Genomic DNA, 57671 nt, shown 5'->3' with positions numbered 1-57671 from the left:
GCGGACATATTTACAAATTCGTCAGCAAAAACGCCGTTAAAAACCCCAAAGATCGAGCTAATTCCAAGCTGTTGACAGACGGAATGCTGTATGCAGCTAAGTTTAATGCTGACGGCACCGGTCAGTGGATTGCATTAAAAACTGACACTGCTGTAAACCCAGATTTGCCTAGCGTTCATGCAGGCGGAATAATTAATTTGCCGCTGCGGCCAGCGGGCGGTATTTTTAAAGTCGAAAAAGATGCAGAAGCAGTTGCTTTCAAACAAAAATTCAAGACTTTAGACGACCTCTACGAAGGCACGGCTAAGGAAAAACAAGGCGCAATTTTAATAGACGCTCATTATGCCGCAAGTGCGGCAGGAGCTACTTGCACTGCTCGCCCTGAAGATACCGAAATTGCTCCTGACGGTTCTCTCTACATTACCTTTACTTCCGGTTCTGCCAGCGACAGCGACGGCGGGCCGGATTTGCGGATTTTTCAAGGCAAGGACGGCAAAGCTTATGAATACGGCTGGATTATGCGCTTAGTTGAAGATGGTAACGAGCCGTCTGCAATGAGTTTTCAGTGGAAAATGTTTGCGACGGGCGGCGAACCGGCTTCGGGCGGGTTGGGTTTTGCTAATCCCGATAATTTGGTAATTGATAAGGGCGGCAATGTTTGGATGGTTAATGATATGTCTTCTGACAAACTCAATGCTGCTGTTTCAGCAGGCCGAGTTGACAAGGATGGGAAACCTATTAGCCAATCTAATTTGCGCGGTTTGTATGGCAACAATGCGATTTGGTTTTTGCCGGCTTCTGGCGAGAGTGCCGGCGAGGCTTTCTTGTTTGGAATTGGGCCGATGGAGTGCGAAACTACTGGGCCGTTTTTTACTGAGGATGAAAAGACTTTGTTTTTGGCGATTCAGCATCCGGGAGAAATCAACGGGATGCGAAAAGATATGGCGGCGGACATCCGAAAATTTGCCATGAATACTATTGATGGTAAAGAGTTTTTGCAGACTCGAACAGTGCCTGTAGGTTCTAATTGGCCTGGCAAAAAAGTTAATAATCCGCCTAAACCTGCTGTGGTGGCAATTCGGCGGGTGAATTCGCAGCGGTTGACTTAGTTTTAAGTTGGATGCAAGAGGCGATCGCCCGCCGGCTATGACATTCCTCGTAATTGTGCAGGTGCGCCCACAAGCACCTGAGCGCTATTGTACTTTCGCTTTGGCGATCGATGGCTTCTTCCTTCTGCTGTAAATTCATCTTAGCGATCGAATTAGCACGGGAGGGTGAAGCTTGCACTCGCGGCGCTGTGAGTAAAAAAGTGCCACAAATGCACCAGTTATCGCGATCGTACCTCTACTTTGCTGTACAATCAAAAGCAGTCGTTTTTATGTGATTGCTGAGAGCCAAAAAAAGTTGTAGGGTTCTGCACTGCGCTGGTAGTTCACAGGTCGCATCTATAAAATCAGCAGACTTTGACAAGCTTAAAAACCTGGCTCAAACTTGCGCTCCTCAACCCGGTTTCTAGACTCTTGTCCGTCCCAAACAGAGGGATATACTGCATGGCGATTCGGGCGATCGGGCATTGAATGTTTTCAGGTGGATGTCGCCCGCCTATCAGTATTTCTCAACTAAATTTTACGCGCTCCTAATTAGATAGAGCACTAACGTTGTGAACAAAACCCCATCTACTGCCACCGAAGCCGCAAAAACTGCTCGATCGCGAACCCTGCGAACAGTTTTGATAGTTCCCTTCGTCTTGCAACTGTTCGCGGCGGTGGGACTAATAGGATATCTCTCGTTTAAAAACGGACAGAAGGCAGTCAATGAAATTGCCGATCGACTAATGGCCGAAGTAGGCAGCCGCGTCCAACAAAATCTGGGTACTTACCTGAGTGTACCCCATCAGGTCAACCAGATCAATGCTGCTGCGATCGAACTCGGCACCCTGAACCAGCAAGATTTACCTGTTTTACAGCGTCATCTTTTGCGCCAGCTTCAGATATTTGACACGCTCACTTTTACGGGTTTAGGGTTAGAACAAAAAGACAACTTGGGCGCAGAAAGGCTGGACGACGGCTCGCTAACTTGGAGAGTATCGACAGCAGCAAGTAACTATGATTTCCGCACCTATGCTACCAATAAATCCGGCGAAATCGGCGCCGTATTAAACAATAAAACTAATTTCGACCCGCGCATTCGCCCTTGGTACAAAGCTGCGGTAGCTGCTGGCAAACCCACTTGGAGTCAGATTTATCCCAATACCGCGGGCATTACTGCTTATCTCGGCGCATCTATGCCTTTCTACGACAAACAAGGCAAATTGCAAGGCGTGCTGCTAGCTAATATTAATTTGTCCACCATTGGCAAGTTTTTGCAAAGCTTAAAAATTGGTGAAACCGGACAGGTTTTTATTGTCGAGCGATCGGGAATGTTAGTCGCAACTTCGACAGGCGAAAAACCGTTTCATACCGTCAACAAAGACTACGGAGCCGAACGAGTAAAAGCAATTGACAGTACAAATACTTTCACAAAAACCACTGCTCAATATTTAGCAGCTAATTTTAACGAATTCCAATCTTTGAAAACTGCGCAGTCACTACAATTTGATGTTCAAGGCAAGAAACAATTTTTACAAGTTCTGCCTTGGCAAGATGATAAAGGATTGGATTGGTTGATTGTGGTGGTGGTTCCAGAGGCGGATTTCATGGCACAAATTAATGCCAACAATACCGCGACCATTTTGTTGTGCGCTGCTGCTTTTATCGTAGCCATCATTGTTGGAGTTGTTACGGCGAGATGGGTAACAAAACCGATTTTATTTTTGAACGAGGCTGCCAAAAATATTGCTAAAGGTGAATGGGGCAAAAATGTAACGCTCAACCGCGATGATGAAGTCGGGGAACTTGCCAATTCATTTAATAGTATGGCGGCGCAACTGCAAGTATCTTTCACAGAAATGCAAGCTTTGAATGCCGAACTGTCTGAGAGTGAAAGCCGACTCAACCAAATTTTAGAAGCAGTTCCGGTAGGCATATTTGTCGCAGATTCTAGCGGTAAACCTTACTATGTGAATTCTCTCGCCCAGGATTTATTAGGTAAAGGTATAGTTGCTAATACTGCGTCAGAACTTCGAGAGATTTATCAAGCTTATCTGGCAGGTACAAACGAACTTTATCCTGCCGAAAAAGAGCCACTTGCTAATGCTTTTAAAGGAGCCAGCGTTAATGTTGATGATATGGAAATTCGCCAGCCTGACAGGATTATTCCGATCGAGGTTTGGGGCACGCCCATCTATGATGACAAAGGAAAGGTGAGTTATGCGATCGCAGCTTTTGCCGATATTACTCAACGCAAACAAGCCGAAAAATTGGTAGCGGAATACAACCGCACTCTCGAAGTCCAAGTCGCCGAAAGAACCCAAGAGCTCAAAACAGCATTAGATTACCTGCAAACCACTCAGGAAGAGCTGATTCAATCGGAAAAAATGGCAGCTTTAGGTCAATTAGTCGCCGGAGTTGCTCACGAATTGAATACTCCCTTGGGTGCGATCCGATCGAGCGCTGGAAATATGACTAAATTTTTGGGTCAAACGATCGCCAATTTGCCCTCACTGTTTCAGTCGCTTTCCCCCGCAGAATCTGAAAACTTTACCCAATTAATGTATCGTTCGCTACAAAAAGACATGACTTTAACAGCCAGAGAAGAAAGGAAGTTAAAGCGGGCTTTGATTAGTCAACTCGAAGGCGAAGACATTGACGAAGCCGATGATATCGCCGACACTTTGGTGGATATGGGCATTTACGAGGCCGACGACTTTCTGTCTCTGCTGCAAAAGGTCGATCGCGATCGTATCCTAGAAATGGCTTACAAACTCTCAGAAATCCAGCGAGGAACCCAAACAATTAATACCGCAGCCGATCGCGCTTCTAAAGTCGTCTTCGCCCTGAAAACCTATGCCCGCTACGACTCATCAGAAACGATGGTTGAATCTAATATCAGTGAAGGTATAGAAACCGTACTCACCCTCTATCAAAACAACCTCAAACACGGCGTCGAAGTAATCCGCAATTTCCCAAAAATATCCTCGGTGCCGTGCTATGTAGACCAACTGAATCAGGTATGGACAAATCTGATTCACAACGCCCTGCAAGCGATGGACAATAAAGGCACATTAACTCTGGACATCGTTCAGGAAGGCAACAATATCCAAGTCAGCGTTACGGATAGCGGCAAAGGAATTCCCCCAGAAGTCATGCCCAAAATATTCGCTCCCTTCTTCACCACAAAACCCCCCGGAGAAGGCAGCGGTTTGGGCCTCGATATAGTCAAAAAGATCGTTGACAAACATCGCGGTAAAATAGAAGCTGCATCGGTTCCCGGCAAAACTACCTTTACGGTTGTTTTGCCAGTCAATCTCCCCTAAACAATTAGTTAAGCCCGCAAAAATGTCTAAACCAATTATCCTGTGTGTTGACGACGAAACGGTAGTTTTGAAAAGCCTCAAAACCCAATTAAAATCCGCGTTTGGGAATGCTTACGCTTATGAGCTAGCGGAAAATCCCGCCGATGCTTTAGAGTTACTTGATGAATTAAATGACGAGGAAATTTCGATTATCTTGATTGTATCGGATTGGTTAATGCCAGGAATGAAAGGAGATGAATTTCTAGTTCTGGTTCATCAAAAATTCCCGAACATAGTAAAGATTATGCTCACAGGTCAAGCCGATGAAGAGGCCGTGAAGAGGGCTTTTGACGAAGCCAACCTCCATCGGTGTTTGCAGAAACCTTGGTCGGAATCAGAGTTGATCGAAACCATTAAAACGGCCTTATCGCTATGACCAAACAAGTCATTATTTGCGTTGACGATGAAAAAACCATTCTGAAAAGTCTGAAAACTGAATTAAAAGAGGCTTTAGGCAATACTTATCAAATTGAAATTGCCGAAGGAGGTCAAGATGCCCTAGAGTTAATTGCTGAATTGCTGGAAGACGGGTATGAAATCCCTTTGATCATCTCGGATTATGTAATGCCTGACATGAAAGGAGATGAATTGTTGCGGCTAGTTCACGAAATTTCTCCCAAAACTCTCAAGGTGATGCTGACCGGTCAGGCGACTATTGAGGCGGTAGGAAATGCCATCAAACAGGCGAAACTATACCGCTACATCGGCAAACCCTGGCAAACTGAAGACTTGAAATTGACTGTAACAGAAGCCGTTCACAGCTACAGTCTGGATCAAAAACTAGCATCACAAAATTCTGAACTTATGAAAATTAATCAGGAGTTAGAATTTGCCCTGTCACAGCAATTAAAATTAACAGAAGCTGCCAAACGCTTTGTACCGAATGAATTTGTCTCGCTGCTAAGCCACGATAGCTTGAGCGACGTTCTACTCGGCGACAGCGTGGAAAAAGAAATGTCAATATTGTTTTCCGATATTCGTGATTTTACGGCTTTTTCTGAGAGAATGAGTCCTCAGGAAACTTTCGATTTTATAAATTCCTATTTGGGTCGAATGGAGCCAAATATTATTAAAAATCACGGCTTTATTGATAAATATATTGGCGATGCAATTATGGCTTTGTTCGGCTACAGTGCAGACAATGCCGTCAAGGCAGGAATTTCTATGTTGCAAAGTCTCAACGAATACAATCAACATCGCATTCGTTGCAGCTACCCACCGATTAAAATTGGGATTGGCATCAATACGGGTTCATTGATGTTAGGAACAGTTGGGTCAACTAACAGGATGGACAGTACAGTGATTGGCGACGCGGTGAATTTAGCCTCGCGGGTGGAAAGCTTGACAAAAAGTTACGGAGTAGCGATGTTGATTACTCAAAATACTTTTTTAAGATTGAGCGAGCCGGCAAGTTATGCAATCCGAAATATTGGCCGTGTTCGAGTAAAAGGTAAATCGGATTTAGTGACGATTTACGAAGTGTTTGAGGCCGATGCACCAGAAGTGAAAGAGGGCAAGTTAGCAACTTTGCCTGTATTTTTGGAAGCACTATACAATTACGCTGCTGCTAAACATCAAGAAGCTGCTGAACTGTTTGCTGATTGCGTGCGAAAGAATCCCCAGGATAAGGTAGCGCAAAGTTATTTGCAACGCTATCAGGAAATGCAGTTAATTTTGTCCCAAAGTTGAGCGGACTTAATTTAATATATAGCCTTTCTCAGAAAGATGAGGTATGTCTGGTAATGGGTAATGGGTAATGGGTAATGGGTAATGGGGAAAAAGGTAATGGGAAAAAAGGTAGTTCCTATAAGCTGACTGAGGTTTCTGGGAGTAAAAATAATCGCCCGCAGTGTGTCTGATCCCTGGTGCTTGTAGGAGAATTTACCATACCTCATATGAGAGCTCGAACCGCTATATTCCGGATGCAAAAGCTGTTAATTAATCGAAAATAACAACAAAATTAGGCGCATTAGTCGATAATTTTCACTCAAAAACTATTTTTTTTATTCTATAGTGGACAAACGCGCTTGCTGGGAAAGATTCTGGGTTTAATAGCTAGAAATACACTGATAAGCAGGATTTCTGAGGGTCGGGTGTCGGATGTCATCAAGAAATGAAATAAAAATTTGTATTCTTGACCGCGAACCATAACTCAAAACTCCCCTGTCCATTGCCAGCAATGAAGTTTCCAGCAACATAGTTCAACCGCAATAGCCCCCACCATATCTGAACTGGGAATTAATTCAATTAAAGACCATCTTGATGCTTCTTCGGGGTTTCCTTCAATATTTAACAGCGCTGCTGGTTCTCCTGGTACGAGGCTGACCTCAAACTGATTCAGGGGAATAGAAAGTCCTTTACCCACTGCTTTGATGTAAGCTTCTTTGCGAGTCCAGCAGGTGAAGAAAGCTGTGGGTTGGAGATGCTCTGAAAGCGAACGCAGTACATAGCTTTCTAAGGGTGTAAAAAATTTTTCAGCAATCTCCAGACAAGGGAATTTTGGATTAATGCCTTCTATGTCGATGCCAATATCTCGATTTTTGGTAATAGCAATGAGAGTGATTCCGCGAGAGTGAGACAAATTGAAACGCAGGGTATCTCCATTTTGGGAGGCGATGAGAGAGGGTTTGCCGTAGGGGTTGCAGTCAAAGCGCAGGAGGCTGGGATTTATGTGTAAATAGCGGCTCAGAATTGCTCTGAGGGCGCCGCGACTGACAATAAATTGCGATCGATCTTTTGGAAAGTGAAAACGCTGTGCTTTTGTCTGTTCGTCGGTAGAGAGAGTCTGCTGCAAACTCTGCAAGCAAGACTGCGTTTGAGCTAGAGAGACGCGCCAGACGTGAATGGAACCGATATCTAATGTCGGGTTTTGCGGTGGGGAATTCCAGGAAGGAACGACTGCAATCATGTATTTATTTTTGCTTATAAAGAACTTTCACTTACGGCTTTCCTGAGTTTATAGTTGAGGAAACAAACCCAACACTTTTTTTGTAGCAATAGTTTTTAGAAATGATATTAGATGTAGCACTAATTTTTCTAATTGGTATAAGTTAATGAACCGCAGAGGACTTAGAGCAAGAGAAGAGAGGGTGTCGCTCAATAATATCACGTCCGGTCGATTGACGGCAACAAGTAAGGATTTGTGCGGACTTGAGTCCTCAGAAAAGAGCGGACTGAAGTCCGTACTACAAACCTTTTTTTATGCTAATAGACCTACACGATACAATCTATATATTAGTTTTGAGCAGATAGATAAAAACCCGGGTTCTTCGAGAACCCGGGTTTTTATCTAATCTATCTGATAGATGTCAATCTATCTATAGTAGTGTCGTGGTAGTAACGCCAGTTAAGGTATTACTGGTGAGTGGGTTAGCTTGGCTGGCACTCGGAGTAATTAACAGGTTCTTGTCCTTAGCAGCAAGGCTGGCATCTGGGACGATCGCACTATTAACACTGCTTGCCGTCTTAACACCAGTAACTGACCCAGTTGTACTGAGACTTAGAGGAGCAAAGAAACCGTTATTACCGTAGATGAGTGTATCATCATCGGTTCGACCTGCAAAGCTCATCATACTGGAGATTGAACCGCCATTGATTAACGGATCGCTGGAGATAGTATTGGTGGTGGTTGGGGTCAGAATGCTCCTGCTAGTACCTGCTGGGGACTGGCTGAGACTTGGACTGGTTGGTGTCACAGCATTGCTGGTGGTTGCTGTCAGAATGCTGGCGCTAGTACCTGTTGGTGTCACAGCATTGGTGGTAGTTGCTGTCAGAATGCTGGCGCTAGTACCTGCTGGTGATTGATTGAGACTTGGACTGGTTGGTGTCACAGCAGTGCTGTTTTGGAGACTGGGCGAGTTCGCATTAACACTGCCAGTCATCGAATCGTCAGCATCTAGAGAAACACCAGTTAACGGATCGATATTTGATGGAGTATTGAAGGCTGGAGGCAGCGCGCCGTTGTAGCTGTAGGAGACGAAACGAGAACTATCAATTTGAGTGAATTGAACGTCTTTTAAAATGGCTAATTGTTCGCCGCTGCCTGCAATGGTAATCAAAGAATCGTTGGTAAAACCGATCGCACCTTGGGAAATCTTGATTTGATCGAAGGTGAGATTGCCGTTGAGTCCTAGGTAATCTCGATCGACTTGGAAGGAGAAAATCTGATCAACTCCGGCATTTGGCCCAATCACAAACAAGTCGCTAGTGATGCCTCCAAACAGCGTATCTTCGCCATTTTCGCCGTTAAGGACGTTGTTTCCTTCGCCACCGTAGAGGAGGTCATTGCCGTCGTTACCGTTCAAGGTATCGTTGCCGCTGCTGCCATTTAACAGGTCATTGCCGCCCCCGCCATTGAGGATGTCGTCACCTGTACCAGCATCGAGACTGTCATCGCCTAAATCGCCAAACAGGTTGTCATTGCCAGCTTCTCCACTTAGCAAGTCGTTGCCACAACCGCCGTCTAGGGTATCGCGGCCGGCACCTCCCAGCATCGTGTCATCGTCGCATTGACCGAGTAGCAAGTCATTGCCGGCACCTCCTCCCATGAAGTCGTTGCCAGAACCGCCGAACAGCGTATCGTTGCCCGAATCGCCGGTCAAAGTGTCATCGCCGTTATCGCCGTAAACTAAGTCGTTGCTGGCGCCGCCGTCCATCAAGTCAGTTTCGTCGCCACCGTAGAGGGTGTCTTGGCCGACTTCGCCGAAAATCGTGTCTTTGCCTTCACTGCCAAACAGCAAGTCATTTCCAGCGCCTCCGAATAGTTTGTCATCATCGATGCTGCCGTCAATTTTATCGTTACCAGCCCCTCCGTTTAGTAAGTCGTTGCCAGTACCGCCGAAGAGTTCGTCGTTGCCTGCGCCGCCATCGATGGTGTCGTAGCCGGAACCGCCGTCGATTTTGTCGTCGCCAGCGTCTCCTAAAATGTTGTCGTCGTCTTCGTTGCCCCAAACGTTGTCGTTGCCTGCGTTAGCGTTGATGAAGTCGTTGCCGGCTTGACCCCAAATTTTGTCGTTTCCGTCGCCGCCGTAAACGGAGTCGTCGCCACTTCCGGCATCGATGTTGTCGTTTCCGGTTTGTCCGAAGATGGTGTCAATGTTGTCACCGCCGTAAATTTCGTCGTTGCCGCGGCCGCCGTCGATGAAATCTCGGTCTTCGCGGCCGTAGATTTCGTCGTCGCCGTCGTTACCGAATACGGTGTCGTTGCCGGTTCCTGCATCGATGAAGTCATTGTCTTCGTTTCCTTGGATGCTGTCGTTGCCGGATTGACCGAAAATTCGATCGTCCCCTTCACCACCAGACAAGGTATCGTTGTTAGCGCCGCCGTCGATGTAGTCGTCGCCGCTGTTGCCGTCAGCGAAGTCGTTGCCGTCATTTCCGAAAATGCGATCGCGCCCTGCGCCACCACTCAAGCTATCATCGCCTGCGTTGCCTTCTAGGTAGTCGTCTCCGTTGTTACCAGAGAGGCTGTCGTTGCCGATTTGACCGAAAAGTCGATCGTCCCCTTCGCCACCATCCAGGCTGTCATTGCCCGATTCACCCCAGAGAACGTCATTTCCGGTTTGTCCCAACAGCGTATCGTTGTTATCGCCGCCCCAGAGTTCGTCATTATCGGCATTGCCTTCTAAAAGGTCATCGCCTGCGCGGCCGTACAATTTATCGCGGCCGTCGTTGCCGAACAGAGTATCGTTCTCAGTACCGCCGTCAACCATGTCGTCACCGCTACCGCCGGAGAGAGTGTCTTTACCGGCTTCACCGTAAACGTTGTCGCTATCATCACCGCCATCGAGAATGTCGTCGCCGGTGCCGCCGAACAAGGTATCGCTGCCGGATTCTCCTAGCAAACTGTCGCCATCGTCGCCTCCCCAGAGGGTGTCGCTGTCGTCGCCACCGAGGAGAGTGTCGAGGCCTGCTTGTCCGTAAATGCGATCGCGCCCTTGATTGCCCTGTAGCAAATCATTCCCTAAACCGCCATCCACAATATCGTCGCCGCGACTGCCGAGAACCGTATCGTTGCCAGCTTGTCCGAACAAACTGTCGTTATTTTCGCCACCGTCTAGGAAGTCGTTACCGTCGCCGCCTTCAAGGGTGTCATTTTCGCTACCGCCATCGAGGGAGTCATTACCTAGTTCGCCGAAAAGTCGGTCTGTTCCTGAATTGCCTTCGAGGATGTCATCGCCACCGCCTCCGTAGAGAGTGTCGCTGTCAGATTGACCGAGAATCGTATCGTTGCCTTCGCCTCCTAACAGGGAATCATCGCCGGAACCACCTTCTAATAAGTCGCTGCCAGCTTGGCCGAACAATGTATCTCGGTCGTTGCCGCCGTAGAGACTGTCGTTGCCATCGCCTGCATTCAGGATGTCATCGCCGTTTTCACCGAACAGGTAGTCATCGCCAGCTTGGGCTAATAAAGTGTCATCACCTTGGCCACCCCAGAGATAGTCGTTGCCACTGCCGGCATCAAGTAAGTCTTTGCCGTCTGCGCCGTACAGGGAATCGTTGCCATCGCCAGCATCGAGAATGTCGTTGCCAGATTCGCCAAACAGGTTGTCGTCGCCTGTTTTACCGAGTAAAGTATCGTCGTCTTGACCTCCATAAAGTAGGTCATTGCCACTTCCAGCATCGAGTAAGTCTTTGCCGTCGCCACCGTAGAGACTGTCATTGCCATCGCCTGCATTCAGGATGTCGTTGCCAGATTCCCCAAACAGATTGTCATCGCCAGCTTGGGCTAATAAAGTGTCATCACCTTGACCACCATAAAGTAGGTCGTTACCAATTCCGGCATCGAGAATGTCTTTGCCGTCGCCGCCGTAGAGACTGTCGTTGCCTTCGGCTGCATTGAGGATGTCGTCGCCCGCTTCCCCAAATAGGTTGTCATCGCCAGCTTTGCCGAGTAGGGTGTCATCGCCTTGGCCTCCCCAGAGTTGGTCGTTGCCAATGCCAGCATCGAGGAAGTCTTTGCCGTCGCCGCCGTAAAGGTTATCGTTGCCTTCTGCTGCATCGAGGGTGTCGTCGCCCGCTTCGCCGTAGAGGTTGTCGTCGCCTTCTTTGCCGAGGAGGATGTCGGCATCGTCGCCGCCGTAGAGTTGGTCGTTGCCGAGGCCTGCGTTGAGGGTGTCTTTGCCGGTGCCGCCGTAGAGGAAGTCGTTGCCGATGCCTGCGTCTAGGGTGTCGTCGCCTGCATCGCCTCTGAGTGTGTCGTTTCCGGCTTCGCCGATGAGGGTGTCTTTGTCGTCGCCGCCGAACATTTCGTCGTCGCCGGTGCCGCCGTAGATTAGGTCGGTGTCTCCTTCTCCGTAGAGTTTGTCGTTGTCGCTTTCGCCGTAGATGGTGTCTTTGTCTGCGCCACCGTAGATATAGTCATTGCCTGCGCGTCCGTAGAGTTGGTCATTGCCAGCATTGCCGTAGATGGTGTCGTTGCCGTAGCTGCTGTCGCTGCTGCCACTGTCGCCTGAGACAAAATCATCGCCAGTACCAGCGTCTACGAAGTCGCTGCCGTCGCCGCCGTACACGAAGTCGTTGCCGGCTTCACCGTAGAGAGAGTCTTCTCCCTGGTTGCCAAAAATCCTGTCGCTGCCATTACCGCCGGAAATTTCGTCATTGCCGAATTCGCCGTAGAGTTGGTCGTTGCCATCGAGGCCCTTGATTTTATCGTCGCCGCTACCACCCGTGAGAGTGTTGGCATTTTTGTCGCCTGTAATGTCGTCGTTGAATTCGGAACCGACAACGTTTTCGACTCCGGTAATGGCATCATTTGCACCGGAACCGTCGGTGGCTGTACCTGTTTCGAGGTTGACGGTGACACCGTTGAAGTCGCGACGGTAGCTGACAATATCTATGCCATCTCCGCCGTCAAAGCTGTCATTTCCTTGGTGGCCGATGAGGATGTCATTTCCGGCTAAGGCTTTGATTTGATTGTCTTTGCTGTTGCCAATCAGGATGTCATCAAAGCGTGTGCCGGTGATGTCTTCTAAATTGGTTAGCTTGTCGGTGTTGCCGAAACCGTCTTTGGCTGCGCCGGAGTCGATTTCAAAGTCGCGTTCTAGGTCGGTGTAAAATTGGTCGGGGTTGGCTGGATTTACGGCTTGTCTCGCCCGTTGTCTTTTGTTGTGTTCGTAGGTTTGGCTTTCATCGATGTTGACAATGACTCCGTTTGGTGAGTTATCGTAGTTAACTCGATCGACTCCTTCACCGCCATCTATTAAGTCATCGCCTGCTTCTGCTGTTAAGAAGTCGTTGCCAGTACCGCCGTAAAGTTCGTCGTTTCCAGCATTGCCATTGAGGGTATCTTCGCCAGCTTGACCTAAAAGTACGTCGTCATCGGCCCCGCCAAACAGAGTATCTTTGCCATCGCCACCATCGATGAAGTCTTTGCCGTCTTCGCCAAACAGCGAGTCATCGCCAGCTTGTCCGAAAATATCGTCATCGTCGGCCCCGCCAAAAATGGTGTCTTGGTCATTGCCACCTTCTAACCAGTCGTTGCCGGTGTTGCCTTCGATTAAGTCGCTGCCGGCTTGTCCGTAGATTTCGTCATCGCCTTCGTTGCCTTGGAGGTAGTCTTGGCCGTTGCCGCCATCGATGAAGTCGTCGCCTTGGTTGCCTTGTTGGGTGTCGCTACCGTCGCCGCCGTAGAGGATGTCGTCGCCTTCGTTGCCTTGGATGAAGTCGCGGCCGCTGCCACCTTCAGCGTAGTCTTCGCCTTCGTTGCCTTGGATGAAGTCGTTGCCTGCTTGGCCGTAGAGTTTGTCGTTGCCAGCGTCACCGTAGAGTTGGTCATCTCCTAGTTCGCCGTAGAGAATATCGTCATCATTTCCACCGCTGAGGATATCTTCGTTATCGCCGCCGAAAAGTATGTCTTGGTCATTGCCACCGCTGAGGGTGTCGTTTCCTTCTTGCCCGAATAAGGAGTCGCTGCCGTTGTCGCCGTAGAGGATATCGTTACCAAGTTCGCCATAAAGGATGTCATTGCCATCGTTGCCGTTGAGAATGTCTTCGTTATCGCCGCCGAAGAGTTGGTCTTGGTCGTTGCCACCACTGAGTGTATCGTTGTCTTTGCCTCCATAAATGTTGTCATTACCTTCATTGCCTTGAATGTTATCATTACCTTGATCGCCTGTAATTTGGTCATCACCCGCATCACCTCTAATGAAGTCGTTACCTTCGTTTCCTTGAAGTGTATCCTGCCCGTTACCACCCGAAATAGTATCCTGGCCTGTATTACCTTTAATGAAATCATCGTCATTGTCTCCTGCTAAGTTATCATTACCGTTGCCACCATCTATATAGTCATCGCCATTTCCACCAGAGATGAAATCATTGCCGTCAAATTCAGTGCCAGTATAATCTCTCAGTACAGGTGGTTTAACTTGAACTCCGCTTACATAATCTGATGGAGCATTGTTATTAGTATTTGCTCCACCTTGGACTATTACATCTCCTGATTGAGCAATTTCAAATTGTTTGCCACCAAAGAGTGAATCTTCATTATCTCCACCATAAATTTTATCGTTGCCTAAATCCCCCTCTATGAAATCTCTACCTTTGTTTCCCCATATCTGATTATCTGCAACATTTCCAGTAATCCAGTCATTACCTTGCGAGCCAACCAAGTTTTCAATAGTTGCATCGAAAGATCCATTGGAGGGACTATACGCAAGTAGAGTTTTTCCCATCTCTTTAAATTTGAGTTCACCCGCTGGAATAGAACCAAAAATAAAGTCTAGTAGATTTGGCTTACTAGATGGGTAGGGTTTAAAGAATGTAGAATCAGACATTCTAGTAAGAATACCACCTTGTTTCATCTCAAATCGGTAGTCTATATTTCCAGGCTTAGGTATGGAGACAGGAATCTCATTAAAATCTAAGGTGTCTATACCACCACTATCCCATAATGTACTTCTAATTGGTTGATCAACCCTCTCAAAACTTGGATAATAATTAGCAGAATTAACCTGATATTTGTCAATGTCAGTAAAGTTATATGTTGTAGCGCCTCCATTTTTAGCTTTGGCTCCGTAGTGCTTCTGCAAAGTAAGAATATCATAGGGCATTAAAGAAACTGGCCATGCTCCTCCGAAGTTATAAGTCATTACTGTGTTCGATAGATTATCCTCACTTGTGGCTAGAGGAGGAGAACCTTCATGAGGATGTTGAAGCCCTAAAGCATGACCAATTTCATGAATAATTGTTTCATAACCCCACCCCCCGGGTCGATTATAAAATTTATTCTCTTCTTTTTCAACTTTAGTTCCAAAATAAACATCTCCTCCTAATGATTCTGGATTGTTTTGCTGATTAACAGGGCCGGGATATCCTGCGGCTGCTGTCTTATTAGCTTTGAGTCCTTCTCCTGTCATAATAAAATCAGACATAAGGAACCGTATATTACCTGCCTGTGTTAATTTTTTGTAGGGAGATAACTTGAAAATGTCCCACAATTGATAAGCATTTTCTACTTTTTCTGTCACTAGAGTAATTTGTGAATTAATAAATGGATTATAAACATTCTTAATGACATCCTTGACATTATCTATTATTCTTTGATCTTCTATTTTAGATACTTTCATACCAGGCCTAACTGCGGAATATAATTTGATAGCTTCGTTGTCAGCCACAAAACTATATGTGATATTTTTAGGCTGCCACCATTCACCACTTTCTAATGCACTAATATTGGGTATATTAGTATTCTGTTCAACCACAATTTCTTGACCGGACAACACAATTATTCCTGTGTCGTTTTCAGTTTTAATTTGTACTTTTGATGTATCTAAATCACCTCCTTGTACAACTCCCGAAAAGAACTCCCCTTCATCCCCAGGAGTATCAGAAGTATTAATGTGCCAATCCACAGAATGACCAATCTCTTCCAATAAAACACTGGTAATCCCTTGAAGATTATCAGTATTTTGAGTCAAAAAGTCTTGGGAAACATAAATGGTATTATTTGAACCCGCATAAGCAGCATTAGCCCCTTGGAGTTCAGAACCAGTGCGAATTTCGATCGCAGGCAGAGATGCAAAGTCGCTGTTAACCCACTGCTGGCGGATCTCATCTAACTTACCAGCATCAAAATTTGTGCCGAAAATACTTTGAACTTTGACAACAAAATCATCACCATTGGCAAAATTATTTAAAGTGCTGTAAGCCTGTTGCAGAGAAGCTTCGATCGCAGAATTGAAAGATTTGTTAGAAGTCATGGTTTTATTCTCCAAGAGTAGATACAAGCTGAAAATTGACAAAAAGACTCCGCCGACACGCACAGACGTGTCACATTTACCGAATTTGCTCGCCTGAAAATTAGGGTCGATCGCCCTTCAAGTCAGTTAAGGTATTGTGAAAAACTTCGTGAAGCGAAGCTATCCCCTAGGGAATCGCCCGCTAACACCGCAAACAACCGCTAAAGCCCGATTCAAAATCCATAGATTAATGCACTCCCTGAAATTAATAAATTCGATCGCACCATAGGACTTATGCGCGGGTGGCCAGAAACCGGGTTTTTTGCGAAAATTATTCGCTGTTACCAGGAGATTAGGCCAAAAACCCGGTTTCTTGAGCTTGCTGCGTAAGTCCTTATTTACTTATCAGGGCGAACTCGGTAGTTTTATGCAAAATTTCACTTTATTTTTGAGAAATTCTGTAAATACTCCGTGAAAGCACTGGAATAAGCTGGTTTCGGGAGTTGAAGCGCGATCGCCCCAACCGCCTGATTGTTCCGTACATTTACTTATCAGGGCCGACTCGGTAGTTTTATGCAAAATTTCAATTTATTTTGAGAAATTCTGTAAATACTCCGTGAAAGCACTGGAATAAGCTGGTTTTGGGAGTTGAAGCCCGATCGCCCCAACCGCCTAACTGTCCCTCATACTTATCTATCAGGGCCGACTCGGTAGTTTTATGCAAAATTTCAATTTATTTTGAGAAATTCTGTAAAGACTCCGTGAAAGCACTGAAAAGAGCGGGTTTTGGGAGTTGAAGCCCGATCGCCCCAACCGCCTAACTGTCCCTCATACTTATCTATCAGGGCTGACTCGGTAGTTTTATGCAAAATTTCAATTTTTTTTGAGAAATTCTGTAAATACTCCGTGAAAGCACCGAAAAGAGTTGGTTTTGGGAGTTGAAGCGGGATTCCCAAGTCTGTTTATAAATCGACATGGTTCACTTAAGACAGATCCCCCCTAACCCCCCTTAAAAAGGGGGGGACAAGAATGCCCTCAAAGTCCCCCTTGCTTTCGGGGGATTTAGGGGGATCTCCGGGGCATAAATATGTTAACTGAACCGTATTGGTCTATAAACTGGCTTGATGGCCGATCGACCTTTTTACAAAACTTAACCTACACTAAAACAGCCACATCAACAGCACAGCATAGCTTTCAGCTACATCCACAAAAAAAACTGGGAAATTTCGCAAAAAAATTCCTAATTCAACCTGATAAATAAGTGTAGGAACAAAGTTGCGGCCGCACTTAACTATGAACGATAAATCCAACCCCTCCGAGGGGGAAGACCACTTATCCGACGATTCCGATGCTGCTGGGGGCTCAGGAAAATCTGGAAATTGCGATCGAGATCCGTCTCAAAAGCACATCCTCCAACTCGTCACCGAAGCTTGTAAGCATCCTCTGGGTAGTCCCCGGCGAGGTCGTTTCTTGGATAAACTGATTCGAGAAATTGTCAAATCCGGCAAACTCTGGAAAGATAACACGCCTCACTACGAAGAAGCATTACAGAAGACATGGATCTATCTTTCGCGGAATTTATGTGAAGCTACCACAGCAAAACAAGCTTACGATCCCGAAAAAAGCCTGATTACCACTTGGTTAAATCCCTATCTCAAAAAGCGGCTGTTAGATTGTTATCAACAGCAAAAACAAGCAAGGGACAGACAAAGACAACCTCCAATGGTCTCTCTAGAGCAAGTATCAAACAGAGAGGATATCAAATACAATGAAAATCTGCGAGCAAATCCCGATATAAGTTTCTATTTGGACGAACTTTTAGAATGGATAGAAACCGATCCAAATGATGAGTTGAAAAGCAGACACGTTAGAGGTAAACCAGAAATCAATTGCCAAGTTTTATTGCAGCGCAAGTGTTTGTACGGTCAAAGTCTTCAAGAGATTGCCAAAGAGTTTGGGTGCGCCCATTCCACTTTATATCAATTGCTCAACAATGACTGTCGCCATCTACTGCAACAATTTTCCGAAAATCAAGGATATCAAACTTTCACCATACCAGGAGTGCCGGAACAATGAACTATGAAAACTTTTCAAATCTTGAACCTTTGCCGATGCCAATTACTCAAAATTCACTAGAAATTGCGCGGGAATTTGCCGCCCAACAGCGCCATCCGCAAAGACGAGAGCAAGTTTATCTCAATACTTTGGCAGTGCTAGCAGTTCACGATTACCTGGAAATCTTGAGTATTGAAACTGATTTGACTGAGTGCGATAGCTGGAATCCAGCAATGCGCTTGTTTACAGATGCGGCAGATTTGTATATCAAAGGATTGGGTAAAATTGAATGCCGTCCCGTTAGAAACCTGCATCAAAATCAAGCAAAACCTTACGAAAATTCATCAACAAATTCGCCTATAAATTGCCCAGTTCCCGTGGAAGCTAGGGCCGATCGTATCGGTTATATTGCCGTAGCAATTGATGAAGATGAAAAAGAAGCGAGATTACTTGGTTTTTCTCCAACTGCCGATTCAGGCGAATTAGTATTGAATGAATTACATTCTCTTGACGACTTTTTGGTAAATCTCGAACATTTCTTTGACGCTAAAGTTGACCTAAATCAGTGGTTGGTGAATGTATTTAATCCTGATTGGCAACCTTTCGAGGCAATATTTGACCCGCAACCACTGGAGGATTCACCCGGTGAAATTGAAAATCCGATTCCGTCGAAATTAGGCAATTGGTTTAAGAATATTGTTGAAACAGGTTGGCAGAAATTTGACCAAGGTAAGCAAAATTTAGAAGACGCAATTTTTCCTGATGAGAATCCAGATTTTGCATTCCGAAGTGGTGGAAATTCGAGACAAAATTCTTCATTATCAGGGGGACAAGCCAGCCTCCAGCATAGATTCCCGGAAGCGGATGTTGCGAGGGCTAGATTGATTGATTTGGGATTGCAGTTGGGCCGGAAAACTGTGGTTTTGTTGGTGGCGATCGCCCAACAGAGCGATCGCACTATTATAGTTCATGTCCAGTTGCATCCGGCGATCGGACAACGCTACCTCCCACCCCATACTAAACTCTCGTTAATATCCGATACTGGAAAAATTTTACACAAAAGTGAATCAACGGTTCAAGATTTGTGTATTTTGCTGAAAGATTTTGAGGTAGAACCCGAAGAGAGCTTTAGCATCCGAGTTGCCATAGATGATTTGAGCATAACAGAAAATTTTGTGGTATGATTCTGAAAATCACTACACTCGCCTCTAATTTATGAGTAGTAAGAGTATTATATTGGTTTTAGCTTCTGGGACTTTAGGGAACGGTTTTTCTCACGTTACAGCGGAACTCAGAGAGTCGGAAAAAACTTTAATTAAATTTTCGGGAAGCTTGCCGCCAGCGCCGGAAATTGGGCTATTGCATGACAAATGGAAAATGATGTGTAATGTCCTCAAACCTCGGAGCTATGATCCTCGGATTAAGGTCAAATCCACGGGTGTTACAAACATTTCTGAGGATAAACCTGAAGCCGTTTATAGGAACTTGCAGGAGCACATGAAAAAGTGGCTGGAGGCTGACGAATTTTGTAGAAAAATTGAGTCAAAACTCAGGACGCACATCGGCAATGTATCTGAATGTTTTAAAATATTTTTAGAGGTAGATCAGCCTGAAATTTGGGAGTTACCTTGGGATGCGTGGGCGTTTCGCGAAGATTATGCTAACTGCGAAATAATTCCCACTTCCTCACAATATGGCAAAAAAAATCAAGAGAAAACCGCAGCAGAAATAGCTCTACCTTCTCAAGGCAGAATTTTGTGTGTTGCTGGGAATAGTAAGGGAATCAACATTGAAGAAGATAAAAGAATTATACAACAACGTTTGGGCGATCGCTGCGATTTACAGTTTCTAAAAGAGCCGACTCCTCAAGAATTGCATGATGAGCTTTTTGATGATAAAGGCTGGCAAGTTTTCTTTTTTGCCGGACACAGCAACAGCGACAATAATGCTGCTAATGGAGTGCTGTATATCAATCAGAAGCCCGATCGCAATAGTATTAAAGTAGAAGAGTTAAAAGCAGGTTTAAAAAAAGCGATTAGCAAGGGCTTGCAGTTACTTATTTTCAACTCTTGTTCAAGCTTGGGAATTGCGACGGATATCGTGGCTGAGGGTTTAGATTTACCATCGATAATTGTGATGCGCGCGCCGCTACCGGATGTAGTTGCTAACGAATTTGTGAAGTATTTATTCACATATTTGGCTGCGGGAGAGCTTTTATTTTTAGCAGTGCGAAAAGCTAAGAATGACTTGCAGAAATGGGATTCTCAATTTCCGGGTGCAAGCGGGATTCCCATGCTGTGTCAGCATCCGACGTTTGAGGAGTTTGTGTTACCGCAGCCGGAAGCCGATCGCCCTTCCGCACCTGAAACAGACGCTGTAACTGTCGATCGCCACCCAAGCTACCCACAATTTACGATCCCAACTAAATTGATGCAGCGTACCAGCATCAGTTTAGCTGTTTTTGCGATCGGCTATCCATTGATCGGCCCGAATCTAGCATCTGCGATTAACACATTTGGGATGAAAAACCACCGTAGCAATCAATTTTTAATCGCGAAAGCTTCATACAATATAGCATCATCAATTAACCCGACTAACGGCGAGTTTTTCTATAATTTGTCTTTACTTTGCGATCAATTAAACGAAGACGAGTGCGCGCAAGACTCAATGCAGCAAGCAGTCTGGCGCGGACTTCCAGAAGCTTATGCCCAAATATCTAAATCCCTGATTCTCAAAAATAAACCTGAAGCTGCTTTAAAAGTGATCGGAATGTGTTTAGAACAAACTCAATTTGATGGAGTGAAGTCATCTTGTTTCAAGAATCGCGGTTGGGTGCGTTTCAATCAAAATCAATACGATTCAGCGGCAGCAGATTTAAGAATAGCAATATCTCTCAACAGTGAAACTCCAGAAGCTCAATGTCTTTTAGCGAAGGTACTGGAAGCTCAAGGAAAACCGCAAGAAGCCCTCATACATTGGGAAGAAACACTGAAATCTGCCAAGTCCAGCATACCAAAACAAGATGAATGTATCCAACTAGCAAAGCAACGTTTACCAAAAACAGGACAAACTAAATGAAAAAACAAACGACTGTTGTTATGGGTGCAAGCGCGATCGCATTTACGTTCATTTCAGTTAATATTTTGCCTCATTCCCGCTTCGGAAGTGGCACCAATTCATCCAAAATATCCGCTAACAACCTGATAATTTCCCCAGCAATCGCAGCAACAACAAGAATACCCAACGGACAAATCCTAAATATTAGCGGCGAAGTGCAGTTACAGCGTCAAGATGGCAGAAATATTCGCCCGACAGCGGGTACACCAATTTATCCGGGCGACAAACTGCAAACTGCACAAAATGGACAAATTACGATTCAATGTGCAGATTTAGGAATTAAGTCAATTAAAGCGGGCGAAAATCAATTGAATAGCTGTTTGTTGGCTAGCGACAAGTCGAAGTCAGACTGCAATATAAACTTAATTAACTGTCCCGATCGCGGTGATAATAAAATTGCCTGGAATAACGCGCCAATTCCTTATATAATCAGTCCAAGGCGGACGCAATTGTTAGGAAATAAGCCAATCTTGCGTTGGAATCCGGTTGCGGGTGCGACTAGCTATAAGTTGAGCATCCTCGAAAATAAAGCAAAGTTAAATTGGGAAATGAGGGTTAAGGGTACTGAGGCGGTGTATCCGGGGGAACCGGCGCTGAAACCGGGTGTTAAGTACCGATTGATTGTGGAGGCGAATACGGGAGTTTCTTCGGAAAGTCCTTTGCTAGAGGGAGATTCAGAGTTTAGTTTGTTGGATGAGAAGGAGGTTGATGCGGTTAAGGAGGCTGTGCGGGCGATCGGGCAACAGGTACCGAATGCAGCGAGTCAGAAATTGGCGATCGCACAAGTTTATCGTAGCGCAAACTTGAATGCCGAAGCCATAGAAATCCTGGAAAGCTTACCAGCAGCGGGAGTTGAGACAGCGCCAATTTACCGGATGTTGGGAGAAATGTATCAAGGGCGATCGCAACTGATGCCGCAAGCTGAAATATACTATAAAAGGGCGATGAATACAGCTAAATCCGATGATATCGAAGAGCTAACCGAGGCGCGTTACGGTTTGGCACAAGTTTATTCATCCATGCGGAATTATGCTGAAGCGATACAGTATTTGAAGTTAGCAAAAGAGGGATATCAAAGTTTGGGAGATTTGCAGATGGTGGAAAAGATAGGGAAGCAATTGCAAGATGCGCAAAGGAGGAAAGATAGGCAATAGTAATGGGTTGTGAGATTAATTCCGGCATGGGTTTAAACCCATGCCGGACTATTGGAGGGTGTAAAATATCATCTACTAACAAAAACCATGAAATCATCGGATACAAAAAATCTATTTCTCCTAACACTCCTCTCCTTCACCGCCTTAGCAACTTGGGAAACAGGACTTTTCACGCCATCCCAAACAGCTACGGCCCAAATTACTCCCGCCGCTGACGGCACAAATACTCAAATCACCCCGAATGGCAATCAATTCAACATCCAAGGTGGCCAACAATCCGGGGATGGCACAAATTTGTTTCACAGTTTCCAACAGTTTGGTTTAACTCAAGGACAAACGGCAAATTTTATCTCAAATCCTAATATCCGCAATATTTTAGGGCGAGTTGTCGGCGGCGATGCTTCGCTGATTAACGGCATAATTCAAGTTACGGGCGGCAATGCTAATTTATTTTTAATGAATCCTGCGGGGATTGTTTTTGGTGCAAATTCTAGCTTAAATATTCCCGGTTTTTTCACCGCGACTACAGCGACAGGCATCGGTTTCGGCAATAATTGGTTTAGTGCAGTTGGTACAAATAATTATGCACAATTAGTCGGAATTCCCAACACTTTTGCTTTTACAAATCTACATCCGGGAGGAATTATCAATCTTGGCAGTTTGGCGGTGAAACAGGGACAAAATTTAAGTTTGTTGGGCGGCACAATTTTGAGTACCGGACAACTTGCTGCACCGGGAGGAAATATTACTGTGGCGGCGATTCCGGGTCAAAGTTTAGTTAGAATTAGCCAAGCCGGAAACTTATTAAATTTAGAAATTAAACCTATTACTGATGCTTCATTGCCAATTGCTAATTATCAATATTCCACCTTATCAATTGCTCAATTGCTGACAGGGAAAGGCGAGAGTCATGCAGTGGGAGTAACAGTCAACAATGATGGAACTATACAGTTGACTGGTGCCGGGGTAATCGTACCAACTAACCCAGGGACGGCAATTGTGTCTGGTAGTGTTGATGTTTCTGGCGACAGTGGAGGAACAGTCAACCTGTTGGGTTCGCGGGTGGGTTTAATTAATACCAATATCAACGCTTCCGGCATTAATGGCGGAGGCAACGTGCGCGTTGGCGGTGATTACAAAGGTCAAGGTACTGTGCCAAATGCCTTGCGTACATTTGTGAGTAATGACTCCACAATCAATGCTGATTCTATCAGAAATGGTGATGGCGGCAGGGTGATCGTTTGGGCGGATGGACTGACAGGTTTCTATGGAAACATTAGTGCTCGCGGTGGCAGCAATTCTGGTAACGGCGGCTTTGTGGAAGTATCGGGGAAAGAAAACCTAATTTTCCAAGGTGGAGTAGATACTTCGGCATTGAATGGAAGTTTTGGCACGTTGTTGCTCGATCCAACTACCTTGACGATTGTTGATAGCGTAGCTGGTAGTGGATCTCTCGATAGTATTAGCCTACTTCCAGACAGTAAAATATTGGCTGGTGACGGGAATATTGGTGCTAATACTGTTAGTTGGGGGCAAATTAATGCCCTAGGTGCTAATGCCAATATTATTTTAGAAGCAACAGGAAGCATCACTATCAGCAATATCACTGGTGTGGTATCTGGTAAAGCAGATTTGGTTGCCTTACCTTTGACTTCAGGTAGTCTGAGAATTTCTTCAACGGGTGGCGGAATCACATTTGTAGATACCAATGATACTATCCAGACACAAGGAGGATCGATCACCTTACAAGCGTTGGGTGGAAACATCACAGCCGGCACACTATCTACAACAGGATACTCAGAGGCGACTATCTCAGCGTTGGGAGGCAATGTTACGCTTCAAGCCACTGGTGACATTTCAGTCAACTCTATACTCGCTAACGGTAAAGATTCCACTATTACTAGCGGTGGTAGCGTTAATATACCCAGCATTCTCGTGACTGGATCTTCTGGGACAATTGGCGGTAATGTCTCGATCAATTCGACTGGAAATGTTACTACTGCCCAGATATACTCTGATGGAGGGACTTCCTTCACGGGCATTGAGGGGCAAGGAGGAAATATTACTATCAACAGCCAAAATGGTAATATTAATACCGGGTTATTGCAAGCTAGAGGCTATGGTGGCAACGGCGGACAAGTTACGATCCAAGCTGCTGGTAATATTAAGAATGGCGGAATTGAAGCTCAGTCCAGATTCGGCAATACAAGCGGGGGAAATGGGGGTAATATTACGCTTACCAGTCAAACTGGCTCTATAGATAATGGTGGAAGTTATGTTGTATCTAATGGCGTAAAGAATGGCGGCAATATTACTCTCACTGCGGCTCAAAATATTATCATTAATTCTTCTCTTGCATCTGCTGAGTCATATTCAAGTGCGGGAACGGGAGGGACAATCCAATTTACGAGTAATGCGGGTTCGATTGATACTAGAAAAGCAGAGATTAGTGCTGTCAATAGTGGGGGTGGTAATGCTGGTAATATCATTTTTAGCGCGGCCAAAAATATTCTTACAGGCAACGTAATTAGTCTCGTCGAGAACGGTAGCGGACGAGCTGGAGATATTGTTTTTACCAGCCAAAATGGTACAATTGACACCACCGCAGGCGGATTAAATTCTATAGCGGCTGTAACGGGTGGAAACGGCGCGGCTGGCAATATTCGATTTGAGGCAGCTAAAGATATTTTAACTGGCAATATAATTGTTGTTTCTAAAACACTAACTCCCCTGGGTGGAAATATTAACTTTCTTAGTCGTACAGGAAATATTCTAACCAGCTCAGGAGCTTTACAGGCATCCAATCTTAGCGGTAGCGGAGGCAATCTTACCCTAAATGCACCAGCGGGCAATATTACTACTGGGCTTGTGACAACTGAATCTATTGGCAATGGTGGCAATATTAACTTCACCAGCGGTGGAGCAATTAATTCTACTGCCCAACAAGTTTTATCGAAAAGCCAAAATGGAAATGGAGGCACAATTACATTTCAAGCTGGTGGCAATGTTACGACGAGTGCTGTTAATGCACAGGGAACATTAAATGGTGGAAATATTGTTTTGGAAAGTGGAGGTATTGTTAATACTACTGCTGGAATTCTCAACTCTCTAGGCGGCAATAGCGGCGGCAGTATCACTATCAAAGCTGCCAGCAATATTATTACATCTGATATCGCCCTGCTGGTAAGTGGTGTCAATGCAAACAGTGGTAGCATTACTATAACTAGCAGCAGCGGTAATATTGATACTAGCAAAGGTGCATTAGCCGCTCCTTCTGCTAATGGCAATGGCGGCAATATTACTTTGACTAGCCCTACTGGTAGCATAGCCACAAGCGTTGTCAATGCTATTGCTACTGGCAGTGGTAATGGTGGTGCACTGACTTTTGATGCCAAAAATAGCATAACTATTAATAATGGTAATATCGCTACCAAAAACAATGATATTAACTTCCAAGGTGCGATTTCTCTGACAGGGGATACGTTGGTCAGCATTAAAGGGACTGGTGACATTACTTTTAAGTCTACAGTTGACGGGCCGTACAATCTGACTGTCAAGCCGGAGGCGGGAATTGTTCGGTTTTTCGCTCCTGTCGGCAGCGTGACTCCTCTTAACAGCGTTAATATTCAAGATGATCTTCCTGCAACTCCTGTGGCTCTGAGTGTGCGCGCCACAAATAACATTACTGCCCAAAATATCACCTCGCCAGCGGGAATTACACTTACCAGCGATAAAGGAGCAATTCAAACAGGTAATCTGAATTCAAGTTCATCTACTAATGGTGGCAATGTTACTTTAAATGCTGGTGGTAATATTACTGTCAATCAAATTGATAGTCAGAGCCTTGGCAATGGTAATGGTGGGAATATCTATGTTTGGACTGAAAAGTTTTTTCGAGCGCTCAACTCTTTTCCAGATAGAAATGGGGTGGCTGCTAGCATTTCCTCTGCCGGAGGTGCAGGGGATAAAGGCGGTACAATTTTGCTGCGTCACGGCGGTAATGGACTGACGCCTTTTATTGTTGGCGATGCAACAACTAACGGAACTTTTGGTGCTATTACTCGCGGAAATAGCACGGCTGAGTCAAAAATTTCGTCTGGTAATAGCTATCTTTATACACACAAACAGGATACAGACAAGATTGAAGTTCGATCGGTTCCAAATCCTCAGCCATCACCTACACCAACTCCTGCTGCAACACCAACTCCTGCTGCAACACCAACTCCTTCGGCGACACCGACTCCTGCTGCAACACCAACTCCTGCGCCTGTAGCTGAAACACCAACTCCTGCGCCTGCAACCACTCCAACTCCTGAACCTGTGGCTGCAACTCCTGAACCTGTGGCTGCAACTCCTGCACCTACACCTACACCTGCACCTGCACCTGTAGCTGCAACACCAACTCCTGCACCTGTAGCTGCAACACCAACTCCTGCGCCTGTGGCTGCAACCACTCCTGCGCCTGTGGCTGCAACCACTCCGACTCCTGCAACCACTCCGACTCCTGCGCCTGTGGCTGCGCCTGCGCCTGCGCCTGCGGCTGAAACGCCCAATCCTGCCCCTGTGGCTGCAATTACTCCATCGCCAGTACCTGCAACTACTGCGCTTGGAGTTATAAGTGTTGGGAGTCCGTCGCCGACACCGACACGATCGCAACCGCTGCGTGTATTTGCCCCAACCTCATCACCAACTTCCCAAAACTCCGCATCAACTCCATCCTCAACCACAGAGACTCTATCCCCAACTGCTGCAACAACTACAACCCCATCTCCAATAACAGAAACTACCCTCGCCCTGCTATTTCCCCCAATACTCGAAACCACTTCCTCGCCAATCTCCGAACCCGCGCCCATACCCGGTTTTCCCCTCAACATCCGACTACCGCTAACCGCCGATTCATCCAGAATACCGCCCCGATCGCGCCCGACACAGCCTTCAGAGCCAACAACACCAGGGGCGATCGATCGCATAACCGCCCCGCCTGCAATTCCTCCGCTTTCCCAACTCACTGCGCCGATCGCTCTCCCAAGCCCGATCGCATCTCCAAGCCCGATCGCAACAAATCCAGCACCCGCAGCCCTTCAATCCTTTTACAACCCGCCTGTAGCACAAATTCAACCCGTACCTCCACCTGGACTCTCAGCCATTCCCGCAACCACAGCAGCACCCGCAGCAGCGCCCGCCCAAGGGCAAAATCCGCAACAGCAATTAGCTTTGTTAATTGGCGATTTATTAGGAGCAAAAACCTCTGTCACCCCAAATCCTACAACGGGAGGCGACACTTTTAATTGGGCATTTGCCGATCCAAAAAACAACTTTTCCCTAACACCACCGCCCGTTGAACAACCACTCAATCTTACTTTTATACCGCCTTCAGAAAACCCGCCGGAAAATGCGCCCTTGCGAGGCTCTTCTCTTTCGGAAAAACCCGACGGATGGATAGTTGAAACTCCCAAACTTGCACCTGCGCCGATCGAGCAGCCCGTTGCTCAAATCCAGCCTGATTGGTTGGCAAACCTCCGTCAAATCGCGCCGCCACCAACTCCCTCCCCCGCACCAATTCCAACTCCAGCCCCTGCACCAATTCCAGTCCCATCTCCCGCACCAATTCCAGCCCCCGCACCAATTCCAGCCCCATCTCCCGCACCAAGTCCCGCACCAATTCCAACTCCCGCACCCGCAAATATCCCGAATTTAATTCCCTTAGAAATCAGCAGGTTTAGCGTCGCACAAACATTAGATCAAGGCAATGCTAATGATGCTGTTGCCCTGATTGACCAACTCTTTGAACAAGACTATGAAAATTATTATGGGGAAAATTTCACCGACAAAAAAGTAACGGTTGAATATCTCAGAGAAACTCTCAAAAAAATTAAGGAGGAAACCGGGAAGCAAGCTGTGATTGTTTACGCGCTCGTCCGTTTTGAAGCATTATGGCTAGTATTAGTAGTTCCCGACGGCCCTCCCATTCTCAAAAAAGTCCCTGTCACCAGCACAGATTTGCTAGCAAAAGTGAAAACTTTTCACAGTTTGCTAGCCAAAAAGAATGATGCGGCGGAAGAGCGAGAATATTTGCCAATTGCTCAGGAACTTTACCAGTGGTTAATTGCGCCGATTCGTTCAAAGTTAGAAGAGTTAAATATCGATACGCTAGTGTTTTCCTTCGATAGCGGTTTGCGACAATTGCCGATCGCAGCTTTGCACGACGGGGAGCAATTTTTAGTAGAAAAGTACAGCCTTGGCTCAATTCCTAGTGTCAGTTTGACTAACACGAATTATCAAAGTTTGAAAAACGCGAAAGTTTTGGCAATGGGTGCTTCGGAATTTCCTCACACCGATAAACCTAAATTGCCTGCGGTGCCGATCGAATTATCTGCGATCGCCAGTACCGCCGACAACCCGCGAAATCCTGCCGAAATACCGCTGTGGCCAGGCGTTTCTTTTCTCAATCAAGACTTTACCCTGGAAAATCTCAGAAAACAGCGCGAGCAACAAGCCTTTGATATTGTTCACTTAGCTACTCACGCCAGTTTTCCGCAAAATCAATACGGGCGCAAGGAGGCTGAGATTGATTTGTGGAACCGCTCTTTGGCTCTGGATCAATTTCGGTCGGCGAAGTGGTACGATCGCCGACAAGTCGAGTTATTGGTGCTGAGTGCGTGCGAAACTGCGATCGGCGATAATACAGCAGAAATGGGTTTTGCTGGGCTGGCAGTCCGCAGCGGTGTAAAATCAGCTTTGGCGAGTTTGTGGAAAGTTAATGATTACGCCACTTTAGGGCTGATGACCGAGTTTTATGCTAATTTGCGATCGGCTCCCATGAAAGCTGAAGCGCTCAGACAAGCTCAAATAGCCATGATCCGCAAACAGGTAGTAATTAAAGATGGTAAGTTGCTAGGAATTCAAAGTGCGATCGACCTTACTCAAGCCGCACAAGTACCAAATTCAGATTTATCTCACCCGAATTTTTGGGCAGGGTTTACCATAATTGGCAGTCCTTGGTAATAGGCGATATCTGTAGGGAAACGGCACTGCCGTGTCCGGCGCGGGGACTAAAGACACGGAACTGCCGTTTCCGGCGCGGGGACTAAAGACACGGCGCTGCCGTTTCCGGCGCGGAAATTTTAATCGTCAGGTGCACCACTCCGCGATCGCCCTAGATTCACTGGCGGGATTTTGCCAAAAATAAATGTATCCCAGACGACTATCTTTTGATGTCATAAATTTGGTATGAATAGCAAAACTAAACACTTTTTGGAGCAAAACCTGTGGGCAAGTTTGATAAAATATTCAATTCAGAAGACAAATCCGCAGCCAGCTTCACTCCAGAGGAATCCGTAGCGGCGGTAGCGCTTGTTGGAGCAGAGGCAAATTCCCCTGACGCAGACGCAGATATCTTAGAAAGCATACTTTGGGACTCAGAAATATTTGCTGAATACTCGGAAAATGATATGTCAGCAATGTTTCAAAAACTCGCAGGTATTATCGCCACAGACGGTTTAGGAGCATTATTTAATACTGCTTGGGAATCAATGCCAGATGAGTTAGTGTTGGATACTTTTGCCATCACCGCAGCCATGTTTGTCGCAGATGGCGAAGTCTCTCAGAAACACTTGGCTTTTCTCCAGGAATTCCAGCAAGTATTAGGTGTAGAAGATGAGGAAGCTGAGGAAATTATCGAGGATGTAGTGGCTGCATACTCGCAAGTAGATGTCGAAGAGCCTGATTTAGATTTAGATGGGCCGTTGTACGTATCTCCTGAAGGCAATTTTAGCGTCCCGATTCCCGTTGACGAGCAACAAGGCGGTAGAATTGACGAGGAAGAAGGCTGTGTCACATTTTCTGACGACTTTGGCGTTTTGCTGAAAATTGATTATTTCCCGATTACTGGTGAAGCGGCAGAATTAATCGAGTCAGCGGGCGAATTAGCCTATCTCAGCTCGTTTCTCAACACTTTTATTGATGGGGGAATTCTTCCTAAATTTGCCAATTCTAAGTTACTTCACACGGAGTATTTAGAAGATGAAGAAGCTTATTTCGCGGTTGTCGATTTGCCTGGGGGTGCAACTCTCAGCGTGCAAGAAAACGACGGCCCTCTGACTCGGCTGGATGCTTACCGGGGACTTATGGCTTTTATCGCTGACGATTTTTGCTACACGGTAAGCTGTCAGCGAATTTATCAGAACAAGGAGGAATTGGGTTCCCTTGAGTCTGAAGTTGAGGGGATTATGAACAAGATTTTCGAGTTTATTGAGACTGTGGAATTCTCGCCAGTCGAATAAACAGGACTTATACCTTTTCGATTAAAGAATTGGCACTGGTTTGATCGTTCGGACTTTAGTCCTTATAATAACTGAGGACAGAAGTCCGAACGATCAAACCTATGGCGGTTATTTTACCGGAGTGCTAGATAGGAGAGGTTTTTTAGCAGAAAATAGTGCGATCGAGAATTAGGCTTTTTGACCGGTTCTCGATCGCACTTCCAGATACACTCAGTCAACCGCAGTCGATCGACAGCAGCAATTAGTCGCCATTTTCGACTAGCTAGCAGCCTGAGCTTCCAATTTTTGCTTGAGTTCTTCCAAAGCGCTCGCCCAGCGCGGATCTGGCTGCACCGAGCCGGAATCAGCGTTTGGTACCGTTGTGGTTGACTGATTACGGCGAGACTTGTTGTTGTCACCCCGACGGCGATTGCTTTTGCTAGAACCGCCTCCACCTTGGGTAGGGGGAGCCGAGCGCTGCTGTTGCTGCGGCGCAGGTACAGGAAGTGACGGCGATGTCGATGCTGACGCGGACACCAACTGCGGTGAGGCAGGCGATGACGACGGCTGCTGCTGATCGTCTTCACCCTTCTCAGATTTACCCTTAGAGCGTGGCAATGCCTTCTCTATTTTTAGCGGGTTTTCTTTGAACATCAAGCCGTTGTATTTCTCAATAACTTGATCGGCTTGTTCGTCGGTTAGCACCGTCACAAAACCAAATCCTCTGCATTTACCAGTTTTGCGGTCTGTAATTACCTTTGTGGTAACAGATTCGCCCTCCGGTGCAAAAACTTCTTGCAATTCTAGGCGATCGAGTTCCTTGGGTAGATTGCCAACATAAAGACGAATAGACATGAAAAATTCCTCCAGACTGGGATTTTAATTAATTTGCTCGAACAGAATTACCTGAAGTCAACTGAACATTGACCGCAGAAAAACACCGCATAACCGCAGAATTTGCGCATTCCTCCCACCAACCTTGACAGCTCCCCCCACCTTTTAGAACAAAAAGATGATTTACTCTGATCCGGCCGGAACTTAACCGCCGATGCAGAGAGCTTTTAAATCTCAGGTTGTTGTGTAAACTTTTAGTCATCACTCAAATGTTGAGGCTATTGGCTATTCTGTATTACTTGCTTCCGGTTTTGATTCAGAATGTTTATAGCCAGTGCCGTTTAGAAATTTATGTCCAAGGATGTCAATTGCAAGCGATCGGAATGCCAGTATTCAGTCTAATACAGTGAGGGAGAAAATCGCTAACATTTTTTCAGCCAGTAATCTTACCTCACTTCTAATCTCGCTCCTAATGCTGAGAACTACTCACTTACCCGGTATCCCTTAAATCGGGGCCGGCAGTGTCCGACCATTGTTTAAAGGTATCACAGCCTGGGTAACAGAGCTAGTTATTTAGGAAGATTTCAGTCAGATTTTAACGAAAACCACATCTGAATCACTTTTGTGAATTCATCCCGCACTGGTAATTTCGCGCTCGAAAAAAAACAGCCGACAAGCGGCTGGCTGAACTTGCTGTGTTGGGAGGTTGACAATTTTTACGCAATGCCTTATCGATTTTAGCCAACTGAAGTTATCGCGCTGTTTGGTTCAATCCAATTCCTGTAAACTAATGTAACAGAGGGCTGGCAAAAAAGCAACTTTTCTTGATGAAGGAAGTTCGGCAACGGATTTTTTAACGGATGTAACGGATAGAAGGAAGTTCGGCAACGGATTTTTTAACGGATTTAACGGATGTAACGGATAGACTGTAGGGTGTGCATTGCGCGAGAACATTCGGTAGGGTGCGCGCGGAGCACCAAGAAGATCGATCGCCCATCCGCTGTTTAACTCAAACTCATCCCCGGCTGGGCATTGTGCGCGACTCGCGCCACAATCGGACAACTATTCCTCACCTTCCGCCCTGGAGAATGATGTATGCGCCCCAAACAGCAGCAGCAAAAGCCAAAATCGCAGACCAAATCGGATGCCCGCTGTCACTGACTCTCCCGGATTGACTGCGGAGACTTTCCAGGTCGATCGCCACAGTACCACCTCGACGCAGCCAACCAGTCGCCACAACGGGTTTTCCGATCAAATCGCTGGGGCGAGTCGTCTCTTTGATCAAAAATGGGTACAAAGAGCCGATCGGGCCAAACCTCGAAACATAGTGTAACCTCACCAAACCAGTCGCCGTTTGCAAAATCAAATCCTGTCCCAGCCAATTTTCAATACCAGCCCTACCCAAAAGTTGCCCGGAAATCTGCACAGGTTGAGCATCTATGGGCAGAGTCTCAGGATTTGATAAAATCTCCGGTAAACTCGGCGAAGTTGTTTCTCGTGGCGTAATGTCGGGGAAAAAATAATTAATCCGCATCAAAGTACCGAGACAAAATCCGATCGGCAAACAGCCCCAAAGAATCGATCGATCGCCCACCAGCCAATCCAGCAGCCAAATACTCGTCCTCGAAAAAATCCACCCAATCAGCCACAGCAGCGCCACCATCCCCAAACTCATCGGAATCCCAAAAAACGGCGCACCCTGTAAAAATAGTTTTGATTCTTTAAATTCGAGTATTGAATTAAACAGAGACAATTTTGCTTTCTTAGGTTGTTCGGGCGACAGACTCGCCAAATCCAACTCAGTCTCCAGTTTCCAGAATTGAGCGTAGAGTTCCAACAGCTTCAAACGCTCTCCCACCAAAGGATGCGAGTTGTTAATTGTCAACCAAGTGCGATCGGGATTGGTGACATCCCACAGCAAAATCTGTTCTAGCGGCGCGTGTAACGCAGCACTACCAAGGGTTACAGCTTGTCCAACGCCGACGGGTAACAATAAATCGAAACTTTCGAGAAAAAAGCTAGTTTGTTTTTGCTGTTCGACATTTGCAGCAATGCCGATCGCAATTTTAGCGATAGCCCGCGTTAAACCGTTAGGATTGCCGGTAATTTCTGCTGAAGTTCGATCGCTAAAATACACTCTGCGGCGCGACAACCACAACATCGGCCAGCGCAATAACTTATAAATCCCGTAACTGGTAGCAGAAATTGCAGCGGTGACAACTCTCACAGTACGACGCAAAAAGTCGATCGTCATTAAATCACACAACCGCTCGCCCCAGTAAGCAGTCTGCCAATATATAAGGTAAGGAATCTGAATCACCAACATCGCCAGCGACATCGGCGCAAAATCCCAGTGGGCGATATGCGCCAACTCCCGCGCGAAAATAGCGGCAATTTCATCATCCGTCAATTGATCCAACAGCCCTTGACTGACAGCAATCCGAGCAAAACGGGGCAAACAGCCGTAACTGAAAGCCACAGGAACATTCAGCGGCAAGAGTTTCAGCACAGGAACCGGCATATTTTGCTTGGTACAAAAACTGCGAAGTACGCGGCTAGCTTCCTTGCTGTGTTTGGATAAAACCGATCCGCGCAGGGTGTCGATACCGCAAAACAGTTTCAGCAGCGCGTCTGTCAGCCAGGGAGAGGAGGCCAAAAGCAATCCGAAAACAAACTGCACAAACGGAGTCGGATCGCGGTAAAAAAGCTGAATCGGCGCGAAAATTGGCAATCTAGTAAATATGTAAAGCTGAACTAACAGAGAATTAGTGTTTGTCAGCAGGAATTGTAGGACAAATCGGGCTAGGAAAAATAGGGCGATCGCACTTGCAACGGCTTGTACCCGAAACTCCAGCAACTTTAGCTGTTTGAGGGGGCGCGGGCTTTTCACGCGCCCTGCTTCGCGCCAAGTGAGTTGGTAAGTATCTGTTGGGGAACCGGGGCTATTTTCGTCGCTAGTTTCTGTATAGGGTGTGGTTTCTGTGGATATTGCCGGTTTGGGGGGTGGAGGTGGCGGTGAAATATGTGGCGATTTGGTGTTTCCTGGCGCGCTAGTCGGCTCTAATGGTGAAAATCCGGTTTTTTGGTCTGGGGTTGGTCGTAGCGAAGCGGGGCGTAAGCCATCGCCCTTAACCGTTTTTTTCGCGGATTCCGTTGCTGAATTGAAGGCGACAAAGCCTGTTTCGGTGAGAGTTTCCGCTGGTTTTGGGGGGCGAGGTGGGGTTAATTCGGTTAAAGTGCGATCGGCCCAGGTTTTGACTTGAGTGTTGGGGATTTTGGTGAGGGATGTGCACAGGGCGATCGCCTTTTTAATATTACCGGTTGCTTTGTACGCCGCCACTAATCCCATTTGGGCGCGGATTCCGGGCGGTTGATTTGCTGCGGTTTCGGTGACGGATTCTAAAAGGGCGATCGCGCTTTGGTAATCTTTTTGTTTCAAAGCAGCTAACCCAGCCTCTAGAGACTGTTTCAGAGATGAATCCGCCGAATTTTGATTGTTTGGAGATGCCATAACTGTGATTGCGCTTGTGTCTTGTCTAAGATAACCTCACGGGAAGGAAGTTCGGCAACGGATTGTGTAACGGATGTAACGGATGTAACGGATGTAACGGATGAATATTAAGGGTAGATGGCCGAGGTATCCAATTAACTTATTTTTCTTAAAACTCTTGTGGGATGGGCTTCTAGCCCGTCCCAAATATGCAATTTAAAGGCGCAATAGCTGATCAAATCAGGCTTAAATACTTTTATTTCTTCAGTCCGCGAAGGCGGACTTTGTTCGTGTAGTCGCGGTTTCAACCGCCGACTCCAATCTTCAATACTTTCGAGTTAAAATAACAGCAAAGCCCACACCGAAAATCCCCACCAAACACCCATAAACCACCACCACACCCCAACAAATATGCCAATAGACGACGAAGACTTTGAAAGCCAATCGATCGCGGACGATCGCAAACTGCAACTTTTCACCGACAGACACGAATTTACCCGCCGATTTGCCTTTTATTTAAACGAAGACCAGCCCCGCGAACAAATTTTGTATTTTTACGGAGATGGAGGAAACGGCAAGTCCTTGCTGCTCAAACACTTGCAGTTTCACTGCTGCAAAAGATTTCCCCCGCAGGTGTGGCAAGAATTGCGGGAAATCCCAGAAGCAAAAGCCGCCGAAGTTGCCGATTTCGTCCGCTACGCAAAACCCAAAACCTACACTCCCATACCCGTAGTGCGGCACGACTTTGGCTTGATACCGATAAAAGAAGATAAACCCCAAGATAGATTTTACGGTTTGCTGATGCTGCGGCGCAATCTGGCAGAATCAGCCAAGAAATATAAATTTAAATTTCCTAATTATGATTTTGCTTGCTTTTGGTATTTGCTCAACAAAGGCGAGTCTGACGCAACTCTCAACCAACTTTTCCCCAACGATTTGATTGACTTTTTGACACCTGTTGTGGAAACCTTTGCCGGATTTCCCGTCGTGTCGCAAGTGGCGGCGGGGCTGAAATTGATCGATAAATTCGGCGGCATAAAGCGCACGATGAAATTAATTCAAACGCGCTTGGGTGTCAGCGATGAACAAGCAGATGAAATTCGCCGTAAAGATATTGATATTGAGTTAATCGACTGTTTGCCGAAATTGTTTGCGGGCGATTTGAATGCGGCAATGGCTGGGAAACATAAACCAGATCGCCTCGTGATGCTGTTCGATACTCACGAGAAATTGTGGGATGAGAAACGCAATTCTCAGGGTGAAAAGTTTTGGTATCAAGATGAGTGGTTTCGGCGGTTGCTGAGGGCATTGGATTACAAATTGGGGATTGTGGTGGCGGTGGCGGGGCGTGATTCCCCAGTCGCACAATTGCAGTGGCAGAATGCGCCGAGGTTTCCAATTCCCGAACATTATATCGATGCACAATTGGTTTGGCATTTGTCTCCGGCTGATGCTAAGGATTATTTGCATAAAGTGGAGATTGATCAGCCTGATTTGGCGGATGCTGTGATTAAATATGCCAGCGTTAATCCCGATGATTGTTGGGAGAATTTGCAGGTACATCCGTTTTATTTGGGTTTGTGCGCGGATGTGGTGCTGGCTGAAAGGCGCAGGGGCATTGAGTTGCTGTCGTCGGATTTTGCGCGGATTCCGAAGTTGGAAAATAAGACGGCGGAGTTAACAGATCGTTTGTTGATGTATGTGGATCGCGAAGTGCGATCGGCTGTGCATTCTTTGAGTGCTTGTCGCGCTTTTGATGAGGATTTGTACATGAAATTGGGAGCGCTTTGTCACTTCCTGGTAAGTAGTGCAAATTTTGAGGTTTTGACGAGTTTTTCGTTTGTGTGGAAATCGGAAAAGCAGGGGAATAATTGGTATCGGATTCATGATTTATTGCGGCGCTTGGATGCCGATCGGGATAATGAGAAAACTCGCAGGGCTCATGAGGTTTTAGAGGGGCATTATCGGGAAGTGGGGGATGTGGCTGAGGCAATTTTTCATGCTAATCGCTTGGATTGGGAGCGGGGTGTGATGGAATGGGAAGAGGTGTTTGATGAAGCATTGCGGCTGAGTCATTATGAGGAATGCGAGTCACTGCTGGCAGTTAGAAGTGAGTTGTCGATAAACAGTGAGTTTCGGCTGGGCATAATTTCGCGATCGGAGGGAGATTACTATGCTCAGTTGGCTCGATATGCAGAGGCAAAACAGGAGTATTTAGAGGCAGTTGCAGCTTACGATGACCGACTCATTCTCACTCCCGATGATGAGGCTACACTCAACAACAAAGGACTTACGCTGGGATGTCTGGGTAATTTACAGGCACAGCTAAGTGAATTTGAACCTGCAAAACAATCTTACTTAAAGGCGATAGCAGTCTTTGATTCTGCTTTACTTATTATTGCACAGAATGATATTTCTACTCTGACTAACAATCGGACGAACAAAGGGAATGCGTTACGATGTATCGGTGATTTGCAGGCAAATCTAAGTGAATATGAAAGTGCAAAACAATCTTATTTAGAGTCGATCGCAGCCTATAATTCTGCTTTACTTATTGCACCGGATAATCACCGTATTCTTAACAACAAAGGAATTGCGCTACAAAGTCTGGGTAATTTGCAATCAAAGCTAAGTGAATTTGAGAAAGCAAAACAATCTTACTCTGAGGCGATCGCAGCCTATAATTCTGCTTTACTTATTGCACCGGAATATAACTACGCTCTCAACAACAAAGGGAATACGCTGAGTTATCTGGGTGATGTGCAAGCACAGCTAAGTCAATTTGAGGAAGCAAAAAAATCTCACTCTGAGGCGATCGCAGCCTATGATTCTGCTTTAGTTATTGCAACGAATGATATCTCTGCTCTGACCAACAAAGGAATTGCGCTACAAAGTCTGGGTCAGTTGGAAGCACGGCTAAGTGAGCAAGCACGGCTAAGTGAATTTGAAACTGCCAAACAGTATTATTTTGATGCGATCTCAGCCTATAATTCTGCTTTGCAAATTGCACCGGATTATACCTTTGCTCTCATAAACAAAGGGATGGTGCTCCGAAGTATGGGTGATTTGCAGGCAAAGCTAAGTGAATTTGAAGCTGCCAAACAGTATTATTTTGATGCGATCACTACCTACAATTCTGCTTTACGAATTGCACCGAATTCTAACCAAGCTCTCAACAACAAAGGGAATGCGCTGAAAACATTGGGTGATTTGCAAGAAAAATTATCTGAGAGACAGGAAGCACTCAAGAATTGGCAAGAGGCGCTGGAAATGTTCGATCGAGCTTTAGCCATTGCTCCTAACAGCGATTCGGTTCGCAATACGCGCGATTCGCTGCAAGAATATCTCGATAATTTGGGTGAGGATACTTGATGTAATATCGTGTCCGATCGACCGTAATTCCTGTAGGGGCGGGTTCACCAACAATCGAAGATTCACATCCCAAATATTCATAAACCCGCCCCCACCCAACCAACCCCGATCGCATAAAATGTTTATTGGTATTTGCGTTGAGAGGGGGCGGGTTTTTAAGATTGTCAATTATTGGCCAGTATTGTTGGTGAACCCGCCCCTACAATATTGCTTAATCACTAACAAGATTTACGCACTCCGACAAAGAAACCGGGTTTTTTCCAAATCTGCGAATCACCACCAATATTGTCATAAAAACCCGGTTTCTGGCCACTCACGCACGACTGACGCACTCCGACAAAGAAACCGGGTTTTTTCCAAAATCTGTGAATCACAACGAAATATTCTCGAAAAAACCCGGTTTCTGGCCACCCGCGCAGTCCTAAACGCACTCCGACAAAGAAACCGGGTTTTCCCCCAAATCTGCGAATCACAATGAAGTATTCTCGAAAAAACCCGGTTTCTGGCCACCGGCGCGTCCTCAAAGAAACCGGGTTAATCGCTATCTTTTGATGCTAAAATTGAGGACAGTAGTTAAAGGAAAAATGCCATGTCAGAACAAGACATCGCTAAGATCATTACGATCGAACCGGGTAAGCGAGGTGGTAAACCTTGTATTCGAGGTATGAGAATTACGGTTTACGACGTGTTGGAATATCTCGCTTCTGGCATGACTTATCAAGAAATCCTAGATGATTTTCCCTATCTCACGCAACAGGATATTTTAGCTTGCTTAAGTTTCGCAGCTAAACGAGAGCAGTTTATGTTAGTTGTTGGGTGATGAAACTACTGTTGTTTGACCAAAATCTCTCTCCTCGTCTCATCAATCTCCTGGCTGACATTTATCCGGCTTTCGCTCATGTTGATGGGATTGAATTACCTAGCGCACCCGATCGCGAAGTTTGGGATTATGCTCGTCAGCATGACTATATTGTCGTTACCAAGGATGCGGATTTTAGCGAATTGAGTCTATTGTTGGGGTTTCCTCCCAAGGTAATTTGGATACGGCGCCCAAATTGCTCGACGCGGGATATCGAGCGGCTACTAAGAGATAACTATGATGCGATCGCAGCTTTAAGTGACACTCCTAATAGCGGTATTATCACTTTGTTTTAATAAAAACGTTTAAAGAAACCGGGTTTTTGGCCGCATCTGCGAATCACAACGAAATATTCTCGAAAAAACCCGGTTTCTGGCCACCCCTGCGTAAGTCCTAAATTTGCTAAAATAGACCCATAAAATATCAAAATATCAAAAATATGAACGAATCCCAAATACCGCAAATGCCTTGGCTGCCCTTAAGCCGAGAAGCCCACAAACTATCAGTTACCGACAGATTAGCTCTAGTCAATGCGATTGTTGAGTCCATCAGACGGGAACTAAAACCCCCACAATCTTTACCAGATAACTTCGTGGAACCCATGACGGGGCTACCAAAAACTGATGCACCACCCCCAACAAATTCCGAAGTTAAAATTAGATTGCAACACGATCGCAAAGGTGCAGCCAAGCGACTCAGAGGGCTAGCAAAAACTGATATGCCACCGCCAACAGATGCGGAAGTTGCGGCCATGCTAGAAGAACGTTTGGTGGAGAAATATCTAAAATGAACGTTTGGAATAATATTAGTAGGACTTACGCACTCCGACAAAGAAACCGGGTTTTTCCCCAAATCTGCGAATCACAACCAAGAATTATCGAAAAAACCCGGTTTCTAGCCCCCATCGTCAGACCTAAGACTTGATACCTGACGGCGCATAATTCTTGCCCATTTCCGATTCTAGGTATTGCTTGTAAGCCACTTCATCGCCACCAAAAGAATCGATCGATACCTGTCGTTTTGGCATCGATTTGAGAGGAGCATCGATCGCATTATACCGACAGTAGCACATCACAATTACGTCATATTCGCTCATCGGAGTGGGAATATCCGGCGTGTATGTTTGCACCCGCACAACTTCCCAATTGCTGACGCGATAGTGAGTATTGTGTGCGTGTTCCTTTGGATCGTGTTCAGAGTCCAGCCGCACAAATTCTACAGGGCGATATCCCGGTTCAGGAATCGGTTCGTTAGAAGAATCCCAGTGTTCTGCAATGATAAAAGTTAGAGCTTGGCTGTGTTGGAGTTTTCTCTGTCTCCAGCCTTCATCCTCACCTGACTCAGCCTGAAAAATAATGTACTTCTGCATCACTCTTCCTCCTTTTCTTCGAGATAGTTGGGAAATTCCGTTTTCCCTTTGAACACGCAATCAACTTCAAAAATGTTCTTATTTTCGATTTCCTCGATGTCGATCAGTTTCCAGCCATACTTCTTTTGCATATCCCGACATTTCTGCGGATCAGTGGCGCTGTGTCGGGAGATATCCTCATCTGGATCGTAGCGCAGCCACCTATTTGGATCGTTATTTGTCATGATTGATATAGCTCCTGTGTTGGCTCTACAACATTGGAGAAGTCGTCTTGACGCAGTGTTTGCAGCACTGTGTCAAGGCGCATCTTTAGAGTGAATTTATTTGATGATAATACCAAATCATGCTTTAACACCCTGTTTATTCCAAGGCTTAAACTGTTGGTTAATGAAGGAGACGATCGCCTCCTTCATCAAAGCACTTAACCTTCTAGCTTACCTTCCCGGCGACGTGCTGTCACTCGTTAGCGTAGCCCTCGAAGAGGATCGCACTTTCCGACGAATCAGCACACTCATCACCTGGCCAGCATTTACCGCCCGCTGTACCGGACTCCAATCACCAACTTGGGCAAATCCCAGCCGGTACAAAGTGAGAATCGTTTCCCGGACACCCTGGGGCGAACCCACAAGCGTTACCAGCAGCACATCCTGTTCCGATACCGCCGTTGAATCCGAATTTGGACAATCGGATGAGTTTTCGTCGGGCACGAATTCCTGTGACATATTATGTTCTCCTGACTTTGGGTTTTCTAAGGAAACCCAAAAATCCAGCCGCCCCGCATTTCAACACATAGCAGGGCGGCCACAGAGAATGCTAAGATACTCCGTTAGCCTCCAGACTGCTAGTCCCAGTTTGGCGGTTATGCTGTCCATTGCTGTTCGCGCAGCTTTGGGCAGTGCAACTAGATTTTCGGGCGACGCGGGTTGCCTCCTGTGCAAGCAAAGCAACCTCTCAATTCACAGCGTAGCCGCATAAGGTACCCGCCGTCAACCGATTTTGGATTTTAGATTTACTCGTTACCAGCGTCAGCGGCTGGAAAGATGAGACGGCGGTTGAAACCGCGTCTACACAAACGATGTCCGCCTCCGCGGACTGAAGAAAATAACCTAATTTCAACGATCGTATTTTCCTCAACCCGCGTCGGCGCGTGAGTGTTTGTGTCGCCGCGAATTCCATTCGCCCGGTCTTATTTGTTTTGATGAGGGATTGGATAGTTATAATATGAGAATCAATTCAAGAAGTGCCATGATGAAACGGCTAATAAAATCTCAACAACGTCACTTTTACGAAACCGCTACTACAACAGAATGGTCAATAGCATTTCTGGAATGGGTTAACAGTCATCGTACCCTCAACCTTCCTATTCTTTCAGATGAAGCGATTAGCAGAGAAAGCATTTATGAAGACAGAGGATGCTGATGATTTATTTGAAGCGATCGAAAACCAGGAAAATGAGCTACACGCATTTGACTGAACTGTTAGAAACCTTAGATATTCTCACCGATACAGAATTCGTTACCAAACTGCGCGCAAGCATCAACCAAGCACGTCAAGGCGAAACTATTTCCTGGGAAAATGCCAAAGCCAAATTGGGACTATGAATCACGAAGATTCAGGACACGGCAGTGCCCATTAGTGTTAACTTAAGCTGCGAACGTACCCATAGACTGCTGTTTACCGCCGAGGCCAGATCCCCCTAAATCCCCCGAAAGCAAGGGGGACTTTGATCGGAATCTTGTCCCCCCCTTCTTAAGGGGGGTTAGGGGGGATCTGGCCTCGGCTATAAACCAGAGATAAAAAAGTTTTCAGCCTTAAGTTGACACATATCGACAATCCCGCGTCCCTACAAACAAATCATCCTCACTCCGCGCTAACAGCCAAACCAGAAACCACAGGCGCGATCGCATTTAACCTCAAAACAGGATGCTCACCTTCAACCTGACGGCAATTCCAGTCATTTCTAAACAGCAAAACCGGCCGGCCCCAACTATCTTTCACCGTCACCGTATTAAACAGCCGCCCAACTTTTGCCAGCGCATCCCAACCGCCATCAACCCAACGAGCTACACTGTAAGGCAACATATCGATCGCAGTTTCCACATTATATTCCGACTGCATTCGGAACTGCACCACCTCAAATTGCAACTGTCCCACAGCCGCCAAAATCGGCTCGCGTTTCGACTCATCAACCGAATACATAATTTGCACAGCGCCCTCTTCCTGCAACTCCGAAACACCTTTGCGGAACTGCTTAAACTTAGAAGGATTCGGATTTCTCAAAACAGCAAAAAGTTCCGGCGAAAAACAGGGAATGCCTTCATATTCCAGCTTTTGACCAGTGTAAATAGTATCCCCGATCGCAAAAACCCCCGGATTATTCAAACCAATCACATCACCCGGATACGCAACCTCGATCGACTCCCGATCCTGAGCAAATAACTTTTGAGGCCTTGACAAACGCACCGTTTTACCAGTCCGAGCGTGAGTCACGTTCATGTCCTTTTCAAACTTGCCCGTACAAACCCGAATAAACGCCACGCGATCGCGATGTCTCGGGTCCATATTCGCTTGCAACTTAAACACAAACCCAGTAAAATCTTCGTAAGTTGGCGGAAGTTCCCCGGCGCTGCTGTTGCGGGCGATCGGTTTCATAGCGTAATCTAAAAACGCATCCAAAAACAGTTCGACCCCAAAATTGCTCATCGCACTACCAAAGAAAACCGGAGTCATTTTCCCAGCGCGAACTAAATCTAAATCGAGTTCAGTTCCCAACTCATCGAGCAGTTCCAACTCTTCTTTAAGTTGATAGTAAAGGTCTTGTTCCAACAAATCCTCAATCCGCGGATCGCCCAATTCGACAACCGTATCAACAGCAGCGCGAGAACCGTGTTTAGTCCGCTCGAATAAGTGAATTTTGCGCCCTCTGCGATCGAAAACACCCTTAAAGCGATCGCCCGTACCGATAGGCCAATTCACCGCATAAGTCTGCAACCCCAATTCCTTCTCAATTTCGTCCAACAAATCCAAAGGATCTCTGCTAGGGCGATCGAGCTTATTAAAGAAAGTAAATATAGGCAAACGTCGCAGCTTACAAACTTCAAATAACTTGCGAGTTTGCGGTTCCAAACCCTTAGCAGCATCCTCAAGCATCACCGCATTATCAGCCGCCGCCAGAGTCCGATAAGTATCTTCACTAAAATCTTGGTGTCCCGGAGTATCGAGCAGATTAATGTGATAATTTTGATATTCAAACTGCAAAACAGTAGAAGTAATCGAAATTCCCCGCTGCTGTTCCATCGCCATCCAGTCAGAGGTAGCGTGTCGCTGAGCTCGCCGCGCTTTCACAGAACCTGCTTCGTGAATCGCACCTCCGTAAAGCAGCAGCTTTTCTGTCAAAGTAGTTTTACCCGCGTCAGGGTGCGAGATAATCGCAAAGTTGCGCCGGCGCTCTACGGCAGTTAGCAATTCAGTTTCGAGTTCTGTGGTCATTCGATTTTAGATTTTAGATTTTAGATTTTAGATTGAAGAAGTGTTCCCACGGCTCAGTCCGTAGTCCCAGACTAAATTGCTTTCGGTTATCACAAAGTAAGTAGGGGAATCATCACCAGACTGCTATTATACCCTGTGCTAGAGTTGCTATTGAAGGTAAAATTATCACTAAAGTCAAGGAATAAAAGTCATATGTACGACTCCGACAAGCGGAAGCTGCTATCACTGCTGTGCCACGGGGCTATTTTTTTGAGTACGTTAGGGTTGTCGATCGGAGTGCCGATCGCCGTATTATTAGTATCAGATGACCCCGTTGTCAAAGAAAACGCCACCGAAGCCATCAATTTTCACTTCAATGTCTGGCTGTACACCACCATTATTGGGGTGGTAACTTTCCTGACTTTAGGTTTGGCCGGCTTTGTCCTAATACCAATCGGTTATCTGCTGCATTGGGGACTGACAATCTTGGCGATTCTAGAGATTTTAAAAGATCCCAACCAACCCTACCGCTACCCTTTTATTTTTCGCTTATTCTAGACAGTAAATCGCTCTTGGGTATCGATTTCAGAAACCCGGTTTTTTCAAGAAACCGGGTTTTTAATTGTTTTACAGTAGGGTGCGCATTGCGCACCCTACAATAGAAATCGTGCACAATTGCCGATCGACCAAAACACAATTCCCAATTCTTCATTCCCAACATTCATCGCATTTCAACTACTCTCACAGGATCTGTGGGTGGCATAACCGCTTCTTTAGCATTCAACTTGATATTCAACTCGCGAATCCGGCGCGACAGCAAGCGAATAATATTCACAGCAATTCCCGGCGTTTCATCGATCGCATCATAAAGCTGCATTTGAGTCAGCATCAAACACTCCGATTGTTCCACAGTAGAAATAGAAGCCGATCGAGGTTCCGCATCAAACAGCGACATTTCCCCGAAACAAGCCCCCGCCTTCAACTGTGCCAAATCCCGATCGCCTATATGCACTCGCACCGTACCCGATACCAAGATATAGAGCGATCGACCTTCTTGTCCTTCCGTAAAAATCCTGTGCTTGGAAGGAAACGAAAGTTCATCCATTACCGATGCTAGACGCACGAGAAAATCATCCCGCAGTTCCTTGAAAATCGGAACTTCCCTGACAAACAATAGGCGTTCGACGCTAGTTAACATAATGCGATGCAGTGATTGATTTAAACTTAAACAAAGGAAGAGGAATTGGGCATTGGGCATTGGGCATTGGGCATTGGGCATTGGGCATTGGGCATAGTTTCTTTTTGTTCCTTCTTCCCTCTTCCCTCTTCCCTCTTCCCTCTTCCTTCTTCCTTCTTCCTTCTTCCTTCTTCCTTCTTCCTTCTTCCTTCTTCCTTCTTCCTTCTTTACCTTTTCCCCCCAGCACCCAACTCAGCCATCATCTCTTCAACTTGAGCTGATACCAAATTATCGGGGTCATTTTGCAGCCTCGGCAACAATTCGAGCAAAGCCCGCGGCGAGGCTATTTTCAAATAGGCTAACACTGCTTCGCGGACAAAACCCGTCGGGTGTTGCAGACAGACAAGAGTTTGTTGAGCCGTAAGGCTCCAGCGCGCTTCCCTCGCCAAGTGAAAGCAGCAGGCTAAGGCCCAATCCGAAAGGAAGTGGCGCAATTCTAGCAAGCGGCGCAAACGATCGCTAGGGGTTAGAGGTTTGTAAACCATCAATTCCGAGAGATTGCTCAATTTTTCTCTTTCCGAGTGCTGATCGAACAAATTGAGGAGCGATCGCTTCTTAGCTATATCGACAGTATTGTCAAGAATTTCCAATCCCCTAGCCACCAAAGAAGGTTGGCCCGAAGCGATGTTGAAAGCAGCGGCTTGTACGGTTTCCAGCGGATAAAGAAACTTCATCAGCAAAAAACACCGATCCTTAGCATCAGCTTCCAACCCCGCCAGAGCGCGCTGCAACAATTGAGCAGTATCGTTCCCAAGCGATCCGGCGCTGTTGACATCTCGATCGGCAAAATTGCCGTAGGTTGTTACCGCAGACAAATCTACCAGACCTGCGTAAATTTGCCCGATAAACATCAACTCCTGTTCGATGAGAGTTTCCAAGCCGCTGCGGCCGATGCGGTCTAGAACCCCTTCTATCCCCGCTTCCGAAGGCATTTTCAACAGGATGCGGAGGATGTTGCGCCTGGTAGTTCCCCAAGCCGACATCAAATTGCTGACCAAAATGTCGATCGCCTCCACAGTCCCAATTTGACCCAGAGCCGTCCAAGCTTGCAACCTGACCAAATCCGACTTATGGATGTCCTCAGCCAAATACACGAGCAAAGGAATGGCATCGTTGTGAAGTTTGACTATCGCCTGCAAAGCCGCTTCCCGAGTCGATTTGTAACCGAGTCCGCGCAGCAGCGAAGGATAATATTCTTCCGAATGAGTAGACGAAATCACGTCTAGCAGAGCACAGCGCACTCGCAGAGATTCATCTTGCAACAGATTCGGGATGTACAGCCGCAGTCCTTGCAAATAATCAGCTTCTCCCAGAGCTCGCGTCCCCATCACACGTTCCCGCTCTTGCTTGTGCGTCAGCATTTGGCGCAGCGTGTTAGTAGCCTCTGCCTTTTGCTGGCGATCGCCCCTTCTCATAATTAAAGCAGCCGCCGTACCCCGCACCACCGGATCGACGTTCGGCTGCAAGTAAGGCCGCAAGCTGTCGATATTCGGTTCAGCTTCCGTCAGCCAGATGTAGCGCAAAGCCAAGGCCAGCACCTCCGGCGGCAAGGATTGCTCCGAGAGTGCGCGGACAGCTTCTAAATATGCCGGGTTCGGGTGTTGCAGCATAGTTTCCAAGCTCTGGCGCTGCAAAGCCGAAGGCAACACTTCCAGAATCGGAGCCAGGACTTCTCCAACATTTTTAGGATCTATTTGCGTCAGCAATTCTATGCAAGAGCGCTTTTCATCTTCGCTCCCCGGTTTTTCCAGAGTTTCCACCACTGCGCGCTTCAGAGCTTTGAGGTCAACGTCGGTGACGCCCAAGCGCCCCCGTTCCGCACTTTTGACCAACAAACCCACGTATTGAGAGCGAATCAGCCACACTACAAATACCCACAGCAGGGCCAAAAGTACGATCGCGCCGATGAATACCAAGCTTTGGTTGTCGTGAAATAGCGTGTCCTTTTCGTCTTGGTGGGGCAGTACCTTGTCTGTCACCCACAGCATAATTAGGATGCCGACTCCTGTCACTCCGCAGGACAAAGGTTCGCCCACACCGTTGACTAGAGTTTGAATGCCCGATCGAATATTGTCAGGAATCGGTTGGAATAAAACCGGGCTAACAGTTTCCAACAGCGTGTAGTGTAGCAATTCGTCGAAAAATCTCAGCAATATCAGTCCGATGAACACAGACACTAGCTGGCCCAGCGATGCTCCTATGGTCAGCACGCCTAGAATAGCGATGCCCGCCGGCAAAATCATCGCCGTCACAAACACGCCGATTCGTTCTACCAAGCGGCTAGAAGCGAACCACTGAGTTGCGACTTGAAACAAGCCTTGTATGCCTTCGTAAATGCCCAGGAAGCTAGCGATCCAGCTAGCTCCACTCGCGCCGTCCGAAGGGTTTTGGTATTCTAGCTGGCTGTAGAATTGGAAATCTACCAGGACGTAGACGACTTCTGCGAGGACGAAGAAACTGACTAGAGGTACGGCGTATTTTTGCAGCGGGCCTGTAACTTTGCGGGCGGTAAATTCTTCTTGGTCGTCCTCGTCCTCGTCCTCTGTCCAGTGAGCCGTTTCCGGGAATGCTTGGCGGTATTTTTCCGTGAGATAGTACAGCAACACCGAGCCTGTCGCTACCATTAACCCCGATATCAGAGTAACGTTTTTGAGTCCGACTACGTAGAGCAAAACCGGCAGAGAAAATCCGCTGACTACTCCAGCCACTAGATAGCCGCTGCTGACTAGCGGATAGGTGCGCTTGATTTCTCTAATATTAAACAGTTGGTTGGAAGTGATGGAAGTATTGAGGTCATTGAGGACATAGCAAGCTTCCACCCACAGCCACATCAAAAAAATAGTAATAAAAGCGATGCTGATGCCAGCTATCTTAGTATTTTCGTAGCCGATGCCTAATCTAAACAAAAATAGCGGTACCGACATCATTGCCAAAACAACTACAACGGTGCGCCTTAGCGGCAGGATTTTTTGCAGCCACGAGTAGACAAATCCCAAACCAGAACCGATAAAGGCGCTGGCTATATAGATATAGGGCATTTTGTCCGCACCGAATTCGTCTAAAAACAGACCTACCGTGCTGAGTTCCAGCCAGATCAGCCCGACGGAGGTGAGAGTGTAGACGAGGAACATCAGTACGGTTCGCTCTACTTCTTCCGATCGCAGGTTGAGCGATCGCAGCACTCCTTGTCTTACTCCCGCCGAACCGCTGATTTGAAAATTTTCCATGCAGCGTTGATTTCCCTGTGTGGTAGCTTATTCCTGACGAACTTCCGAAGTCATCAGCTATCAGTCACCAGTTTATGACTGATGACTGATCACTAATGACTATCTATTTATACTTTCTTTGGCGACAGCAGCATCATCATGCTGCGTCCTTCTTTTTTCGGGGCTTGCTGCACTTCTGCGATTTCCTGCAAATCTGTGGCCATGCGCTTAAGCAAGTCCTCTGCTAGGTTGCTGTGTTGGATTTCCCGACCTCTGAACATGATCGTGGCTTTTACTTTGTCCCCGGATTTGATAAAGCGGTCTGCTAGTTTGAGGCGCACTTGGTAGTCGTGTTCTTCAATTTTGTAGCGCATCTTCACTTCCTTCACGTCAGCAGTGTGCTGCTTCCGCTTTGCTTCTCGCGCTTTCTTTTCCTGCTCGAATTTGTACTTCCCGTAGTCCATTACCCGGCATACGGGCGGGTCAGCTTTGTCGCTGACAAGTACGAGATCGAGTTCTTTTTCTTCGGCGAGGCGCAGCGCTTCTGCGGGCGTCAATATCCCGAGTTGCGCGCCGTCGGTATCGATCACCCGGATTCTGGGGTATCGAATGTTTTCGTTGATCTGGGGTAGATTGCGATTTTGTCTTCTTTCAATCACAGGCATGAATGGTTTTACAAGCAGTAGTTTAATCTTGAAGCTTCGTTGTAGTTACGGGTTTGAGCGGCCAATATTTCACTGGCACGATCGAACTGTTTTGTAAGGTGTTACCCTTACCGGACGTACTACCGCGCCTGGTCTCCCTTCAGCTTCATCGTTGGGGAATATTTGGACTATCGTAAATGAAGTCTTACAATACTTGCTATTCTACTCAGTCTGGCTGAGTTTCTGCCTAGTTTTATTTTAACTTCACACGTATCGCCCGTTCCGAGAGCCAGATTGATCACAAAACCAGCGAAAATTCCGGCGAAAGCTTTAAGGATGAGGCAAAACGGCTTTTCACACCCCCCTACAGCCAGGTCTGGCAAGTCCCCAAGTCCCCTGATTTGACTTGTAGAATAGGTATAAGCAAGTGTAAATTTATGTTGCGAGCTGAGGCAAAATTGACAAATTCTCTGCAATGGCATCAACGGGTGGGTACTCAACGAGACTGGGTGTGGCGGGGTTGGCAAACTCGCTACACTTATTTACGGCCGAATCGGGCGTCGCATCCAGGCGCGATCGAATTTGCCGATGCCGCGGTGGCGCAAATTGCCCCAGCGGCATCGGAAACGCCGATTATTTTACTGCACGGGTTTGGAGCTTCGATCGGGCATTGGCGACAAAATCTCACCCAACTCGCCGAAAACCATACAGTTTACGCCTTAGATTTGCTGGGGTTTGGCGCTTCCCAAAAAGCTCCCGTCAACTACGACGTGTCTCTGTGGGTCGAGCAAGTTTATGATTTTTGGCTGACTTTTATCAAAGAGCCTGTGATATTGGCCGGAAATTCGATCGGCTCCCTGATTTGTCTGGCCGCCGCCGCCGCTCACCCAGACATGGTGGCCGGCACGGTGATGATTAGCCTCCCAGACCCCTCTGTGCGAGCCGAGGCGGTGCCCGGATGGCTGTTACCCGCGATCGTCGCGGTTGAAAGCTGGTTTGTTTCTCCGCTCATCCTCAGACCTCTGTTTGCTTTAGTCCGCAAACCTGCCGTTGTCCGCCGCTGGGTTGGCTTTGCCTACGCCAACCCGGAAGCTATTACCGACGAATTAGTGGAAATTCTAGCAGGGCCTGCGGGCGATCGGGGAGCTGCCCGTGCCTTCTGCGCTGTATTCAAAGCTGTAGGAAGTGCACAAGTCGGCCCTGGTGTCAAGACTATACTGCGAAATTCAACCATCCCGATGCTGTTAATTTGGGGCAAACAAGACCGGATGATTCCCCCTCGGTTCGCCCGCCCCCACCAATTTGTCGAATGCAATCCCAAGTGTGTAGAGCTAGTTGAATTAGAAAATGCCGGCCACTGTCCCCAGGATGAATGCCCGGAACAAGTAAATGAAGCAATTTTGAACTGGATCAGCCGGAATTTTACTCCAAAGAATGGGTTTAAAGCCCCAAGCCTTGTAGGGAGAAATTAAAACAAGACTATTCATTACTCGAATCCTCGGACTTCCATGTAGAGGTCGCCCTCAAGCGGTCAACTGTCAACTGTCAACTGTCAATCGATACCGCTCAAAAATAAAGTTGTGAGAATTCGATCGCACCCGGTGGTATGTTATTACAAAGTTTCCAGCACTTAAGAGTCCGTCGATTTGAGATTTGAGATTTGAGATTTGAGATTGACTTTTAGCTGGCTTCCGCGGGTTTGAAGCAACCTAAATAACTTTTTTGCTCTGCGCGACTCGCGCGTTCAAGCAAGTCTCCATATTTCTGTAAACTCGTTTATCTAGTTTGATGGTCACTTTTTTCATAAACTCAGAGATTGACACCATCGCCAAGATAGTGTATCTTCTCTAACTGGTAGTATTATATACAAGTTATGCAGTTAGTCGAAAGGCAAATCATCAAACCAAATAACAGGTTTTATCCAGAAGCCGATCGACTGTTTTTACTGTCCAAAAATCACAACGGCGATCGCTATATCTACCGTCAAAACTTTTTCCCCCGTCAACCAACCAATGCTCTGGCTGTCGATCGCGCACCCTCGCAAAGTGTTAATGACAAAGCATTGCCCGCTCCCGGTGACAGAAAACACTCTCCGGTTAGTGCTGACAGCACGGACTAGCTATCATAGTGTCACCTGGGTGGGCGCGATCGCCCCACTAACTTTTCAGCAGTACCGAAAAGCCCTGACGATAAAAATTCCCGAAAAAAAAGAGTTCGGGGCGCTATATAGTTTTATTTAACTGTTAAGCTGCCAGCAAAAAAACTTTGCAAAAAGGATATGCCAGTTAATCTGGAACTAACATTTAGCGGGCTTAAAAAGTCACCTCAATCTTGGAAATCCGGATTGTTGCCGAAGTAGGTTGTTAAGTTGTCGGGGTGGTCTAGGAAAAGTTACAACAAAACGCAACTGTCCAGCAGATAATTACCTTCGCCGTAACCAGATGCTCCAATTTTAAAGATCTATGAAACCCTCCCTAGAATCGCCAAAATTTTCTACCTTTTAACTTGTACATTCTAGCTTCAAGAAACACCTTGTTTCAGGAGCATAAAAATATAGCAACAGCCGAGAAGGCGAGGACGTTCTTAATTCCTGAAACCATTGGTTTTCTTACTTCTGACGAAGACCTTCTGCTATAAATAGCTTCCCTTGTACAAACAATCTTTCAGTCAGCTTATAACGGATCGCCCCCAAGCATACGGAAAAGTTCAAAAATGTCACAATCAGGGATTTTGGACGATCGCCACCCATAACAAAGTCAATTTAGCCCACAACTGACGCTCGATCGCCCCCGGTCGGCTGGCGGCGGGCCTGCTGAAAGCCGATCGGGCAAGCAGCACGCTTCCAGCTTTTAGCAGTAACCCAAACGAGGAAAAAACTGTCGTGAAATTCCACTGGCTACTACCGAGTTTCTTAAGTGTATTTTTGCTCGCCGGAGCCGCCGAAGCAGCCAGACTGCAATCTTGGCGGTTTGATGCTTCAGAGAACCGGCTCTACATTAGAACAGAGGGGGGAGTGCAACCCAAGGCTCAACTGATTTTCAACCCGACGCGGTTGGTAATCGACTTACCGGGGACAAGTCTGGGCAGTCCCTCGGTCAGCAAACCGCTCTCAGGGGCGATCGAATCGGTGCGAGTAGGACAGTTTGACAACGATACGACCAGAATTGTCGTCGAGATCAGAGACGGGTTTACTTTAGACCCCCAGCAAGTAAAATTCCGAGGGATTTCTCCCAGCGAGTGGACAGTGGATTTGCCGACGCCGGTGCGCCGAGGAACTCAAAATCCGATTTCAGAGCCTGGAGGAGAAAGGTTATCGGTTGAATCTTCAGCACCGCAAGCCCAGTCGGCTGAGGCGACTGTAGTTCAAAACGTTCAGGTGACGGCGGACGGTTTTTTAGTCCGCACTGCCGGCGGGCGCCCCCAAATTAATTTTCAACAAAGTCGGGCCGGGGACATCGCTACCCTCGATATTGAAGGAGCTACTTTAGCTCCGGACGCGGGTGGCCAACAGCCTCAAACCAACGGCAAGCACGGAGTTGACAAGATTGAAGTCCGGCAACTGCCAACAGACCCGCCCGTTACCCGCGTGACTTTGCGGATGAAGAGTTCTAATACTCAGTGGCGCGCTTCTGTGAGCAATTCGGGCGGCGTTGTGCTATCGCCAGGGGGCGCGAGTCCGCCAATCCTTACGCGCTCCGGGCCTGTACCTGTTGGGAGACCAGCGAGCGGAACTTTAGCGAGAGTTCAGTCCATTGATTTAGCCAGTAACGGCACGCAATTCGTGGTAAGAACCGATCGCCAAGTCTCCTATACCAGCGGGTGGGATCAGGCATCGAAATCTTACTGGATTCGGCTCGCTTCTAGTTCCCTAGCGGGGCAAATTCCTCAGCTCGATTCCAACAGTCCTGTATCGTTTACTGCTAGCCAGGAAGACGCTGACACTGTGGTGATTTGGGTGCAGCCGCGATCGGGGGTACAGGTAGGCAGGGTGACTAGGCCGAGCCCTTCTTTGCTGTCTTTGCAGTTGCGATCGTCCAATACTAGCGCGCAGCCGCCTTTGACTCGCGATCCCAATCCGCAGCCGTTGCCGAGAAGGACTATCGGAGCGGGCGATTTGCCCCAAGCTTCTAACCGCCGCGTCGTAGTGGCGATCGATCCTGGCCACGGCGGCCGCGATCCTGGTGCAGTAGGGATTGGGGGCATTCAGGAGAAGGAGATTGTTTTAGATATCTCCTATCAGGTGGCGAGGCTGCTGGAACAGCAGGGCGTGCAAGCTGTCATGACTCGGACTGACGACAGCGAAATCGACCTGGAACCGAGAGTTTCTTTGGCAGCACGGGTGAATGCTACTTTGTTTGTCAGCATTCACGCTAATGCGATTAATATGAGTCGGCCGGATATTAGCGGCATTGAGACTTATTATTTCGATAGCGGGCAAGACTTAGCCCGCGTGATTCACGCCAGTATTTTGGATGGGACGGGGGCGACTGACCGCCGGGTGCGGCAGGCGAGATTTTATGTTTTGAGGAAAAGTTCTATGCCTTCTGTGTTGTTGGAAGTCGGTTTTGTAACAGGTGCTGAGGATGCTGCTAAACTTTCCGATCCAGCTTACCGCAGTCAAATGGCGGCTTCGATCGCTCGCGGCATTTTACTTTATCTTCAACAAAGATAATGGGCATGGGGCATGGGGCATGGGCCAAACAGGGCATGGGCCAAACAGGGCATGGGGCAAACAGGGCATTGGCCAAACAGGTCATTGGGCATTGGTAATTGGTAATCGGTCATGATATCGTTTGGCATCCGAATAATTGCCGAGAGTGGGAGCATCCCGCTCGCGATAGAAAGGCTCCCACACTCGGTATCATCCCGATCTAACCGAATATGCTGAGACTAATAACTAATGACTGATGACTAAGGACTAATGACTAATGACTGTTGACTAATAACTATTGACAACTTAAAAATGACAACAGACTCTGGAAAACAAAGAATCGGTATTTTTGACAGCGGTGTGGGCGGTTTGACTGTTTTGACGCAGTTATACAAACAATTGCCGAACGAATCAATACTTTATTTTGGAGATACGGCACGGCTGCCCTACGGCACTCGCGCGGCGTCGGAAATTGTGCATTTTGTCCGCGAAATTATGGCGTGGCTGGTGGAACAAGATGTGAAAATGGTGATTATGGCCTGCAACACCAGTTCTGCTTTGGCGATGGAGATGGTGCAGGCTGAGTTTGATATTCCGGTGCTGGGAGTGATTCTGCCGGGGGCGCAGGCTGCGGTGCAGCAAGGCAAGCGAATCGGGGTGATTGCAACTCCGGCTACGGCTGCTAGCAATGCTTATCGAAATGCGATTTTGGAAATGGACGCTTCTTGTCGGGTGTGGCAGGTTAGCTGTCCGGCTTTTGTGCCTCTGGTGGAGCAAAATCGGATTCACGATCCTTATACTTCTGAGGTGGCTCGGGAATATTTGGCTCCTTTGATCCAGCAGCGCATTGATACGCTGATTTACGGCTGCACTCATTATCCGCTGTTGGCTCCGGTGCTGCGATCGCTTTTGCCTGCTGGAGTGAATTTGATCGATCCTGCGGTGCGGGTGGTGGCTGCTGCTGCTAGAGAGTTGGAGGTTTTGGGGCTGCGGAATGCTGGTGTTGCGCTGCCGACTCGTTTTTGCGTGAGCGGCGCCCCGCAGCAGTTTGCTGACTTGTCGGTGCAGTGGCTCGGCTGTACTCCTGCGGTTGAGAAAATATTTCTGCCGGCTGTTGTACGTAGCGAAGCGGGGCGTAAGCCATCGCCCGTATCCGTGGAATCTGCCGAATAATCCAGAAAATGTATCGATCGTGTGTTAGCGAAGCCCTCAAAGAGGATCGAGCAAATCTGACACCAGTTTCCCCAAGAAATGCAACGCTAGGTCAACTCCAAACCCTTATTTCATAAGTCATTCCCGATTCTTTAATCGAAAATCGAAAATCGAAAATCGAAAATCGTTCTGCCCCCCACATCCCAAACGCGAGCGGGATTTGGGGGGTTTAATTATTGCGATCGCAGGTAGCAATCAATCATCAATCTGTAATAAGATTTAACAAAAGCTTTGATGAACAATGCAAATAATGTCCTCTATCTGCTGGAGCTATTCAGCCTTGAACCATGTCACCCTATGTATCGCAAGCAGTTTTACTTGTAGACGGCTATAACATGATTGGGCTTTGGCCTCGACTCCGAGAGAAGCGCGATCGCGACGAACTCGAAACAGCCCGCCGCGAGTTGATTGAGGTTTTAGTTAACTACAGCGCAGTTCAAGATTTTGAGGCCAGACTCGTGTTTGATGCCCACTATCGAGATACTCCCAGCGTTAAAGAAATTATTACTAAACATTTATCGGTGCACTACACTGACTTCGGTCAGACAGCAGATACTTATATTGAAAAGTCTTGTGCTAATTTGCGGTACGAGTTGCGATCGGTCAAAGGCAAAGGGCGGATGATTGTCGCCACATCCGATCGAGCGCAGCAACTGACAGTAGTCGGCTACGGTGCCGAATGGATGTCTGCCGAGCAACTTGCCGCAGACGTAGAATCAACAGCCCGTCGTTCCGAGCGCCTGCACAAATCCCGCAAACAGAACTCCAGTCGCTTTCTGGCCAGTTCCCTCGATCCAGAATCGCAGCAGCGCCTCGCCAAGCTGAGAATGGGGCTGCATTAACGGCCCAAACCCGCTTGCTGCATGACAAAAAAAAAGTTTGTCAAAGGCCTTGCTAAATCTAATAACTTCCGGTACTATTAGTAAATGTGGCTGACCAAAAAGCCTCAATCCTCGGTAGCTCAGTGGCAGAGCGATCGACTGTAATGAATGCAAGCCTTTGGTATCAACCAAAAGCCCTAGTGACATAGCAGCTTTATCCGGTAACGGGTACTGAAAAATCGGGTGAATTCAAGGAAACCGCAGCACTTTGGGTGGCGGCAATCTTGAGCCAAGTCTGGCAAAAGGCAGTGGTTTAAACCACAAGTAGCCGGAAAGGTGCAGAGACTAGAGATGAGGAGCCTAACCAATAAATCTCACAGCGCCCGACATCCCGCGATAGATATTAAATCTGCGTTTTAGGGATGATGAAATAGTCCGCGCCCTTCGGAAACGTTGGGATAAGTGTAATCGATTGGTCGTAGGTTCAAATCCTACCCGGGGAGTTATTAAAAGTCTGAAGTTGGAAGTTTCCAGCTTCAGATTTTTTTGTGTTTATTTTCCGATATGTTTTTATATAATGTAAATGCAAACACTTTACCTGTATCATGAGCTATCGCGACATCATCACCATAGAGCCGGATAAGCGAGGTGGCAAGCCCTGCATTCGTCGGATGCGGATTACGGTTTACGATGTTCTTGGCTGGCTGGCTTCTGGAATGTCTATTATTGAGATTATTGACGACTTCCCAGAACTAACAGAAACAGATATTAGAGCCTGTCTAGAGTTTGTTGCCGATCGCGAGCATCGTTTAGTTGCTTCGGTGAGTGCTGCTTGAAACTACTATTCGATCAAAATCTGAGCCGAAAATTAGTTACTCGCTTGGCTGATATTTTCCCTAATGCTAGCCATGTTCAGTTGCATGGGCTAGCAGAGAAAACAGATACAGAAGTCTGGGATTTCGCCAAGTTGAACGATTTCTGTATTGTGACTCAAGATGCAGACTTTACGGAAAGAAGTCGGCTGTATAGCTCTCCACCGAAAGTAGTGTGGTTGAGATGTGGAAATGCACCCACAAATCAAGTTGAAACTCTGATCCCCTCTGGACAAGAAGCAATTCAAGAGCTTTTAAGTAATTCTAACCTTCACTGCTTAGAGCTTCATTGATTCAAGAGTAGTCCTGCTTACGCTGTAACTATCTCAGACTTGATATCAGGTGATGCTGGCTGGAAGTGCAACACCATGATTTTCTCTCTTCGCAATCCGACAGATTCATAAGTGCGTCCGTTGCGATCGCTAAATTCAACCTCAAACGCTGCACCATCAGCCAACAGTTCAACCACTGTCCCAACTTGTCCACGCCGTAGGTTGTATTCAGGAAGGTCAACGGTTAAGGCAACAACATCTAGCAATTTGACTGTATTCTTTGCCACTCTTATCACCTCCAGGCACTATAGAGGATAGCAGGTTGTTAATCTCGGAATCAAAGTCTGAAGGTGAAACTTGCCACTTTCAGACTTTTAGTTTGTCAGAATTATCATTAATTGACATCCGTTGCTCATTTCACATAGAAAGTTGCAAAAAGATCAGCTCAAAGCTATTTTCAATTAATGCAGTACCCAGAGAATCTTAACTCTAATCCCTATGAGTGTGAATTAATTCACCTTCAATAGGTATAAAAATATTCAACTTAGACAACTCCGGGTTCAACATCGCCTTAACAATACCAGAACTCACCATCACCTCCAAACAGCCCAGGGCTTGATGAAGTGCTACCTGAGCGTGTTGCACAGAGAAACGCTCCCTAAACACCAAAACCAACTGCCGATAAATTTGTTCAATGCAATCAGTGCGGCCCAAAATGTCAATCAGCAAACCATAGAAACCTGTAACAGGCAACCGTTGACCGTTCTTAACATAACACTTGATTCTGTTGATTTCACCAGCATTATAAACAGCTACAAACTCAACATCAGCCTCCACTAGGTCTAACTGAAACACATTGTACGCCGAAAGTAGCCAAGGAACCTCCTCCTTTGAAAAGCGCTGCATCACCTGTTTCATAGAACCCATATCAAATCCAGCAATCACCGCTTGACCCAAAATATCATTGGTAAATCCACCTTGAGCTAACCATCGAAAAGCTGTTTCCGGGCTTAAATTTAACCCAGCATCCCGCGCAATTTCCCTTGAATGTTCATGTAAATCAGTGAATTGACCGTTAGCAGCGTACCAATAATCAGCGAAGCGAATGTGTTGTTCAACTCGGCTTCGTTGATTGTGGTCGTATTGA

Annotated in this window: 42 protein-coding genes (2 of these 42 cut by a window edge); 25 read left to right on the top strand and 17 right to left on the bottom strand. The window is 46.8% G+C overall.

The genetic code is table 11. From position 1 onward, the window contains the following. Nucleotides 1-1109: the final stretch of a PhoX family protein gene (locus QUB68_RS01030; RefSeq protein WP_332988552.1), read on the top strand. The gene continues 1150 nt to the left of window position 1, outside the view; the window shows 1109 of its 2259 coding nt (coding positions 1151-2259); its start codon lies off the left edge, out of view; its stop codon occupies nucleotides 1107-1109. Here the strand turns inward: QUB68_RS01030 and QUB68_RS01025 are convergent. Next, on the bottom strand, nucleotides 1057-1287 hold the full coding sequence (locus QUB68_RS01025) for a hypothetical protein (RefSeq protein ID WP_332988550.1): 231 nt from the start codon (nucleotides 1285-1287) through the stop codon (nucleotides 1057-1059). The genes QUB68_RS01030 and QUB68_RS01025 overlap by 53 nt on opposite strands. 373 nt (nucleotides 1288-1660) lie before the next feature. On the opposite strand from QUB68_RS01025, the gene QUB68_RS01020 reads away from it, so the two are divergent. The 3 genes from QUB68_RS01020 to QUB68_RS01010 are packed head-to-tail and all read left to right on the top strand — an operon-like array spanning nucleotide 1661 to nucleotide 6142. Continuing rightward, the gene (locus QUB68_RS01020; RefSeq protein ID WP_332988549.1) at nucleotides 1661-4414 is read left to right on the top strand and encodes an ATP-binding protein; all 2754 of its coding nucleotides are present in this window, start codon (nucleotides 1661-1663) and stop codon (nucleotides 4412-4414) included. Between the two features lie 22 nt (nucleotides 4415-4436). Next, a complete protein-coding gene (locus tag QUB68_RS01015) occupies nucleotides 4437-4829 on the top strand; it encodes a response regulator (RefSeq protein ID WP_332988548.1) in 393 nt (130 codons plus the stop codon). Further along, complete coding sequence (locus QUB68_RS01010; RefSeq protein ID WP_332988546.1) at nucleotides 4826-6142, top strand: adenylate/guanylate cyclase domain-containing protein; 1317 nt, start codon at nucleotides 4826-4828, stop codon at nucleotides 6140-6142. Before QUB68_RS01015 ends, QUB68_RS01010 begins: the two co-directional genes overlap by 4 nt. A 463-nt stretch (nucleotides 6143-6605) precedes the next feature. On the opposite strand, the gene QUB68_RS01005 is transcribed toward QUB68_RS01010, so the two are convergent. The 5 genes from QUB68_RS01005 to QUB68_RS00985 all read right to left on the bottom strand — a co-directional run bounded on the left by QUB68_RS01005 (nucleotide 6606) and on the right by QUB68_RS00985 (nucleotide 16499). Next, complete coding sequence (locus tag QUB68_RS01005; protein WP_332988545.1) at nucleotides 6606-7361, bottom strand: 4'-phosphopantetheinyl transferase family protein; 756 nt, start codon at nucleotides 7359-7361, stop codon at nucleotides 6606-6608. 409 nt (nucleotides 7362-7770) lie between these two features. Then, complete coding sequence (locus QUB68_RS01000) at nucleotides 7771-15651, bottom strand: hypothetical protein (protein ID WP_332988544.1); 7881 nt, start codon at nucleotides 15649-15651, stop codon at nucleotides 7771-7773. A 384-nt stretch (nucleotides 15652-16035) separates the two neighbouring features. After that, entirely contained in the window at nucleotides 16036-16209 is a 174-nt protein-coding gene (locus QUB68_RS00995) for a hypothetical protein (RefSeq protein WP_332988542.1), read from the bottom strand. A gap of 4 nt (nucleotides 16210-16213) precedes the next feature. Beyond that, a complete protein-coding gene (locus QUB68_RS00990) occupies nucleotides 16214-16354 on the bottom strand; it encodes a hypothetical protein (protein ID WP_332988541.1) in 141 nt (46 codons plus the stop codon). Between the two features lie 4 nt (nucleotides 16355-16358). After that, on the bottom strand, nucleotides 16359-16499 hold the full coding sequence (locus tag QUB68_RS00985; RefSeq protein ID WP_332988540.1) for a hypothetical protein: 141 nt from the start codon (nucleotides 16497-16499) through the stop codon (nucleotides 16359-16361). A gap of 424 nt (nucleotides 16500-16923) precedes the next feature. Between QUB68_RS00985 and QUB68_RS00980 the strand changes: the two genes are divergently transcribed. From QUB68_RS00980 to QUB68_RS00955, 6 genes are all read left to right on the top strand, one after another. Next, nucleotides 16924-17706: a sigma-70 family RNA polymerase sigma factor gene (locus tag QUB68_RS00980; RefSeq protein ID WP_332988538.1), complete on the top strand. Its 783-nt coding sequence runs from the start codon at nucleotides 16924-16926 to the stop codon at nucleotides 17704-17706. Next, the gene (locus QUB68_RS00975; RefSeq protein ID WP_332988536.1) at nucleotides 17703-18869 is read left to right on the top strand and encodes a DUF1822 family protein; all 1167 of its coding nucleotides are present in this window, start codon (nucleotides 17703-17705) and stop codon (nucleotides 18867-18869) included. The genes QUB68_RS00980 and QUB68_RS00975 overlap by 4 nt, the downstream gene beginning before the upstream one ends. Before the next feature lie 31 nt (nucleotides 18870-18900). After that, on the top strand, nucleotides 18901-20763 hold the full coding sequence (locus tag QUB68_RS00970; RefSeq protein WP_332988534.1) for a CHAT domain-containing tetratricopeptide repeat protein: 1863 nt from the start codon (nucleotides 18901-18903) through the stop codon (nucleotides 20761-20763). Further along, nucleotides 20760-21956 carry a tetratricopeptide repeat protein gene (locus tag QUB68_RS00965; protein WP_332988532.1) on the top strand — a complete coding sequence of 399 codons (1197 nt, stop codon included), beginning with the start codon at nucleotides 20760-20762 and terminating at the stop codon, nucleotides 21954-21956. The genes QUB68_RS00970 and QUB68_RS00965 overlap by 4 nt, the downstream gene beginning before the upstream one ends. Before the next feature lie 87 nt (nucleotides 21957-22043). After that, nucleotides 22044-28961 carry a CHAT domain-containing protein gene (locus tag QUB68_RS00960; RefSeq protein WP_332988530.1) on the top strand — a complete coding sequence of 2306 codons (6918 nt, stop codon included), beginning with the start codon at nucleotides 22044-22046 and terminating at the stop codon, nucleotides 28959-28961. A 263-nt stretch (nucleotides 28962-29224) separates the two neighbouring features. Continuing rightward, nucleotides 29225-30238, top strand: a complete 1014-nt coding sequence (locus QUB68_RS00955) for a tellurite resistance TerB family protein (RefSeq protein ID WP_332988527.1) — start codon at nucleotides 29225-29227, stop codon at nucleotides 30236-30238. Nucleotides 30239-30496: 258 nt separating this feature from the next. On the opposite strand, the gene QUB68_RS00950 is transcribed toward QUB68_RS00955, so the two are convergent. Continuing rightward, nucleotides 30497-31072 (bottom strand): RNA recognition motif domain-containing protein, encoded by a 576-nt coding sequence (locus QUB68_RS00950; protein WP_332988525.1) that lies wholly within the window; start codon nucleotides 31070-31072, stop codon nucleotides 30497-30499. Nucleotides 31073-32120: 1048 nt separating this feature from the next. Then, nucleotides 32121-34562: a zinc metalloprotease HtpX gene (locus QUB68_RS00945; protein ID WP_332988523.1), complete on the bottom strand. Its 2442-nt coding sequence runs from the start codon at nucleotides 34560-34562 to the stop codon at nucleotides 32121-32123. Between the two features lie 390 nt (nucleotides 34563-34952). Here QUB68_RS00945 and QUB68_RS00940 point away from each other — a divergent pair, with 390 nt between their 5' ends. Further along, nucleotides 34953-37913, top strand: coding sequence for a tetratricopeptide repeat protein (locus QUB68_RS00940; protein ID WP_332988521.1), 2961 nt, complete (start codon nucleotides 34953-34955; stop codon nucleotides 37911-37913). Nucleotides 37914-38131: 218 nt separating this feature from the next. Here the strand turns inward: QUB68_RS00940 and QUB68_RS00935 are convergent, their stop codons facing one another. Next, entirely contained in the window at nucleotides 38132-38386 is a 255-nt protein-coding gene (locus QUB68_RS00935; protein WP_332988519.1) for a hypothetical protein, read from the bottom strand. 116 nt (nucleotides 38387-38502) lie between these two features. On the opposite strand from QUB68_RS00935, the gene QUB68_RS00930 reads away from it, so the two are divergent. The 3 genes from QUB68_RS00930 (at nucleotide 38503) to QUB68_RS00920 (ending at nucleotide 39562) form a co-directional block, all read left to right on the top strand. Further along, complete coding sequence (locus QUB68_RS00930) at nucleotides 38503-38733, top strand: DUF433 domain-containing protein (protein ID WP_265239574.1); 231 nt, start codon at nucleotides 38503-38505, stop codon at nucleotides 38731-38733. Further along, nucleotides 38733-39068, top strand: a complete 336-nt coding sequence (locus QUB68_RS00925) for a DUF5615 family PIN-like protein (protein WP_332988517.1) — start codon at nucleotides 38733-38735, stop codon at nucleotides 39066-39068. The genes QUB68_RS00930 and QUB68_RS00925 overlap by 1 nt, the downstream gene beginning before the upstream one ends. Nucleotides 39069-39211: 143 nt before the next feature. Then, a complete protein-coding gene (locus tag QUB68_RS00920; RefSeq protein ID WP_332988514.1) occupies nucleotides 39212-39562 on the top strand; it encodes a hypothetical protein in 351 nt (116 codons plus the stop codon). A gap of 123 nt (nucleotides 39563-39685) precedes the next feature. Here the strand turns inward: QUB68_RS00920 and QUB68_RS00915 are convergent, their stop codons facing one another. Both QUB68_RS00915 and QUB68_RS00910 read right to left on the bottom strand, forming a co-directional pair. Next, nucleotides 39686-40141 (bottom strand): hypothetical protein, encoded by a 456-nt coding sequence (locus QUB68_RS00915; RefSeq protein ID WP_332988512.1) that lies wholly within the window; start codon nucleotides 40139-40141, stop codon nucleotides 39686-39688. Next, the gene (locus QUB68_RS00910) at nucleotides 40141-40365 is read right to left on the bottom strand and encodes a hypothetical protein (RefSeq protein WP_332988510.1); all 225 of its coding nucleotides are present in this window, start codon (nucleotides 40363-40365) and stop codon (nucleotides 40141-40143) included. Before QUB68_RS00910 ends, QUB68_RS00915 begins: the two co-directional genes overlap by 1 nt. A gap of 100 nt (nucleotides 40366-40465) precedes the next feature. Here QUB68_RS00910 and QUB68_RS00905 point away from each other — a divergent pair, with 100 nt between their 5' ends. The 3 genes from QUB68_RS00905 (at nucleotide 40466) to QUB68_RS00895 (ending at nucleotide 41742) form a co-directional block, all read left to right on the top strand. Then, nucleotides 40466-41116: a hypothetical protein gene (locus QUB68_RS00905; protein WP_332988509.1), complete on the top strand. Its 651-nt coding sequence runs from the start codon at nucleotides 40466-40468 to the stop codon at nucleotides 41114-41116. Between the two features lie 270 nt (nucleotides 41117-41386). Next, nucleotides 41387-41560 carry a hypothetical protein gene (locus QUB68_RS00900; protein WP_332988507.1) on the top strand — a complete coding sequence of 58 codons (174 nt, stop codon included), beginning with the start codon at nucleotides 41387-41389 and terminating at the stop codon, nucleotides 41558-41560. Beyond that, nucleotides 41554-41742 carry a hypothetical protein gene (locus QUB68_RS00895; RefSeq protein WP_332988505.1) on the top strand — a complete coding sequence of 63 codons (189 nt, stop codon included), beginning with the start codon at nucleotides 41554-41556 and terminating at the stop codon, nucleotides 41740-41742. The genes QUB68_RS00900 and QUB68_RS00895 overlap by 7 nt, the downstream gene beginning before the upstream one ends. Before the next feature lie 259 nt (nucleotides 41743-42001). Here the strand turns inward: QUB68_RS00895 and prfC are convergent, their stop codons facing one another. Next, the gene (gene prfC, locus QUB68_RS00890) at nucleotides 42002-43630 is read right to left on the bottom strand and encodes a peptide chain release factor 3 (protein WP_332988502.1); all 1629 of its coding nucleotides are present in this window, start codon (nucleotides 43628-43630) and stop codon (nucleotides 42002-42004) included. Between the two features lie 192 nt (nucleotides 43631-43822). On the opposite strand from prfC, the gene QUB68_RS00885 reads away from it, so the two are divergent. Next, on the top strand, nucleotides 43823-44167 hold the full coding sequence (locus tag QUB68_RS00885; RefSeq protein ID WP_332988500.1) for a DUF4870 domain-containing protein: 345 nt from the start codon (nucleotides 43823-43825) through the stop codon (nucleotides 44165-44167). 163 nt (nucleotides 44168-44330) lie between these two features. Here the strand turns inward: QUB68_RS00885 and QUB68_RS00880 are convergent, their stop codons facing one another. The 3 genes from QUB68_RS00880 to infC all read right to left on the bottom strand — a co-directional run bounded on the left by QUB68_RS00880 (nucleotide 44331) and on the right by infC (nucleotide 48717). After that, on the bottom strand, nucleotides 44331-44807 hold the full coding sequence (locus tag QUB68_RS00880; RefSeq protein WP_332988498.1) for a Crp/Fnr family transcriptional regulator: 477 nt from the start codon (nucleotides 44805-44807) through the stop codon (nucleotides 44331-44333). A 206-nt stretch (nucleotides 44808-45013) separates the two neighbouring features. Beyond that, nucleotides 45014-48073: a HEAT repeat domain-containing protein gene (locus QUB68_RS00875; RefSeq protein ID WP_332988496.1), complete on the bottom strand. Its 3060-nt coding sequence runs from the start codon at nucleotides 48071-48073 to the stop codon at nucleotides 45014-45016. A gap of 107 nt (nucleotides 48074-48180) precedes the next feature. Beyond that, complete coding sequence (gene infC / locus QUB68_RS00870) at nucleotides 48181-48717, bottom strand: translation initiation factor IF-3 (RefSeq protein WP_332988494.1); 537 nt, start codon at nucleotides 48715-48717, stop codon at nucleotides 48181-48183. Between the two features lie 416 nt (nucleotides 48718-49133). Between infC and QUB68_RS00865 the strand changes: the two genes are divergently transcribed. The 7 genes from QUB68_RS00865 (at nucleotide 49134) to QUB68_RS00835 (ending at nucleotide 56545) form a co-directional block, all read left to right on the top strand. Beyond that, nucleotides 49134-50168, top strand: a complete 1035-nt coding sequence (locus QUB68_RS00865; RefSeq protein ID WP_332988492.1) for an alpha/beta fold hydrolase — start codon at nucleotides 49134-49136, stop codon at nucleotides 50166-50168. 401 nt (nucleotides 50169-50569) lie between these two features. Continuing rightward, complete coding sequence (locus QUB68_RS00860) at nucleotides 50570-50815, top strand: hypothetical protein (protein WP_332988490.1); 246 nt, start codon at nucleotides 50570-50572, stop codon at nucleotides 50813-50815. A gap of 762 nt (nucleotides 50816-51577) precedes the next feature. Next, entirely contained in the window at nucleotides 51578-53368 is a 1791-nt protein-coding gene (locus QUB68_RS00855; RefSeq protein ID WP_332988488.1) for an N-acetylmuramoyl-L-alanine amidase, read from the top strand. 291 nt (nucleotides 53369-53659) lie between these two features. Further along, entirely contained in the window at nucleotides 53660-54520 is an 861-nt protein-coding gene (murI, locus tag QUB68_RS00850) for a glutamate racemase (RefSeq protein WP_332988486.1), read from the top strand. A 326-nt stretch (nucleotides 54521-54846) separates the two neighbouring features. Further along, the gene (locus tag QUB68_RS00845; RefSeq protein WP_332988484.1) at nucleotides 54847-55401 is read left to right on the top strand and encodes an NYN domain-containing protein; all 555 of its coding nucleotides are present in this window, start codon (nucleotides 54847-54849) and stop codon (nucleotides 55399-55401) included. Between the two features lie 584 nt (nucleotides 55402-55985). After that, nucleotides 55986-56216 (top strand): DUF433 domain-containing protein, encoded by a 231-nt coding sequence (locus QUB68_RS00840; protein ID WP_332988482.1) that lies wholly within the window; start codon nucleotides 55986-55988, stop codon nucleotides 56214-56216. Continuing rightward, entirely contained in the window at nucleotides 56213-56545 is a 333-nt protein-coding gene (locus tag QUB68_RS00835; protein ID WP_332988480.1) for a DUF5615 family PIN-like protein, read from the top strand. The genes QUB68_RS00840 and QUB68_RS00835 overlap by 4 nt, the downstream gene beginning before the upstream one ends. 17 nt (nucleotides 56546-56562) lie before the next feature. Here QUB68_RS00835 and QUB68_RS00830 read toward each other — a convergent pair whose 3' ends face one another. Both QUB68_RS00830 and QUB68_RS00825 read right to left on the bottom strand, forming a co-directional pair. Continuing rightward, nucleotides 56563-56811: a DUF4926 domain-containing protein gene (locus QUB68_RS00830; protein WP_332988478.1), complete on the bottom strand. Its 249-nt coding sequence runs from the start codon at nucleotides 56809-56811 to the stop codon at nucleotides 56563-56565. A gap of 202 nt (nucleotides 56812-57013) precedes the next feature. After that, on the bottom strand, nucleotides 57014-57671 hold the 3' portion of the coding sequence (locus QUB68_RS00825; RefSeq protein ID WP_332988477.1) for an NAD(P)/FAD-dependent oxidoreductase. 1049 nt of this gene lie beyond the right edge of the window; only the last 658 of its 1707 coding nucleotides appear in the window; its start codon lies beyond the right edge, outside the window — the gene reads right to left on this strand; its stop codon occupies nucleotides 57014-57016.

The organism is Microcoleus sp. A006_D1 (assembly GCF_036702805.1).
In the GTDB taxonomy this organism is placed as follows: Bacteria; Cyanobacteriota; Cyanobacteriia; order Cyanobacteriales; family Microcoleaceae; genus Microcoleus.
The sequence above is the reverse complement of the archived record's forward strand: the minus strand, read 5'-3'. Positions and strand labels throughout refer to the sequence as shown.

Coding starts and splice junctions, on each gene's coding strand:
- QUB68_RS00875 (WP_332988496.1), bottom strand. CDS start 48,073: ATGGAAAATTTTCAAATCAGCGGTTCGGCGGGAGTAAGACAAGGAGTG.
- QUB68_RS00880 (WP_332988498.1), bottom strand. CDS start 44,807: ATGTTAACTAGCGTCGAACGCCTATTGTTTGTCAGGGAAGTTCCGATT.
- QUB68_RS00940 (WP_332988521.1), top strand. CDS start 34,953: ATGCCAATAGACGACGAAGACTTTGAAAGCCAATCGATCGCGGACGAT.
- QUB68_RS00920 (WP_332988514.1), top strand. CDS start 39,212: ATGAACGAATCCCAAATACCGCAAATGCCTTGGCTGCCCTTAAGCCGA.
- QUB68_RS00915 (WP_332988512.1), bottom strand. CDS start 40,141: ATGCAGAAGTACATTATTTTTCAGGCTGAGTCAGGTGAGGATGAAGGC.
- QUB68_RS01005 (WP_332988545.1), bottom strand. CDS start 7,361: ATGATTGCAGTCGTTCCTTCCTGGAATTCCCCACCGCAAAACCCGACA.
- QUB68_RS00895 (WP_332988505.1), top strand. CDS start 41,554: ATGCTGATGATTTATTTGAAGCGATCGAAAACCAGGAAAATGAGCTAC.
- QUB68_RS00960 (WP_332988530.1), top strand. CDS start 22,044: ATGAAATCATCGGATACAAAAAATCTATTTCTCCTAACACTCCTCTCC.
- QUB68_RS00840 (WP_332988482.1), top strand. CDS start 55,986: ATGAGCTATCGCGACATCATCACCATAGAGCCGGATAAGCGAGGTGGC.
- QUB68_RS00860 (WP_332988490.1), top strand. CDS start 50,570: ATGCAGTTAGTCGAAAGGCAAATCATCAAACCAAATAACAGGTTTTAT.
- QUB68_RS00980 (WP_332988538.1), top strand. CDS start 16,924: ATGAACGATAAATCCAACCCCTCCGAGGGGGAAGACCACTTATCCGAC.
- QUB68_RS00845 (WP_332988484.1), top strand. CDS start 54,847: ATGTCACCCTATGTATCGCAAGCAGTTTTACTTGTAGACGGCTATAAC.
- prfC (WP_332988502.1), bottom strand. CDS start 43,630: ATGACCACAGAACTCGAAACTGAATTGCTAACTGCCGTAGAGCGCCGG.
- QUB68_RS01010 (WP_332988546.1), top strand. CDS start 4,826: ATGACCAAACAAGTCATTATTTGCGTTGACGATGAAAAAACCATTCTG.
- QUB68_RS00910 (WP_332988510.1), bottom strand. CDS start 40,365: ATGACAAATAACGATCCAAATAGGTGGCTGCGCTACGATCCAGATGAG.
- QUB68_RS00900 (WP_332988507.1), top strand. CDS start 41,387: ATGATGAAACGGCTAATAAAATCTCAACAACGTCACTTTTACGAAACC.
- QUB68_RS01000 (WP_332988544.1), bottom strand. CDS start 15,651: ATGACTTCTAACAAATCTTTCAATTCTGCGATCGAAGCTTCTCTGCAA.
- QUB68_RS00930 (WP_265239574.1), top strand. CDS start 38,503: ATGTCAGAACAAGACATCGCTAAGATCATTACGATCGAACCGGGTAAG.
- QUB68_RS00965 (WP_332988532.1), top strand. CDS start 20,760: ATGAAAAAACAAACGACTGTTGTTATGGGTGCAAGCGCGATCGCATTT.
- QUB68_RS01015 (WP_332988548.1), top strand. CDS start 4,437: ATGTCTAAACCAATTATCCTGTGTGTTGACGACGAAACGGTAGTTTTG.
- QUB68_RS00925 (WP_332988517.1), top strand. CDS start 38,733: ATGAAACTACTGTTGTTTGACCAAAATCTCTCTCCTCGTCTCATCAAT.
- QUB68_RS00945 (WP_332988523.1), bottom strand. CDS start 34,562: ATGGCATCTCCAAACAATCAAAATTCGGCGGATTCATCTCTGAAACAG.
- QUB68_RS00865 (WP_332988492.1), top strand. CDS start 49,134: ATGTTGCGAGCTGAGGCAAAATTGACAAATTCTCTGCAATGGCATCAA.
- QUB68_RS00950 (WP_332988525.1), bottom strand. CDS start 31,072: ATGTCTATTCGTCTTTATGTTGGCAATCTACCCAAGGAACTCGATCGC.
- QUB68_RS00970 (WP_332988534.1), top strand. CDS start 18,901: ATGAGTAGTAAGAGTATTATATTGGTTTTAGCTTCTGGGACTTTAGGG.
- QUB68_RS00975 (WP_332988536.1), top strand. CDS start 17,703: ATGAACTATGAAAACTTTTCAAATCTTGAACCTTTGCCGATGCCAATT.
- infC (WP_332988494.1), bottom strand. CDS start 48,717: ATGCCTGTGATTGAAAGAAGACAAAATCGCAATCTACCCCAGATCAAC.
- QUB68_RS00885 (WP_332988500.1), top strand. CDS start 43,823: ATGTACGACTCCGACAAGCGGAAGCTGCTATCACTGCTGTGCCACGGG.
- murI (WP_332988486.1), top strand. CDS start 53,660: ATGACAACAGACTCTGGAAAACAAAGAATCGGTATTTTTGACAGCGGT.